This is a genomic window from Enterococcus sp. AZ015 (genome assembly GCF_050499225.1).
GTDB lineage: Bacteria > Bacillota > Bacilli > Lactobacillales > Enterococcaceae > Enterococcus_D > Enterococcus_D entomosocium.
In genome coordinates, this window is the sequence record NZ_JBMHEX010000001.1 from 3,463,186 (window position 1) to 3,520,856 (window position 57,671).

Here is a 57,671-nt window from a genome sequence, read left to right on the forward strand (position 1 = left end):
AACCAGATGCAGCATTACGCAAAGCAATGTTGACCTTTGTCGTTTGTGGTTCTGGATTTACCGGGATCGAAATGATCGGTGAACTGATCGATTGGAAAGATCGTTTAGCTTCCGATTATAAATTGGACCCAAGTGAAATCAGCTTGAAAGTCGTTGAAGCAATGCCAACGATCTTGAACATGCTTGATCGTAACGATGCAGCCAAAGCAGAACGCTACTTGAAGAAAAACAATGTTGATCTTGTCTTGAATGCACCAATCGTTGAAGTGGCACCTGACCACATCAAACTAAAAGATGGTTCAACGATCCCAACCCACACATTGATCTGGACTGCCGGTGTCAAAGGAACTAGCGATGCTGCTGATTTCGGTTTAGAAACAGCCCGTGGTTTCCGTCTAGTTGCCAATGAGTACATGGAAGCAAAAGGCTACGAAGACAAAAACATCTATATTATTGGTGACTTGGTTTACTTCGAAGAATTCCCGAATACACCAACACCACAAATCGTGCAAGCAGCTGAACAAACAGGTCACACTGCAGCAACGAACATCGTTTCAGCCATCAAAGGCGGCGAAAAACATAAATTCAAAGGAAACTACCAAGGATTTATGGTTTCGATCGGTGCCAAATGGGGCGTGGCGAACTTATTCAATAAGATTCACCTGAGCGGTTTCTTAGCGATCATTATGAAGCACATCGTTAACTTGAAATACTTCTTTGATATTCGTTCTGGTTACTACATGTTCCAATACTTGATGCATGAAATCTTCCACATCAAAGATGACCGGACAGTCGCTCGTGGTCACACGTCTCGTTACGGTAACGTCTTGTGGAGTGTTCCGCTTCGTATTTTCTATGGTCTTGTCTGGTTCGTTGAAGCCTTCAAGAAAATTTTAGGTACGAATGGGGAAGTCTTCAAACCTGGTACTTGGTTCGGTGAAGGTTCTTGGTTCCAAGGCAACAGCGTATTCCCTTGGACTTGGGAATATCAAACAGTCGCTGATGCAGCAAGTGGTGCTAGTGAAGCAGCCGATGCAGCAAGTGCCGCTAGTGGTGCCGGCGAAGCAGCCGATGCAGCGACACAAGCCGCACACTTCGGTTTGAGCTATGCTTACGGGGAACAACCAATGATCGTGATCGAAAAATCACCTGACTGGTTCACAAAAGTTATGCAATTTATTATGCCAAACAACGACGTTGCAATGTTCTTCCAAAAATTCATGGTCTTCTTTGAAATTGCTTTAGCTCTTGCATTGATGGCTGGTCTCTTCACTTGGTTAGTAAACGCAACGACTATCGTTTTAGTGTTGACTTTCTGTATGTCTGGTATGTTCTACTGGGTAAACATCTGGTTCATTCCAGTTGCATTTGCCTTGATGAACGGTTCAGGACGCGCAGTCGGTTTAGACCGTTGGGTAATCCCATGGTTGCAACGTACCCTTGGAAAATGGTGGTACGGTACCCCTCGCTCCTTATATGGCAATAAATAAGCCAGCAAAATAGAATACCTGTACGACTTCATGAGACTAAGACATTCTGATTTTCAATCAGTGTCTTGGTCTCTTTCCAAGTACAGAACTTTTTCTTGATTGTCCTTGCACAGAAATCGGTGGATTATTGAGGATTCAGCTAGTAGAATCTTGTCTTCTTATGCTAGAATGAGACACATCACATGAAAGAACAGGAGTCTTTTTTGATGAAACTAAAAGAATTTATCCGCGATGCCCATTTAAAACCATGGGATGGCGTCATCATACTTGTTTTGATCCTCAGCTCTTTTTTACCGATTTTTATTTTTGGCCAGACGCAAACGGCTGACAAAGAAGCCGTCTTACGGGTCGATGGGACAGAAATCAAACGTTTTGACTTAGTTGAAGGTCAAAAAGCGTACACCTATCTTTATGAAGATGAAGACGGGGATACCAATTTACTGGAGATCGAAGGCGATCGGATCCGAATCAAGGAAGCTGATTGCGGCGACCAGATTTGTGTCCGCCGTGGCTGGGCCAGTAAAAATGGGGAAACCATCGTCTGTCTACCTCATAAATTGGTGATCGAAATCCAAGCCGCAGATGGGAGTGAGACCGACGATCTAATCTATTGATCGTTTGCTTATGAGTCGATTACAACGAATAATTTTCATCTCACTGCTGGTCGCCCAAGGGGTCGTGATTGGTTTAGTTGAAAATATGATCCCTTATCCATTTGCCTTTGCGCCTGGTGCGAAACTAGGTTTGGCAAATTTAATTACCATTATTGCTTTGTTCACCATGCCGAAAAAAGACAGCTTTCTCTTGATTTGGCTAAGACTGATTTTAACGACGTTACTAGGAGGAACGGTTTCAACCTTCTTATATAGTATGAGTGGTTCCTTACTGAGCTACTTTGGGATGTCTTTGGTGAAACAGTTGGGGCCTAAGCGTGTCAGTATCATCGGCATTAGTGCGGCCGGAGGTTTCTTACACAACGTCGGACAGTTGATCACTGCCTCATGGATCGCTCAATCCTGGAGCGTGATGCTCTACTTGCCGGTCCTGTCTTTCTTTGGGATCTTGTCTGGGATCGCTATCGGGATCGCCGCCAACTACTTGCTGCGTCGTGTCGAAACACTGCGCCGTTTTCAAATTGATTATGAACGCCAGACCAAAGTCAAATGGCGCTCGGATTCAGAATAAAGGAGTTAATTATGAAACTTCATTCCATGTGGCAAGAGTATCCAGCACTGCAAGCTGACTTATCTGCCTCCTTGCAATTGATGGAAAAATCATTAAAACTAAAAAACAAAGAGGTCGAACAAGCGATCCTGTCCATGATCCATTCAGGTGGAAAACTGCTGCGTCCTGCTTATCAGCTGCTCTTTTCTGCTTATGGCAGCGACAAAGATCGCGAAAAAGCCGTCGCATTGGCGGCTTCGATCGAGATGCTCCACACTGCTTCGCTGATCCACGACGATATCGTCGATCATGCGGACACCCGACGCAAGCTGCCGACCATTCGTTCCGAATTTGGCAACGATGTCGCTGTCTATGCTGGTGATTACCTCTTCGTCTGCTGCTTCAAATTGATGGCGGATTATGCTAGCTCCATGAAAAGCTTGCAAATGAATTCCCGTAGTATGGAAAAAATCCTCGCCGGCGAATTAGGGCAAATGAGCAAACGATACGATTTGTCCGTCACCGTCGAGGATTACTTAGAAAACATTCGCGGCAAAACCGCTGAATTGTTTGCCTTAAGCTGCTTTATCGGGGCTTACGAAAGCGGCACCTCCTTGCGCTTTGCCAATCAAGCCCGTGAGATCGGCGAAGCCATTGGCCTTGCCTTTCAAATCATGGATGACGTCTTGGATTACAGTCAAGATGCGACTGCCTTAGGAAAACCAGTATTGGAAGATGTTCGGCAAGGCGTCTATTCTTTGCCGCTGTTGATGGCATTGAAAAATGACCGCCAACAACTGTTGCCACTGCTGGAAAAACAAGCTGCCATGACTGAGGCGGATACCCATGAAGTCTATCGGATCGTCCAAGAAAGCGCCGGGATTGACGAAGCCAAGAAACTCGCTGCCGACTACACGAAAAAAGCTTTGCAAGCGATCCAGAAATTGCCTGAGACCAAAGATGAAACCAAAACATATCTTTATCAGATCACTGCTCAGATCCTTGGGCGAAGCAATTGATCTAATGAACGAACACCAAAAAGCATGGTCGCAGCCAAAAGCGATCATGCTTTTTTAGTTGAGCAAGGGAATCCCTCATGAACTCATTTCTCTTTGGGCAAACACTAAATCTGCAGCAACATAGGAAGAGGTAAAGGTTTTGCGGTATTGGTTCGGTGTATAGCTGGTTTCACGTTTGAAGATCCGGGCGTAATAACCCGCATCATCATACCCCACTTGTTCAGCGATAGCAGCAATGGAATCCTCTGTAGTAACCAGCAGCTTTTTGCTTTGTTCTATTCGATAAAACGTCAAATATTTAGTAAAAGTCATCCCAGTGGCTTCTTTAAAAATCCGGCTGATATAGTTGCGATGCATGTGGCTGAAAGCAGCAAGGACATCTAAGGTGATCGGCTCTTGATAGTTGAGATGGATGTATTCAATGATCTGATTGACTTGTTCAGCAATATTATCAGTGATCGCTGACGTGGAGTAGTGCAATAGGGAAATTTGATTCAACGAGAGAATACTACGATGGATACTGTGCTGAAGCTCTTGCTTGCTTAAAGGCCGCACTAAGTAATCGATGGCTCCGCAGCGCAGTGAGCGATGAAGGTTGTCGAAGTTCTTCGTCTCATCAATCAAAATCAGTTTGATGTTCGGCTGTTTTTTCATGACTTCGGCTGTCCAATAAAAAGGATCTTCAGCCTCATTAGAGATTGACAAGATGAGGATATCAACGTGTACTTTCCCAGCGATCGCTACCGTTTCAGCCATTGTCCAAGCATCTTGCAAGAGCGTGGCGTTAAAAAAATCTTTTCTGACCACTTGTTTTATCTGATTTCGTTCCTTTTCATCTGGGGTGGCAACTAAAATGTAGCACATGAAAGCAACTCCTTTCCGTGTTCTCTTTTTCAAATTATATCATATTTAGTCATTTACAATTAAATTTGTTTCTTTTTGTGAACAATACTGACGCATGTTAAAAATATAACAATCTTGGATAAAATTGTCCTGAAACAGCATAGAACCCTCCTAAAGAAAACGCTTACTTTCGCATATAATTAAAGTATAAAAAACAAGGAGGATGATTGATATGATGACAGAGACAACAGTGCACAGCCCCTTAACACTGGTTGATTCCTTAATGAAGCAAGCGTCAGACGCCCAAGAACTTTATCGTACTGCCTCGCAAGAAACGGTTGATTACGTGGTGGGGAAAGCTGCAGAGAAACTGACCAGCCACTCGATGCACTTAGCAAAATTGGCACAGGAAGAAACCGGCTTTGGAAACGCAGAAGATAAAAACATCAAAAATTTATTTGCCAGTGAAATATTATATAACAGTATCAAAGATATGCCGACGGTCGGGATCGTAGAGGAAATGCCTGAGAAAAAGATGCTGAAAATCGTTACGCCATTGGGTGTCCTAGTTGCCTTGATCCCTTCCACCAATCCTACATCCACCACGATTTTTAAAGTACTTTTGGCATTGAAAACGAAAAATGCGATCATCTTGTCCCCTCATCCCCGAGCGCTGCAGGCAATCAAGGAGACCGTGTCCCTCTTTAAAGAGGTACTGCAAGGATGCGGATTGCCGATCGATTTGGTTCAATTACTAGAAGAACCGACGATTGAGGATACCCAAAAGTTGATGGCACATCCTGATACCGATCTAATCTTGGCTACTGGTGGAAAAGCGATGGTTCGAATCGCATATTCTTCGGGCAATCCAGCCATCGGTGTCGGCCCTGGTAATACCCCGGCACTGCTCGAAAAATCTGCGGACATCGCGAAAGCCGTTGAGCAGATCATCCGTAGCAAAACCTTCGATTATGGGACAATCTGCGCCTCTGAACAGGCATTAGTCGTTGAGCAATCGATCAAAGAGGCAGTGATCTCTGAATTGAAAGCAAATCACGGCTACTTTTTGAATCAAGAAGAGTCCGAAAAGCTGGCTGATTTTATCACCACGGCTGAGGGCGGTCTGAATCCCCGGATCATCGGTCAGCCAGCAGTTAAAATTGCCGAAATGAGTGGTCTATCGGTCCCAATTGATACGAAAATCCTCGTTTCGGAACAGACGGCCATCGCTAAGGACAATCCCTATGCACGGGAGAAACTTTCGCCGATCCTGGCTTTTTATACCGTGGCTGATGCCGAGGAAGGTATTCGTTTTTGCCAAGAATTGCTAAAGATCCAAGGTGCTGGACACACCGCTGTCGTTCATACCAAAGACGATACCTTTGTTCGTGAATTTGGGCTGGCGATCCCTTCTGCCCGAATCTTAGTCAATACCCAAGCAGCTTTAGGAGCCATCGGGGGCACCACGAACTTAAATCCTTCCTTGACTCTAGGTTGCGGTTCCCATGGCGGCGGCAGTACTTCAGAAAATATCCATGTCGCCCAGCTTTTAAACACTCACTACATCGCTTACGATGTCGAAAAATAAAGAAACTAGGTGCTTCAAGATAAGCGGCTGAACAATACAGCCGCTTCCTTTCATAAAAACGAGCAGGGAAGAACGATCAATTCGTTTTCCCTGCTCGTTTTTTCTTCTATTTATTAGTTAACGCATCGTCACAAATTCTTCTGACCCCGTCGGATGAATGGCAACGGTTTGATCAAAGTCTGCTTTCGTAGCACCCATTTTGATGGCTACAGCGAAGCCTTGCAACATTTCATCGACACCGATCCCGATGCCGTGCAGACCGATGATTTTTTCTTCTTCTCCTAAGCACACCAATTTCATCTCACATTTTTGGCGATACTCATTTAAAGCAAAGTACATCGGTGTAAAGCGCGAACGGTACACCTTTATCTGCTCTTGGCCATATTTTGCCAAGGCTGCTTCTTCGGATAAACCAATCGTGGCAATCGGTGGATGCGTAAAGATGACCGTCGGCACTAAGTGATAATCCAAGTACGCATCGCTTTGACCGTTGAACAAGCGTTCAGACAAGCGACGACCGGCGGCGATCGCAACCGGGGTTAAATCTAATTTTCCAATGACATCGCCCACTGCAAAAATCGAGTCAGCTGTGGTATTTTGATATTTGTCCACAATGATAAACCCTTTTTCATCCAATTGGACATCGGTGTTTTCCAGACCTAACTTATCCGTATTCGGCACGCGACCACCAGCAAAAAGGACGCAATCGCCGGTCAAGGTTTCGCCATTTTCAAAGTGAACGAGATACTCGTCACCTTCTTTAATGATACGAGAGGCAACGTAGCCTGCATAAGTTTCGATTCCTGATTCTTGGTACATCTCCACGAGATTATCCGCAAGCATCTTGTCAAAGGTTCGTAATGGCCGCTCTTTGCGGTACGCCCAAGCCACTTGGCTGCCCAGCTGTTGGCTGACCCCGCTGATTTCGGCTGCGATGTAGCCTGCCCCTAAGACGACCATACGCTTTGGTGCTTCTCGCAACGCAAAAAAACCATTCGAGTCAATGGCGTACTCACCGCCGGGAATATTCATCGCGCTAGGTTTTCCACCGGTGGCAATCAAAATGTTTGCTGCATGGTAGTTTTCCCCATTGACGGTAACCGTGTGGTTATCCACAAACTGTGCATAACCGTGGATAACTTCTACATTGTTACTGTCTAAGCCTTTTTGATAGGCTGTGTGTAAAAAATCAATGTATTTTTCACGGTTATCCACAAGCTCAGTAAAATTAAATTTATCCACATGTGGATAAATGCCGTAGCTAGTTGCGTCCCGCTTGATCATTTCTAACATCTCACTGGCTTGCCACATAACTTTTTTCGGCACACAGCCGACATTGACACAGGTGCCGCCTAATTCATTGCCTTCGATCAATAATACTTTGGCGCCGTGCATTCCTGCTCGATTGGCTGAGGCGATCCCGCCGCTGCCGCCGCCAATTACTATGTAGTCGTATGTTTCCATATTTGTTGTTTCCTCCTTAAGATTGTCTATGTTCTCATCGATCCTTTTTGGCTGGATTGATTCAACAAAAAAAGCCGAGAGAAACTCTCGACCTTATTTTTTCTTCCGAATCATGTCTCCGACTTCCACCGGTTCTTTGACCGGCATCGTCAGCAGCATCATAGGATTTGGTGCACGATCGATGGATTCACCGTCTTCATTATACATGACTTCGACGGTTTGGTGAAAGTGATGGAATCCGGGACCGTAAAATTCGATTTCATCGCCGACGGAAAAGTGGTTCCGTTGCCGGATCGTAGCTGTTTTCGTTGCCGGATCATATGCCATGACTTCCCCAATAAACTTGTATTGTGGAATTTTCCGACGTGGACCAAACAACTGCTCATTTTCACTCGGGGTATCATAGTAAAAGCCTGACGCAAGCTCGCGCTGCGCAACTTTCCACAGTTCATCGATCCATTCTTGTTTGCAGACATAGTTCTCTGGATCGGCCATGTAACTGTCCACGGCTGCTTTATAAACGTTCGCCACGGTTGAAACATAGTGGATCGATTTCATGCGGCCTTCGATTTTGAAACTATCCACGCCGTTTTCAATCAGATCAGGGATATGTTCGATCATCGACATATCCACGGCACTCATGGAGAATTCTTCTTCCACTGTCCCATTCTTGGTCAAACTGTTTCGTTCCGTTGCAAAGGGCATGTCAAACAGATCATATTTCCAGCGGCAAGATTGCGAACAGCCGCCGCGATTAGCGTCTCGCATCGACATATGATTGGACAAAGTACAACGGCCAGAATACGAAATACACATGGCGCCATGAATAAAGGCTTCGATCTCCACGCTGGTATTTTTGCGGATTTCAGCGACTTCCTCCATCGACACTTCCCGGGCGAGGACTACCCGTTCTAGGCCTTCTTCTCGCCAAAATTCCAACGTTTCATAGTTCGTGGCACTGGCTTGGGTGGACAAATGGATCGGTAGACCCGGCGCTTCTGTTGCGCAGATCTGGATCAAAGCTGGATCAGAAACAATCACGGCCGAAATACCGACATCTCGCAATTCCCGAAAGAACTCCCCTGCACCTTCTTGATTGCCCTCATGAGTCACCATGTTGGCTGCTACATAAACTTTTGCGTTGTGGGCTTTGGCAAAAGCTACCCCTTCCGCCATTTCTTCATAGGTAAAGTTTCCCGCGCGACTCCGTAGGCCATAGGCATTGCCGCCTATATAGACAGCGTCAGCGCCATAGTGGATCGCTGTTTTTAATTTTTCTAACGTACCAGCTGGTGCTAACACTTCTGGTCGTTTCAATGCTTGTTTAACGGTCATTTGTTCTTGCTCCTTACTTGATATCGTCAGGATCGATGGCATAAAATCCAGTGTCTAACCCACGTTCTGCCGGATGAAGTTGGGCAACTTGTTCACTGAGCACAGCAGCTTGCTCTGCTTGCCACTCCCCACTTTCTACAAGGGTCTTGGCTTGGGCAAACAGTTTAGCAATTGCCACAAAGGCTGCCCCTCGTGTATAGATTCCGTCCAACTTCCAGGTTTGAAAGCCTGTTTCGGCTAATTCCGCCAGCTGCAGCAGCAAATTAATGTCGTTATTGGCAAAAATGTGCGTACCGTGGCTATCTTCATAAATGGAATAGTGGGTTTCTTCTTTTTTCGGTTCGGATAAAAACAACCCCCGGTCGTGGTTCTTTCCTTCCGATTGTTGGGTATAGTTATAATAATTTTGTAAAAGCGGACGCTTCGATTGGTGAATGCAGGTCGCACCATAAACCAATACTTCCACAGGAATATTTAGTTGCGGGGCCATGATTTTCATTTCCTCGAAAGGAACTTCTCGCGCTAAAACGGCTGCCCTTGCCCCTTTTTGTCCCCAAAAATTGATTTGACGAGCGCTTGTTACTAAGGTTTCCCCTGCATAGATAAATGGCAAGGCACATTCTGGATTTTGCTTCATGCGGTAAATGATCCCAGGATCTCCGAGAGCGATTTGATCGGCTTGATTGGTCTTCAGAAATGCTAGGTATTCTGGAATCAGCTTCATTTTTTCTGGGTGCATGATGCCATTGACCGCGATCGTCACTTTCTTTCCAGCTTCGTGGGCCATGTCGATCAGTCTGATTTGCTCTTCACGAGAAAAAGAGGCCGGTAGGCGCAGCCCAAATGTCTCTTCTCCAAAAAACAATGTATCAACATAAGGGATCAGCTGCTGTGCTTGCTCGATCGATTCCACCGTGGCGATAATCTCAACCATAATACTCCTCCTTTTTTCAACTCATTCATAGTATCACACAGCAGGATTCTTTCCAAGAGGTCTCGTTACTCTTTTTTTCACGAATAGCGCTTTGCTCATTAATCAATCGTTGTCATAAAGCTATTTAGAAGGATATTTTTTTGTGAATCATCAATCATAATCAGTGGATACTTCTTGATCACTACTAGACATAGCATGACAAAAAAGCGGCGTTCCTATGGATGCCGATTGCTCGACCATAGAAACGCCACTGCCGTTATTGGCTCGACTTAAACTTGTTGCAAGACCCGTGCTTGTCCCTCTTTGACATTGAGGGTGATCGATCCTTTGGAAGCACCGATCGTCACTTTGTCACCTAAATGAATTTGTCCTGATAGGAGTGCTTCACTTAAACGGTCTTCGACTTCTTTTTGCAAGGCCCGACGAATCGGCCGTGCCCCATATTCTGGATCAAAACCAGCTTTACCGATCACATCAATGGCAGATGGCGTGATCTTCAATTGGATGTCTTGGTTGCCTAATCGTTTGATGATCGCTTTGCTCATGATCTTCACGATCTCGTGGATCTCCCCTTCACCTAAGGATTGGAAGACCACTGTTTCATCCACACGGTTCAAGAACTCTGGACGGAAGGCTTTTTTCAGCTCTTCTAAGATCCGTTTTTGCATCGCTTGGTGATCTTTCGTTAAATCAGTGACATTAAACCCAACGCTTTTTTCTTCGCGGATTTGTTGGGCACCGATATTAGAGGTCATGATCAAAATCGTGTTGCGGAAATCGACCTTCCGACCTTTGGCATCCGTCAAATGACCATCATCTAGCACTTGCAAGAGGATATTGAAGACATCGGGATGGGCTTTTTCCACCTCGTCCAATAAGATGACGGAGTATGGTTTTGAACGGATTTTTTCCGTCAATTGCCCACCTTCATCGTAGCCGACATAGCCTGGCGGTGAACCGATCAAACGGCTCGTGCTGTATTTTTCCATAAATTCGGACATATCGACACGAACCAAGGCATCTTCACTACCAAACATCGCTTCTGCTAAGGCTTTGGCAAGCTCGGTTTTCCCGACACCGGTCGGGCCTAAGAACATGAAGGAACCAATTGGACGGTTCGGATCTTTCAACCCACTGCGGGCGCGGCGGATCGAACGAGCGACTGCCTTGACTGCTTCTTCTTGGCCAACTACCCGTTGATGCAAGATCTTTTCAAGATCCAACAAGCGTTCGCTTTCTTTTTTCTCCATCTGCTGCAAAGGTACGCCGGTCCATTGGGAAACGACCGTAGCAACATCTTCTGCAGTAACACTATCGGCATAGCCTGATGCTTCTTTGACTTCCATAAACGCTACTTCCGTCAGCTGTTGGGTCAATTTCTTTTCCTTGATCCGTAAACGAGCTGCTGCTTCAAAATCTTGCTGACGAATAGCGGCTTCTTTTTCTTCGATCAAGTTGGCGATCTCGTTTTGCAGATCTGCCAATTCTGAACTTTCATCGGTTTTGTCTAAACGCACTTTGGCAGCTGATTCATCCATCAAATCGATGGCTTTATCTGGTAATTGGCGCGAATTGATGTAACGCACGGACAGTTGCACAGCGGCGTGTAACGCATCATCAGAAATTTCCACCCCATGATGTTCTTCATAACGAGGACGCAAGCCCCGTAAAATTTCTTCCGCTTCTTCTGGTGTCGGTTCGTCAACTTGCACCCGGGCAAAACGGCGTTCTAATGCAGAATCTTTTTCAATGTATTTTTGGTACTCATCTAGTGTCGTGGCACCGATGGTTTGCAATTCCCCACGGGCTAAGGCTGGTTTCAGAATATTCGAGGCATCAATCGCCCCTTCTGCTCCGCCGGCCCCAATCAGTGTATGCAATTCATCAATGAATAAGATGATTTGACCATCTTGATAGATCTCATCAATGATTTTTTTCATTCGGTCTTCAAATTCCCCACGATATTTCGTTCCGGCAACTAAAGCCCCCATGTCCAGCATCATCAAGCGTTTGTTTTGCATGTCTTCTGGGACTTCCCCATTGATGATTTTTTGGGCTAAGCCTTCGGCGATCGCGGTTTTCCCAACACCAGGTTCCCCCACAAGAACAGGGTTGTTTTTGGTCCGACGGCTAAGGATCTGGATCAGGCGTTTGACTTCTTTGGCACGACCGACAACAGGATCCAACCGTTTTTCACGGGCTAATTTGGTCAAATCACGGGCTAAGGAATCCAAGGTCGGTGTTCCTTGCTGCGCTTTGGCTTGGGCTGGACGACGACGACCAGCACTTCCGTTGGTTTTGCTTTCATTGAAGCCCATTTTTTTCTTCAAAAGCTGACGCATTTTCGCGAGACTCAAGCCGAGATTCAGCATGATTCGAGAAGCCAAAATGTCTTCGTCTCTTAATAAGCCTAATAATAGATGTTCGGTACCAATCTGCGGTGCCCCTAAACGCTTGGCTTCATCCCCTGCATAAGCAAATGTATGTTTTGCTCGTGGTGAATACGCGAGATAGGCATTTTCTGGGTATTGACGAACGGTGCCGTACCCTGTTAAATGTTCGATTTCTTCACGAATATCGTTTTCTGTGATATTCATTTCCCGTAACGTTTTGCCGGCGATCCCGTTTTGTTCAATGACCAGTGCCAATAGAATATGTTCAGAACCTACCGCTTGGTGCTTAAAGTATTTTGCTTCTTCTTGGGCGATAGCCAAAACGGCTTTCGCGCGTTGGGTGAATAATTCATCCATCTCTTTCACTTCCTGTCTTCGTAACTTAATCGTTCTAGAATTGCATGGAGCAAATCAGCTCGTGTTCTATTTTCATAAGGAGAACGTCCTAGAACTGCTTTCGCGATGACGGTCAATAATAAGTTGCCTTCTCGCTTGGACAGGATTCCTTCCTCATAAAGTTTCTGGATTATTGCATACGCATCTTTTTCCGAGATGGTTTCATCGAATAGTTGATTCATTTCTTTTAAGTAGTGGTGGCTGTCCGTGATTTTGACTTTTTCGATCCGAATATAGCCGCCCCCGCCGCGTTTGCTTTCAACCGCATAGCCTCTTTGAACGGTGAAGCGGGTATTGATCACGTAGTTTATTTGTGAGGGCACGCAGTTGAACAAATTTGCCATTTCCGCGCGACGAATCTCAATGGTTTCACTATCTTCAAGAATTTTCTTCAAATATGCTTCAATCAAATCGGAAGTATTGTGATGACTCAATTCATTCCCTCCCTTGACTAATTCTGACCTTCATTATACCCAATTTTTGAATCCTTGGAAAGATGTACGCTTGCACAAATGGCAGGACTAAAGGAAATTTTAAAGACACCTATGCCTCACTATAAGGTTTAGAAACAAAAACAAGCAGCTGGACGGGGAACAAAAAGAGAATTCTTTGGTCCCCGAAGGCTGCTTGGTTAAAGTATTTGGTTTTAGCTAGTTTCTAATCACTTTCTGAGCTACTTTCACTCGTAGCGCTTGAATCAGAGGAATCATCTGAACTACTGCTTGGCGTCGATGAGGACGAATCATCTGGTTCAGGTCCTCTAGAGATCGTGACCGTTACAGTAGAGCCAACTTCGACGGAGGTTCCAGCACCTGGAGAGACACGGACAACATGTCCAGCTGGTACCGAGTCATTATAGCCGTCCTCTTCCTCAAAAGTCGAGTCCAATCCCGCTTCATTCAAGTCTGCTTCTGCATCGGCTTGGCTTTTCCCAACGATTCTTGGTACATTGACCATTTCCTGCCCACTGCTGACCGTCAAAGTGATGGTCGTTTGGGAAGTCACCACCGTTTCACCTGTTGCGGGTGCTTGGGCGATGATCGTGCCTGATGGTTGACTGCTAGATTGATAGTTCACTTCGATCTGTGATCGGTCGACACCACGAGAAGTCAATGCTGCTCGTGCATCTGCCTCTGTCATGCCATAATAGTTGTCCATTGCGAAGCTATCTGGTCCGGAGCTGACCTTAAAGGTGATTTCGTCTTCTGCTGGGGAAACTTCCCGCCCTGCTGCTGGTGATTGACTGATAATATCCCCTTCATCGACATCATCTGACGACTCTAGCTCTTCTTTGATTCTGTCTTCATCAAAGCCCAAATCGATCAACTCTTTTTTGACATCATCAAAGGAGCGACCTTCATAGTCATCAAGGGTGATTTTCTTCGTTCCGCTACTGATGTAGAGGGTCACGACGGAATTCTTTTTGACTTCATTGCCTTCTGGCGGATCGGTCTTGACGACATTGCCTGCTTCGACTTCATCGTCTTCGATTTCTTCTACCTCGTCTGCCACTTGCAAGCCAGCGGCTTCCAGTTCGGCCCGAGCGGCCGCTTCTGTCTGGCCGTTGACTTCAGGAATCGCTACATCCCCCCGACCACCGCCGAATAGGAAGTAACTGCCTATACCTAGCAGTGCGATCACCATAATGACCGGCAGCAGCAGCCAGCGTTTGCGTTTTTTCTTTTTCGGTTTCGCTGATTCTTCGGCTTGATCCGCAGCCGTTTCTGCCACGGGTTCTTCCACTGGCGGCATTTCAACTTGGGCTGCTTCTACAGGGGTCAGCACTCTCGTTTCATCCATCAGGGCATGAGGTTCCCATCTCGGTTCATTGAGTCGGTCAGGTGACAATACAGTATCAAGATCCGCTCGCATTTCATCGGCAGTTTTGTACCGATCCGCCGGTTCTTTAGCGGTTGCCTTCAATACGACGTTTTCCAGCGATTGCGGAACATTTTTGTCATAGATCCGAATCGAAGGGATCTCATCTTGGAAATGTTTCAGGGCGATCGTTACGGCTGATTCGCCATCAAAAGGTACTTTGCCGGTTAAAATTTCATAGAGAATGATCCCAATCGCATAAATATCTGATTGATTGGTCGCCATACTGCCTCGTGCTTGTTCTGGTGAAAGATAATGCACCGAGCCTAGCATCGAGTTGGTTTGGGTAATCGATGTTTCTGATAGGGCGATCGCGATCCCAAAATCGGTGATTTTCACCACGCCGTCTTCATTGATCAGCACATTCTGGGGCTTTAGGTCCCGGTGAATGATGCGGTGTTGATGGGCCAGCGCTACCGCTGATAAGATTTGTTGGATGATATCAACGATCTGCAAATAAGGTACTGGATAGTGCGTTTGGATATAGCGCTTGAGATCCATCCCTTTGACATATTCCATCACCAAAAACTGCATGCCGTCTTCTTCGCCGACATCATAAACGGTTACGATGTTGGGATGAACCAGCTCAGTCGCCGCCAATGCTTCTCGTTGAAAGCGCCGAATCGCACTTTGGTCGTTTTGGAAGTCAAAACGAAGCACTTTGATTGCCACTTCACGGTCTAAGATCAAGTCATGCGCCAAAAACACATTTGCCATTCCGCCGCTGCCGATATTGCCGATGATTTTGTATCGGCCGTTTATCTTCTTCCCAATTTCGATCATGGGCGCTCTCCTCCAACTTTAATCAATAATACCGTGATATTGTCGACACCGCCGCGTTCGTTGGCTTGATCGATCAATGATTGCACTGCTTCTTCCAGCACAGGGGTTTCTTGGATCGTTGCTGTGATCTCTTCATCTGAGACCATGTTGGTCAATCCGTCTGAACACAGCAGCAAATAATCCCCGTCTGCAATAAAGTGGATCGCCACATCGACTTCGACTTCGCTTGGCATGCCGATCGAGCGGGTCAAAACGTTTTTGCGAGGATGATTCAAGGCCATTTCTGCTGTGATTTGTCCTGACTTCACCAATTCATTGACCAGTGAATGGTCCTCTGTGATTTGGGTCAGCACTTGATTGCGTAAAAGATAGGCACGGCTGTCCCCGACATTGGCAATCGTAAACTGGTCGCCTAATAAGGCCACAGCAATGATCGTGGTGCCCATGCCGCTAAGTTCTTCTTGTTCTTGTCCTTTTTGGAAAATCACTTGGCTTTCTGCTTGGATTTTTTGGATCAGCCATTGGGCAGTTTTTTCACTGTCTGTCAGCTCTGTCTGTTCCCAAGCGGTGCCGATCTCACTGACTGCTTGACGGCTAGCGACATCTCCGGCTTGGTGGCCCCCCATGCCATCGGCAAGCAAGGCCAATGTCACATTGGCTTTATTTACATAGGTTGCTGCAAAATCTTGGTTTGTGTTGCGACGTTTGCCGACATCTGTCTGAAAACGAATCTCCAATTTCTTTCACCTCGTTACTTTTTGCGTAGACAACTGATAAAAAAGCCATCTGTCATAAAATCTTGCGGATAGATCGTCAACATATCCTCTTGAACCGCTTCGGCTGCCAGCGGTCCTACCGCAAGAGGCATTTGCTCAAATTCAGGATGGTCAGCGAGAAACGCTGCCACGACTTGTTGATTTTCTTCCTCTAGAATCGTACATGTGCTGTAGACCATTATACCCGATTTTTTCAAGGTTGGGGCGGCACTTTCCAAAATCTCTCGCTGAATCTGCGGCAAGCGTTGGAAATCGGCCTCCGTCTTGCTGTATTTGATGTCCGGCTTACGGCGCATCAACCCTAATCCAGAACAAGGGGCATCCACTAAGATGCGATCAAATTGTTCGGGGGCAAAGGTTTGAGCCGTCTCTCGGGCATCCATCACGCGGGTTTCCACAACTGCTTCTACGCCTAAACGTTGGGCATTTTGCTGAATCAGCTTAACTTTATGGGCATGGATATCCAGTGCTGTCACTTTGCCGCCCTCTGCGGCAGACAAGAAGGCAGCGATATGGGTCGTTTTGCCTCCTGGGGCGGCGCACGCATCCAATACTTGATGGTTCCGGGCTACTTGTAAAACGGGGGCAACCAGCATCGAACTTTCATCTTGGATCGTCAGTAAGCCTTCTTTGTAGAGGGAAGAGCCCGCCATAAAGCCTTTATCAGCCACAACCCCATAAGGGGAAAGCTCACTTGGTCGTGCGTCAATGCCTTCTTCTTGTAGCCGTTCGATCGCTGCTGCTTGCGAGATGCGCTGCAGATCGATACGACCACTGGCATGATTGGGTTCAAATAGGGCATAGCCTAGCTCACTGGTTTCTTCGATCCCAATTTGTTTGACTAGTTTCTTCGTTAGCCATAAGGGCAGGCTGATTTCCGTTGCTAAACGTTCCATTGGGTCTTTAATCAATGCCAAGTCTGGCACTCCTTGTCGTTGGATCGTGCGCAGCACGCCATTGACGAATTTACCAGTCCCCGGATTGCCTTTGGCTTTCGCAATATCCACGGCTTCATGAATGATGGCATGGGCGGGTACTTTATCGAGATACAGCATCTGATACAAGGAAAGCCGCAGCAGCGTTTTGACCCACGGGTCGACTTTGCGGGCATTTTTAATAAACCGGTCCAAATAATAATCCAATAAAAGCTGACGACTGATGGTGCCGTACACCAATTCAGTCAGTAAGCGACCGTCCTTGTCATTTAAACGCCCTTGATTCATCAATTCCCGCAGCAGTAGATTGGAATAAGCACCGCCTTTTTCGATTCGCAACAACGCTTCTAGTGCCACAAAACGCACTGTATATTGTATGTCTCCAAGATTACGCTTCATAGGTACCTACCTGATCCCCTTTTTGAATCTGTTGTCCACTGCCGTTTAAGAATGCGGCAATGTCTTGTCGGCCTTTTCCAGCTGGCTGCAATTCATCAATAGCCAATACCGTGCCTTCACCACAAGCGATCAGCAACGTTTTTTTCGTCCGTTCAATGATCGTTCCTGGCTGGGCTGTCGTCGTTTGCTCCAGCGGTGTTACTTGCCAAAGCTTCCAGCGGTTGCCGTTTTGTGTCGTAAAGGCGATCGGCCATGGCCGCATGCCTCGGACTTGGGCATCGATTTGCACCGCCGTTTTCTGCCAGTCGATGGCTTCTTGTTCACGGCTGATATTCGGCGAGAAGGTTACTTTCGCTTCTTCTTGCGGAACCGGCTGCAACTCTCCTGACAAGATTTTCGGCAGGGTTTCCAGCAGCAAGTCTTTGCCCAGCAGGCTCAACTTATCAAACATCGTCCCCACATCATCTTGTGCCGTGATGGGCAAATGAGCTTGAGCAAAAATACCGCCAGCATCCATTTTTTTGATCATTTCCATGATGGTTACACCCGTTTCTTGCTCGCCTTCCATGATGGCATAATGCACAGGTGCTCCGCCCCGGTATTTCGGTAGTAGGGACGCATGAACGTTGATAGCGCCATACTTCGGTACTTCTAGTAAAGCACTAGGTAAAAATTGGCCGAAAGCTGCCGTGATCAGCAGATCAGGTGCCAAAGCTTGAATCTGCTCCATTTCTGGTGACCCACTGATTTTTTCTGGTTGTAAAACCAACAAGCCATGCTTCAACGCCGCTTCTTTGACAGGTGTCGGAGTGATGGTTTTTTTGCGACCGACGGGACGATCCGGCTGTGTCACGACTGCTGCCACTTCATAGCCGGCTTCAAGCAAGCCTTCTAAAATTGGGACGGAAAACGCCGGGGTACCCATAAAGACGATTTTAGTCATTTTCATGTTCCTCCATATACTTTTCTAAGTCTTCTTCAGGAATGCGTTCGACGAGCTTGTCGACAAACAGCACGCCATTTAAATGATCGATCTCATGCTGCATCGCACGCGCCAAGTAACCGAATGCTTCCACTTCCATTTCTTCTCCTTCTCGATCGAAATAGCGGACAGTGATCTCGTCTGCTCGTTTGACGGTCCCAAAGGTGTGGGGAATACTCAAGCAGCCTTCCACATCAAGGGATTCACCAGAAGAAGCGATGATCTCAGGGTTGATCATTTCAAAGCGATCGTCTTCTTCGACTTCCACGATCGCCACTTGCAGGTTTTTGCCGACTTGCGGTGCGGCAATACCGATCCCGTCATGGGCGACCATCGTTTCATAAAGGTCGTCTAGTAGCTGAACGAGTTCATCGGTAATTACTTTGACGGGTTTTGCTTGCCGACGAAGACGTTCATCGGGGGTGATAATAATAGGATAACGCATATTTTCTCCTCTAAATAAAATTCAACGGCTCTTGGTCAATCGATACGTACAATCCTTTGCGCTGATCGATTTGACTTTGATCCAACAGACGGGTCAACAAAGCAGGTAGCTGCGGTTCATTTTTGTATTTAATGATCAATTGGTAGTAATAGCGGTTTTTTACCCGCAAAATCGCACTTGGTGCCGGACCCAACAAAATACTGCGCGGTGACAGCTCCTGCTGCAGATCCCGCGCGATCGCAAACATCTTCTGAGCGGCGACTTGCTCTTCGGGATGGCTGCAGGTGATTTTGACGGTGAAATAATACGGTGGATAACCGCTTTGGTGCCGCATCCACATCTCTTTTTGATAGAAATCTTCGTAGTCTTGCGACTGCGCCAACTGGATGGCATAGTGCTCAGGGTTGAATGTTTGGATCACCACTTCGCCGTTTTTTTCCGCCCGACCTGCCCGACCACTGACCTGAGTCAGCAGCTGGAACGTCCGTTCACTCGAACGAAAATCTGGCAAGTTCAAGGCCGTATCGGCATTCAAGACCCCTACCAGCGTGATATCAGGAAAATCCAAGCCTTTGGCGATCATTTGAGTCCCTAACAAAATATCCGCTTTTTTCTCCCCAAACAAGGTCAAGATTTTTTCGTGGGCGCCTTTTTTGCGGGTGGTATCGACATCCATCCGTAAAACCCGCGCTTCGGGAAACAGTTCCTTCAACTCTTCTTCCACTTTTTGCGTGCCCGTTCCGTAATAACGAATCTTGTCTGCATTACAGTTGGGGCAACGATGGGGGATGTGTTCTTCATGTCCGCAATAATGACAGCGCATCGTTTTGGTATCCATATGGAGCGTCAAGGAGATGTCGCAATTTGGGCAAGGCAAAACATACCCACAATCGCGGCACATCACGAAGGAAGAGTAGCCGCGCCGATTCAGCAGCAAGACGATCTGTTCTTTGCGGGCCAAGCGGTCTGTGATTTTTTCCTGTAACGGACGAGAAAAGGTTTGATACTTTTTGTTGGCAAATTCGGTACGCATATCCACGACTTCGATCTGCGGTAATTGCGCACTGGTTTTTGCCCGTTGATTCAATTTCAATAGGCGGTAGACTTCTTTTTGCGCCCGGGCACGAGACTCCAATGACGGCGTCGCACTGCCTAACACCACTGGACAGTGATGGTACTGGCTGCGCCAAATCGCTAAATCTCTCGCATGGTAACGAGGGGCTTCATCTTGCTTATAGGAGGCTTCGTGCTCCTCATCGACGATAATGACCCCGATGTTTTTCAACGGAGCAAAAATCGCCGAGCGGGCGCCAACCACCACCTGCGCCTCCCCACGTTCGATCTTACGCCATTCATCGTATTTTTCACCTTGGGACAAGCCGCTGTGTAAAACAGCCACTGCGTCGCCGAGACGGCTTTTAAAGCGTTCGACCATTTGCGGGGTCAAAGCGATCTCCGGTACGAGCATGATCGCGGTTTTGCCTTGTTTCAGCAATTGGGCGATCGCTTGCAGATAGACTTCTGTTTTTCCACTGCCGGTGATCCCTTCCAGTAAAAAAGTCTGCGCCTCTTGGTTATCCGCACAAGCAGTGATTTGCGCTACTGCAGCTGCCTGTTCTTCATTTAATTCAAGGGGGACCGTTTTTTGAAATTGACGGTCTTTGTAAGGATCACGGTAGGCTTCAACTTCCGTAAAAGTCAGCCAGCCAGCTTCTTGTGCTTGGTTCAAAGCCGCGGTGGAAATCCCTTGTTCGGTAAAAAAGGAAACCGGCAAGCGGGCTTCCTCTGTCAAAATCTGTAAGATTTCCAGCTTGCGTTTAGCCCCTTTGCGCAGCTGTTGCTGGACGGCGGGGATTTCTGCTGGCTCGATCTTGCGTTCAATATAACGGGTCATTTTCGCTTTGTTTTTATTTTTCACGAGGTACTGCAGTTCAACTACTGCGGCTTCCCGCAAAGGCTTCAACTGCGGCAGCAGCCCTGCACTTTCGGCGTCTTGCCAGCTGAGGATGCCGTCTTCGGGAAAATATTTTTTGATGGGATGATTTCCTTCCAGCAAAACGATCTGCTTTTGGTACTCGGCTTTCATCACACTAGGCAGCATCGTCTGCAAACAAGTAATCTTAAAGGCAAAGGTCGTTTCCTTCATGTAGTCGGCTAATTGGAGAAGTTCTTCATTGACGACAGGCGACAAATCCAACAAACGAACGATTGGTTTTAAGGTCTGTTGCGGTTCGGCAACTTCTGAAAGCCCGACGACGAACCCTTGGATATGACGGTCACCTTTGCCAAATGGCACTTCGACCCGCATTCCTGTCTCAATGGCGGCTTGTAATTCTGATGGGATCAGATAAGTAAAAGGCTGATCGGTCTGCATCGTGGGAACATCCACGATCACTTCTGCTATGTACGCCATCTCTTCTCCTCCTTTTAGGTTCTATTTTACTAAATGGGCTGGGGTTTGTCTGTACCCCTTACAAAAATTTAACCATCGCCATTCAAAAGAAAAAGCCAGAACACAGGCGTGCTCTAGCTTGCTTTTGTCTATAGCTTTTGTTCGTCGCGGATACGCGCTTCTAATTCTTTTTGTTCTTGGTCTTTTTGCGCTTTGCGCTCTTCTTGTTCCATTTTCAAGCGGGCCCGCTTGATCTCTGGATGAGGATCATTAACGACTAATTCCGCTTCGATTTCTTCAAGTGCTTGACCCACGCTTTTCACTGAATCAAAGTTTTCTAATGTTGCTTGCGCACCGGCATCAAGTTCATGCGCCCGTTTGCTTGCTAAGATCACTAATGAATATTTTGAGTTGACACGATCCAACAAAGAATCGATTGAAGGTTTTAACATCATATTTCTTACAGCTCCTCTAACATTTTGATATAGGTTCCGATCACTCGGTCAACGCGAAAATGTTCACTCGAAATAATTTCGCGAATTCGTTGGACTGCCTTAGGTACTTCATCATTGACAACGGCATAATCATACAAAGCCATCATTTCGATTTCTTCACGGGCGACACGCATCCGTTCATCGATCACTTCGGCAGAGTCGGTTCCTCTTCCTGTAATACGAGAGCGTAATTCTGCCAGATCAGGTGGCGTCAGAAAAATAAACACACCATCGGGAACTTTGTCTTTTACTTGTTTTGCCCCTTGCACTTCGATCTCTAAAAATACATCTTTTCCTTGATCCAGTGTTTGTTGGACATAAGATAATGGGGTGCCATAATAATTGCCGACATATTCGGCGTATTCCAGCATTTCACCGGCTTCGATCAAGGCTTCAAATTCTTCCCGCGTGCGGAAATAGTAATCGACCCCTTCCACTTCCCCCTCGCGTTTTTGACGAGTGGTCATTGAAACGGAATATTGAAAATCGTTGTCGTCACTCTCAAAAATTGCTTTGCGCACGGTCCCTTTCCCTACTCCGGAAGGTCCTGATAAAACTATAAGTAATCCTCGCTCTGACATAATGACGTCCTTTCACTGACATTTGCTTAACGTCTATTTTGCACTTTTTTTCAGCAACTTTCAAGAACTACTTTATTATAATGGGAATTTCATGAAATTGCTAGTCTACACTTCGGCTGCTTTCTTAAAAGCCCATGTTGCTTAAGGTATTGATGACCCCTGCTAATTCGTCTTTGGCAGTGATTGCTTTTTCGGTCGGATCCGTCACTTCTTGGCAATCGATACGCACGATGTACCGACGATTTAAAGAAACAGCTACGCCATCAACTAGTAGATGAAGAAAATCCGGCTCGATGGCTACGCAGGCATCTTCCCACGCAGAGAAATTCTCTTTATCAGAGGGAATACTGCGCTTGATGACATTTTTCCCGCTCAGTTCGTGAAAGGTGATATCGTAATATTTCATTGGTTCATTCCTCCTACTCGATGTTTTGAACTTGTTCTCTGATTTTCTCAATGATCGTCTTCATTTGGACGACACTGTTTTTGATTTGGATCGGACTTGATTTTGAGCCAATCGTATTGACTTCTCGGTTCATCTCTTGGATCAAGAAATCCAGCTCTCGACCTATCGGCGTCTCAGCTGCCAGCAGCTCCGTCATCGTCGTTAAATGGATACTTAAACGATCCAGTTCTTCGTGGATATCGCCGCGTTCCAATAAAATCGCCAACTCTGTCAGTAAACGATCGCGCTCGACTTCTTCCCCTAGATAGGCAGTCAGTTTCTTTTCAAAGCGTTCTTGGTAGTCCGCTTCATAGAGGGTCACGAATTGTTTGAGTTCTGTTAGTTTTTCCTGCAGCTGTCGCTGATTTTCTTGTAAGATCTGCAGAATGCCTTGCCCTTCCACCCAGCGGCTTTGGTCGATCGCTGCCAACGCTTGGTCTAATGCTTCCATCACGCCATCGGCTAAGGTGCTTTCTTCTGGCTCTTGATCAGAGATCGTTAGAAAAGCCTCATGGAGCAGGAATTGTTCCAGCAATGCTGCTTTTGGCAGCTCTGTCAGGTCAAAACGGGCGTTGGCTTCGGTATCGATCTCCTGCATGAAACGTTCCAGCAGGTCCCATTGGATCTCGATCTGTTTCGTATTTGCGGTTTTTTCTTTTAACGTCACATACAATTCGATTCGCCCCCGCTGGAGGGTCTGCTTGATCGACTGCCGTAAAGCACCTTCTAGAGGATTCAATTGTTTAGGCATTCGCAGCTGCAGGTCCAAAAAGCGCTGATTGACACTTTTGATCTCAATTTCGATCTGCACATCTGGCGTTTCTGCACTGCCTTTGCCAAAACCAGTCATACTTTTCATTTGATCACTCCTAACCGTTTTGCTTTCTTACATGGAAAGCAGGGCTTTTTTAAGTTCTGCAAATTCTTCATTGGATAAGGTCACGCCTTTGCCCATCTTCTCGTGCTCTGGACCCCAATCTCTCAGATCAAATTTTGGCGGACGCCCATTCCAGCTCACCAAATTCAATTCTTTGCGCCAGCCTCTTTGATTTTCCGAAAGCACGGCGATCTCTTCAACGATTTCATACGAAAATTTATCCATTTTCTGCTCCTTTCAAAAGATAGTGACTATACGCTGCCATTAAAGCAGTCAGCGGGTAACGCCGACGAATCTGCTGAAGGGCGGGCAGATTCAATTGCTGCGTCCGATAAAAAAAGAAAAAGCGGTTTTGCTCGGACAAGACAAAAAAACGGTCGCGATAATAGCTCAGCCACTCGGTGATCGACCAGGCATCGGCTTCTTCCACTGCCTTTAGCGCAATTTTTTCAGCTAAAACCGTTAGAATCGTTTCCTGCTCATAAATCACCGTAGGCGCTAGATACAATACTTTCGCGGTACACTCTATCAGTATACGCCCCCACTGCTCAAATGGCACATCCTGTTGATAGAATTTACGCATTTTTTTCCAAAATTCTTTTTTCTTTAGTTCCTGATAAAGCAACGGGTCTGTCTGGCGTAGCTCTTTCAAAAAGCCCCGCCATAACGGCTGAAAATCAACCGTCTTTTCAAAGGTATACCAATGGCCTTGGTATTTGCCGAACACTTTCAAGGTTTCCAAATAGCCCAAGGTCATATTATCCAGCGAACGCTGGGCATCAAAAACCAAAAAGCTGCCTAAGGACCAAGGAGACCCTAACGAAAGTTGCGCAGTTTCTTCCGTCAAAACCGTCCTTTTATTGATGCCGGGTCCTTGGACATCCACGGTGATACATTCCGTTGCCCCCTGCTGTAGAGCGACATCGATGGGCAGGTTGTTGCGATAGCCGCCATCGATGTAATAGGCGTCATTAATTTTTTGCGCCTGCATCGCTGGATAAAATGAGGCGGATGCCAATAACCAATGCAGGTTTTCTTCTACTGCTGATGGATCAAAGGCATAAACCGTCTCCTTGAAATCTGGCAGACGAGTCGTACAGATTAGCAAATGACAAGCAGTTTGGCTGAATTTTTCTTGATCAAAGGTCTTTTGCAAAAGCTTTGCCAAGGGTTCAGTACTGGCGCCGTTGCTTTTGACCGCTTCGCGGACCAGCGAGTTGGCTTGATTCATCAAATCCCGCAGCGTTTGGGCTCGTACCGAAGCAAGCGGATAGTGCAATACTTGCTCGCTGGAGATATTTGCCCATAAATCGACGGCCGCTTCAACATCGTTCATTAAAATCAAGGCACCATTCAAGGCACCGACGGAAGTTCCTGTGATCCATTCAAAGGTGATGCCCCGTTCTTGCAGCGCTTGCCAAACCCCGATTTGATACGCCCCATGAGCACCGCCACCGCCTAAAACCAGCGCCGTCTGATAAGCTAGCGCTCTTTGATACCCTTGAGGGACCACCTGATACCCTTGCTGGATAAACCACTCCGCCAAGGGGGTCCGATGAGGAAGCTGCCACAAGACGGCTGCTACAAAGCGACTGCGGGCGAAGCTTTCTGTCACGGCCAGCAGTTGTTTCCAAGTAAACTCGGCGGCCGCTTCCACCAGCAGATTGGTGATAGTCAGTGTCTTTTGGTCAAAATCAAACTGCCCGGCAAGGTAAAAGCGGCCATAACGGCTGTCGATCTGCCAGCCCTGCTGCGCCATGTCGGCAAGAAATGCTCGTCGCGCTTTTGAGTGCGACTCAAAAAAGGAAAAGACGAGTCGGCTTTCTTGAAACCCTGCCCTTTGTGCAAGAAAATCGATCGAAGTCAGTTTTTTCACTTTCATCAAGACGCCTCCTTAAGCAAAAAAGAATAGACGAATGACACGCCAGCTGCCGTACCACTCGAGCTATTCTTTTGATTAAAATGTTCGTTGTGCCATGTTGAATGCTGCCAACATCTCATCCGTTGCTTCGTCGACAGGCGTTACAGATTCCAGATCGCCTTGGATCACACGACGGGTGACACCGCCCATTTCCCCACAGGTGATCAGCGTGATCATTTTGCGGCCTTCTACTTCGTCAAGCAAATAAACATCGGTCGGGTCGACCCGCACAGAAGAAGTCGCAGTATACGTGTAAATATTTTCCAGATCGGTCACATAGATAGCCGCCCCGATCGCGACATCATCCAATGGTGTAAACAGGAGCTCTGGCGATTGAGCGCGATGGCTAGCTAACGCGTAATTGCCTTCCCCCATTTTTTGGGTGGGACTTAACGTACCAGCACCATACAGCAAGGCCTCGTTGGCCAAGCCTTTAAAAATCGGCAGATTGATCCCAACACTGGGAACCGCCACGCCGCCGATCACTGGCAAAGCTTTGTTGCTCAGCTGCGCCCGTAAGACTGCTTCTGAACTTGCCGGCTCCACGGCATCAAAATCAAAGGTCGCTTCCGCTTCCATATTTTTTTCGACCTCACTACGATCAATGGTGCCGACTGCGTATGCTTCACCTGTTTGTTTAATAAAATAATTTTTGATTTGATTATTAAAAATCAATGCTAAACCAATCAATAACAGCACAAGCAAAAAGAGATTGCTCAGCCAATTCGAAAGTCTGCTTTTCTTTTTTCTCATAGGTTCTCGTCTCCATTAGTTTCTTCTTTTATCATACCAAAATCCTCATAAAGACGCCAATTTTGGCCAGTTTTTTTACGAAAAGACAAGATTTGCCTTTTTTTGTCGAAAAAGGGAACTTAAAAATTGTTTTTTCTGTTATTTTGTAATATAACTTTAAACGAAAAGATACAAGCAATTTTCAGCGCTTTGTTGTAGAATGAACTTAGTATATAGGAGGGATCGATCGGCATGTCTAACACGATTTACGTACATATTGATACAACCAGCAATGCCGTCTTGACCCGCGGGCTTGCCCCCCAAGATTTTAACAAGAGCATCGTCCATCAGCCCAAGAATTTGCTCTTGCTTGATCCTTCCAGTGATTTCGGCGAATTCGACGGTCATACGGGCTTAAAAGTGATACGCGGAATGGAAGATGTCCAACTGTTTTTTCAGCAAATCAACAAAGGTCGCATTGCCGAAGAAATGAAGTGGATCGATTTTAATGATTACGAGATGGTCAAAGAATTGACGCCTTTAGAGATCTCCGAATTGTTATATTTTGGCCACATGAAGACACACCTCCACTCCCCTTTCTTTTACAAACTGCAAAATAACTTTGTTTTCTTTGACTTAAAAGATGCACGTTCCCGCGTTTATTATCGTTACTTAGATGAATATTACCGGATCTTGGCGGATCGGATCACCCGCATCGTCTTAGAAAAAATCAATGATCGCCTCTCCTTTTTTAAAAAAGCAACACCGGTGGAAAAACTCGATTTTAATTTGCTGAAAGAGTTGCGGGGAATCATGCAAGAAGGCATCGTCTTCTGTCTGACACAAGAACAACTGATCGATAAAACTTATACGATCCCGATCTATCTGTCAGAAGATGCTGGCTTGAAAAGCACATTGGTCAATCAAAAAGAGTTAGATCAAATTGCAGTTTTGCGCTACTCAGCCAGCAAAAAAAACTGGTCGTTGGAAATTGATCAAGAAGATTTGGCTTTTGGCTTTTTCGACAAAAAAATGTCTTGATGCTTCTCTTTTTCAAAGAGCATCAAGACATTTTTTATGATTTCATTTCTAAAACTAAGCTTTCGGCACAAATAATTTCGGGGCTGCCTTGACTAAGAGACCTAGGACGACCCCTACATAAACGATATTGATGATGACCGATGTTCCATTGAAGATCAAGGAATACAGATACGGGCTTTGTCCTTCTGGTGCGTACATTCCCCAGACAAAAACCCCTGCCCAATAATGCCAAAACCAACGGCTAATCACCGCCACGATGCCCCCTAAGACGACATACCACGTAACGGTTTTGCTGTTTTGACGGATCGCTTGCTGGATTTTATTAGCAAACAAGCCGCCCATCCCGCCAAAAGCAAAGGCAAAGGGATATTCAAAGATGATCTGTGGAACGGTGATAAAGTTACGCATGGCGCTACCAATCAAAATATTCAGCAAGCCCCACATAAATCCCGCCGTCATTCCCGGCAGCACCCCGCGACGATACGAATACAAGACCAAGGGCACGAGCCCTAGAGACAAGTCGATACTGGAATTGGCTGTCTGGATCGGGATATACGACAAGACGACCCCGATCGCAGCAATCATCGTTCCTTCCGTCCACACTTGCAGCGACATTTTTCGTTTCAAAAAAAACTCCTCCTTTAGAATCATCACAATTCACAAAGGAGAAGTGTTAGACACTTCAACTCGTCACAATTCCTACGTTCGCATGATCGAAACAGGTACGAAGGGTTTAGAGTACTCTCATTCTCAGCCTTTGCAGACTCCCCTTTGTGATTAGATTCTATTTTATTTTGTGCTTGCGTTTCGCAAGTCACTTTCAAGAATACCATAAATTGATGAAAAGAAACATGACTGCGATCGTTTTTTCTAAAAACATTCTGAAACTCCTCAGAAAAAAACAACCAATGAGCGGTTAAAGACCGACCATTGGCTGTTGTTCTCATGCTTATGAGGCACGATTAAATTGATAATTTTGATTCAAACAGTGGACTTACTGGTTTGTTCTCATGGATTCGTTTGATCGCTTCGCCCATCAAGGCACCAACACTGATCTCATCGATTTTTTTCGACTTACGGTCTTCTGGCAAGTAAATCGAATCTGTCACAACTAGATGCTCAATGGCCGAATCTTCGATCCGTTCCAAGGCAGGTCCTGACAAGACAGGGTGAGTACATGAGGCGTAAACACTTTTGGCACCTGCTTGTTTCAACGCATTTGCAGCCAATGTGATGGTACCAGCAGTATCGATCATATCGTCGATCAAGACACAAGTTTTGCCTTCAACATGACCAATGATATTCATGACTTCCGCTACGTTGGCTTTCGGACGACGTTTGTCGATGATCGCGATTGGTGACTTAAGAAACTCAGCTAATTTGCGGGCACGAGTCACGCCACCGTGGTCTGGTGAAACGACGACGACGTCATCGCCTTGAATGCCTCTTTCCAAGAAGTAGTTGGCGATCAATGGTGCACCCATCAAGTGGTCAACTGGGATATCAAAGAACCCTTGAATCTGTGAAGCATGCAAATCCAGTGTAACCATACGGTTCGCACCGGCTTTTTCGATCATGTTTGCTACAAGTTTTGCGGTGATTGGTTCTCTTGATCGCGCTTTGCGGTCTTGTCTTGCATAACCATAATAAGGCATTACTACATTGATCGTCTTCGCACTGGCGCGCTTCAAAGCATCGATCATGATCAGCAATTCCATTAGGTTATCGTTTACAGGGCTGCTGGTTGATTGAATCACGTAGACGTGGGCACCACGAATACTTTCTTCAATATTCACTTGGATTTCACCATCGCTAAATTGTTTGACTGAACACTTACCTAATTCAACACCTACTGCAGCTGCGATTTTTTCCGCCAAAGGACGATTTGAGTTCAGAGAAAAAATCTTCAATCTTGGATCAAAATAATGATTTGACATGAGAACCTCCACTTTCTTTGCGTTCATCTAGAAAAAAATGACTCCTTTTTACTAGAATCTTCTTCCTAATAAATAGTAGTCATTTTTCCTTAAGAAATCAAGTCATTTCGCTATTTCTAATTTAGATAAGGTAACTTTTTCGCGTAATCCGCTTTATTTTCCTGACGGGCGCGGGCAATCGCCATACTGTGTTTAGGAACATCTTTGGTGATCGTTGAGCCAGCAGCGATCATCGTTTCCTCTTCGATGGTCAAGGGCGCAACCAGATTGGACCCGGAACCGATAAAGCAATTGTCCCCGACAGTCGTTTTGAATTTGCTCTTGCCGTCATAATTAACAAAGACTACGCCGCAACCGACGTTGATGTTTTTGCCTAAGGTCGCATCACCGACATAGGACAAGTGTCCGACTTTGGTACCTTCACCAATTGTCGCATTTTTGATTTCCACAAAGTTACCGATATGGGCATGGGCCAAAATTTCCGCATTGGGGCGAAGGTGGGCATTGGGACCGACATCGGCGCCATCATGGATGATGCTCTCCTCGATCGTCGATGCCTTGATCGTCACTTGGTTGCCGATCTTGCTGTCTTCAATTTCAGAAGCTGCCGTAATGACACAGTCTTCTCCGATCGTCGTCTGCCCTTTGATGATCACACCGGCTTCGATCAAGGTATCTGAACCAATCACAACGCCTTCGTCGATATAAGTCGTCGCCGGGTCGATCAAGGTCACGCCGTTTTGCATGTGTTGACGGTTGATCCGCTGGCGCATCAAGCGATTGGCTTCGGCTAAGGCGATGCGGTCGTTGACTCCTAAAGATTCATGGAAATCTTCGGTTTGATAAGCAGCGATGATTTTGCCGTCTTCCTTTAAGATCTCGATAATATCAGTCAAGTAGTACTCCCCTTGGGCATTGTCCGTATCTAATTTTGCCAAGGCGTCAAATAACAATTCATTGTCAAAGCAATACGTGCCTGTATTGATTTCTTGGATCAGTGCTTCTTCGGTCGACGCATCTTTTTGCTCGACGATTTTTTCCACGATGCCGACATGATCCCGTACGATCCGGCCATAGCCCGTTGGGTCTGCCGCTTGTGCCGTCAAGATCGTTGCCGATGCATTTTTCCCTTGATGGTAATCGAACAAGTTATTCAAGGTTTCCGTTGTCAATAACGGCGTATCCCCACTAATTACTAAGGTCGTGCCTTTTTTGCCCTTTAAAAATGATTCGGCTTGAACGACAGCGTGACCGGTACCTAATTGTTCGGCTTGTAAGGCGTAATTGGTGCGATCCCCCAGTTGCTCCTTGACCATTTCCGCCCCGTGACCAACGATCGTCACGATCTCTTCAGGACTTGTTTCCACCACTCGGTTCATGATGTGCTCCACCATTGGCTTACCGCAAACCGGATGTAACACTTTATATAACTTCGATTTCATGCGCGTGCCTTTTCCAGCCGCTAAAATTATTGCAAAACGTGCGTCCACGTATTCCACTCCTATCAATCTGAACGATTTTTGTTCATTGAATTTCCTATAAACAGTTTAGCCCAAGTACTTGTAAATTTCAACGATTTAAGGAATCCCCACCTAGACCAATCAAAAAAAGACTGGCAGCCGCCGTTCGAAAAACAGCTGCTTGCGCCAGTCTAAGAGCCACAAAAATCAGGCTTTTTTCTCAAAATAATTTCCCGGTACTACCGAGATCGTTTTGGTCTGGGTATCGACATCTTCAACATACAGCAGAGAGCTGTAATCGCTGATGGCCCGCTTGCCTTTGAATTTCGTTTCGGCAAAAACCGTAATACCGACTAATTCGGCCTCAAATTCTTCAATCAAGCTCTTCATTCCATTGACCGTGCCGCCGCCTTTCATAAAGTCATCGACCACCAATACTCTAGAGCCGCGCTTTAAGCTGCGTTTGGATAATTCCATTTTTTCGATCCGCTCTGAAGAACCAGAGACATAATTGACACTCACGGTCGAGCCTTCAGTGATCTTGGAATCACGACGCACGATCACGAAGGGAACATTCAAGTAGTAAGAGACTGCTTGAGCGATCGGAACTCCTTTAGTAGCAACGGTCATCACCGCATCGATTTGTTCGCCTAAATATTTGGAAGCGATGATGCGGCCGACTTGGCGCAGCAATTCCGGTTCGCCCAATAAGTCAGATAGATAGACATAGCCGCCAGGCAACAAACGGTCTTGCTCAGACAAGCGTTTTGCCAGCCCTTCAACGTACGCATACGCTTCTTCTTCAGAAATTTCAGGCACAAAAAAAACACCGCCAGCAGCGCCTGGCACGGTATCAAGAATGCCTGTTCCTCGTTCTTTAAAGGTCTTTTTGATAATAGATAAATCTTCGCTAATCGATGATTTTGCAGAGGCATATCGTTTAGAAAAGAAGGACAATGAAATCAATTCATGGGGATGATTCAACAAGTAATGTGTCATATCGATCAGTCGTTCACTTCGACGTATTTTCACACCGGACAACTCCTTTAGTTTATTCGCCTTATTATAAGGCTTTTTCGGGATAAATGCGAGCATTATCTGAAATATTGCTTATATCGTTCGGTTTTGATTAGAGTTTAAAAAAAAGAAACGAAAATTCTTCGTTTCTTTTTCATAAAGCCCTTTATTTGAGGCGTTGTTTTCGTTGCACGAGGATCACGATGCGTTTGATCAAATTGATTACTAAGAAAAGAGCGATAAAAACCAGCGTAATCGTCGCTCCCGGTGGTGTGTCCAAATAAAAGGAACTGGTCAAACCAGACATCATCCCAATCATGCCGATCACGACACTGATCAAAATCACCGCGTTGAAGCTTTTGCCTAAACGCATACTGATGGCAGCTGGTAAAACCATGATCGCAGAGATCAGCAATGCACCCGCAATCGGGATCATCATGGCGATTGCCACCCCCGTCAAGACATTAAAGAGCATCGACATCACTCGCACAGGCAAGCCATCGACATGAGCGGTATCTTCATCAAAGGTCAAAATGTACATGGGCCGTTTGAATAAGAAAAATAAAGCAAAAACGACTAAAAACAAAAAGCCTAAGATCCAAACTTGCTCTTGTGTGATCGTAACGATCGACCCAAACAAATACGATTGGATACTCGTTGCGGAGTTTCCACCGCTAAGGTTCATCAAGACGAGGGCTAACGCTAAACCGCCGGACATCAAAATGGCGATCGAAATCTCTGAATAACTGCGGTACAGTGTTCGCAAGTATTCCAAAATGATTGCGGCAATGACTACGATCAATAGCGTCGTCAAACTCGGATTTAGATTTAGAAAGAAGCCTAGTGCCACCCCTGCTAAAGAGACATGGGACAGCGTATCAGCCATCAATGACTGTCGTCGAATCACCAGAAAGACCCCTAGCATTGGTGCGATACCAGCAATAAAAATCGCCGCAAGAAAAGCTCTTCTCATGAATTCATATGAAAGCAGCGCCATGGTGAATCCTCCTTCCGCACTAAACGGATCTGACGGTCCGCATATTCTTTGATATCTTCGTGATCATGAGTGATCATCAAAATCGACTTGCCGTGGTCATGAGCATTGTGCCGCAGCAGTTCATAAAACAGATTGCGGGATTGTTCATCCATCCCCGTAGTCGGTTCATCTAAAATAAATAAATCAGGATCCGTGGCAAAGACCCGTGCCAAGCTGATCCGCTGTTTTTGGCCACCGGACAACTCACCGATCCGTTTATGACGCACGTCCCACATCCCGACGGCATCTAATGCACGGCGGACATGTTCATGGTCTCGTTTCGTCAGTCGCTTGAACCAACGATCTCTTGGGTAGCGGCCTGATTGGACCAATTCCAAAACGGTGCTGGGGAACCCGACGTTAAAGGAAGCAATCTGCTGAGGAATGTAGCCGATGCTTAATTTTTCACCAGCTGCATTCTTGGTCGCCAAGGTGACTGCTCCTTTAGAAGGTTTCAACAAACCAAGGGTTGCTTTGATCAAAGTAGATTTTGCCGCCCCATTTTCGCCGGTCAAAATCACGAATTCGCCGTCTTCAACAAAGTAAGAAATGTCTTCCAAGACGGGCTCATCATCATAATAAAAGGTCAAATCTTTTACATCGATATAACGCACGCAGGCGCCTCCTTAGTGAATACTTTTTTGTAATGCTGCCAAATTGTCTTCCATTACAGACAGGTATGTTTCGCCGTTATCCATCTGCTCTTGCGTCAAGCTTTCTAATGGATTCAAGACCGCTAACTCCACGCCCGTTTCAGAGGCTAAGGTCTCAGCCACCTTCGATGAGGCATTTTCTTCAAAATAGATAACTTTGACTTGTTTTTCTTCCACATATTCTTTCAGCTCAGCCAACCGACTTGGCGTTGGTTCTTGATCGGGTGAAATGCCCGAAATCGATTCTTCGACTAAATCATACTGCCGTGCCAAATAACCGAAAGCTGCATGTTGTGTGACGAAGGTCCGTTGAGTCGCATCCTTTAACGCCGCTTGATAGGCTTCATCTAGCGCAGAAAGTTTTTCGATATAGGCAGCCGCATTTTCCGTGAAGGTTGCCTTTTGCTCAGGAAACTTCGCAATCAGGTCATCGCGGATCGTTTCTACTTCTTGGATCGCTAAGACTGGGTCGGTCCAAACATGAGGGTCATACGTATGATCATGGCCTTCATGGCTGTCTTCGTCCTCGTGACCATGCTCTTCCTCTGTGCCTTCCACCAACTGAATGTTTTTGGCGGCTTCAATCACTGCTGTTTGCTCAGGATCGACGGAATCCGTCAAACTAGCAACCCAAGTTTCTAGCTCAGGACTATTGTAGACAAAGGCATCTGCATCCATAATTTTGGTCATATCTTTGGCACTTGGCTCATAGTCATGAGGTTCTGTTCCTGCAGGGATCAGCAAGGAGACATCCGCTGCCTCACCTGCGACTTCTTTCGTAAATTCGTACATTGGGTAAAAGGTCGTGACGATCGACAGCTTTTCTGCGTCACTCGATTGACTTGTCGCTTCTTGCTGCCCACAAGCGCCAAGAAGCACGCCCCCTAAAAGGAGTGCTGTAGTAAGTAAGATTTTTTTCATCGGGATTTCCCCTTCCATTTGCTGGCTCATCTTTTTATTTTAAAACGGAACAACTCCGTTTTGTTAGCAAAAGTTACTCTATCAAATGATTTCCGGTTCGTCAAGACAAATCGTACGTTTTACGATTTAAAACTTTTATTTCGAGATAAATCGGAAAACATAGGAGAAAACGTTCATTTGAAGCGGATTCTTCTCTCGGGAACATCGTCTTATTTTACACCGTTGGCCATGCGATTCCTTTGTGATAACTTGAAAAATTAGAGAGTAAGTAGGATAATCATCTAAAAGCACTTGGAGGAAACGAAGATGAACGAATTTGTAACTGTGCCGCCAACTGTAAACAACAGCGAACTGCTGAATCGAATCGATTTACCGGAAGATCCTGCATCGCAGCAAACCGAAGAAATCCGCAAAACGATCGACAAACCATTGTACGAAGAAGACAAAAAGAAAAAATCCGCAAAGAAGCAGCACCAAAAAGAATAGCCTTTGCTTTAGGTAAAGAATCAGACCCCGACGTCTTTTTTTCGTCGGGGTCTTTTGTGTAGGGCAGCTTCTAGATGCTTCCTCCCTACCTCAGCTGCCTTTTTCTTCGCTATATGACTGATTTTTATCGAAGGAACGAAAAAACACAGGCACTTCCTGCCTGTGTCCTTGACTCATTCATTTCAATGTACGTACAAGATAAACCTCATCGCAGAATCCTTTTAAGGCATTATAGACCCGTTGTGCCCGCGAATATTTTTGACAAAGAGCAAAGACAGTCGGTCCGCTGCCGGTCATCAAGGCAACATCGGCGCCGTATTTCATCATGCGATCTTTGATCTGTTGGACGATCGGATACTTCGGGATCGTGATGGCTTCTAGGCTATTGCCCATGGCAGCGATCATTGCTGGGTAATCTTCGGCTAAGACGGCGGCAGACAATGCTGCGATATCTGGATGGTGCAGTTGGTCCAGCTCAACTTCTTGAAAGATTTTCCCCGTTGAAACACTCAGACGAGGTTTGACTAAGATGACCCAACATTGCGGCATCGGCCGCAGCGGCGTCACCAGCTCCCCTTTTCCTGCAATATGAGCAGTGGTCCCATACAGACAATAGGGAACATCAGTGCCAACTTCCATACCAATATCGATCAGCTCTGCCATGGAGAGGTCCAAGTCCCAAAGGCGAACCATCCCCCGCAGCGCTGCCGCACAATCCGTACTGCCACCACCTAACCCAGCTGCCACCGGGATATTCTTGGTGATGCGAATGCGGATGCCTTTTTTGATACCATAGCGTTTTTTTAAAATACTGGCGGCCTGATAGACATTATTGCGTTTATCGATCGGTAAAAAAGCTTTGTTGGTTTCTACAATGATCTTATCTTCTGCTATCTCTTCCATTATCAGACGGTCGGCTAGATCAACACTAGACATCACCATTTCCAACTCATGGTAGCCGTCTGTTCTTTTCTCTAACACATCGAGACCGAGGTTGATCTTAGCTGGCGCTTTTTCAATAATCTCCATCTTCATTCATCCAATCATCTGATAGTTATTTAGTTCTATCATAGCAGATTCTTATAAGATAGTTGAGTGATTTCTCTTGTTTTTATGATTGTTGCCATTTTGGTTGCCCTTTGGCTTGGTTCCTCGTAAAATAGAGGTACCAACTCAATGGATAAAAGAAAGCGGGGGAACCACATGGCAAATTTGATTCCAAGAGATTTAGCAGGCGGCGAAGAACTATTAGGCAAATTAATGAACAGTTTTTGGCAAGAACGACAAATGAACACGGACATTAAAGAATACGAAGACAAGTATCTCGTTCAAGCAGATTTACCCGGCATCAAGAAAGAAAACATCCGCGTCAGTTACGTCAACAACACGCTGACGATTTCAGCGGCTCAAACCGAGACCACTGAAACCGAGGATGATTTCGGACATTATTTGCGCAAAGAACGCTCCAGCAGTGCCTATCAACGGACCTTCACCATCACAGACATTGATGACGAGTCCATCAAAGCAGTGTTTGAAGACGGCGTTTTGACCCTGACTTTACCGAAAGCTAGCTACAAAGACGCACCTGCAAAAAATATTCCGATCGAATAACCGAGATACCAAAAAGGCAGTCCCTTCAGAGAACGCTCTGGGGGAACTGCCTTTTCTTATTTGCGTGCTTGTCGTCGATACGCCTGTCTTGAGGTCTGCGGTTCTTCTTCGGAGACCTCTTTTTTGACATACAATTTTAAACTGTATGGTTCGTGGTATTTGACATCGTTTTTGACAAAATCACCGCCAGTGATAAATAAGCCCACTGGCTCTAAAGGTTGCTTGCCAGTCCATTGAATCGTGCCAACTTTCGTCATCTCCGTGTAGCTGGTCCCGATCTGCAATACGTACTCGTTTTTCCCTTGCTGTTTGACAAAATAGTAAGGGTACAAGGTATTTTTCGGAATCGTAAAGCCGTTGGATGACGGTTTGATCGCCAATTCTTCTTGAGCGATCAAGGTCTGCAAATGATTCGCCAATACCAGCTGATAGTCTTCTTCAAAATCGATCACCGCTTTTTCAGTCGTCAAACGATCAATGTCGGTGGTGCTGATAGTTTCCCCTTCAATATTGAAGACTTCGTCCGGTAAGACTTTGACAAAGGTCTGAGTGACATCGAACTTCATGTTTTTATTCAAGAAATAATAGAAGATATTCAGTACCCAAAAATAGACTAAGACCAAAAAGCCGATCGTATAAAGGATCGCTTGAAAATAGTTTTGGTTCGCAAACATTCCATAGATGATCCGCAAAATATACGCCGTTGGAATGATACTGAGGATGGTATAGGCGCGATTCAAGTATTTGGGACTGATGTCAAGATAGCCCAAAAATTTGTGGATGCCGTTGATTAAATCTAAAATAAGCGTCATTTTCTCACCTACTCATTTCCTTGATTCTCATCCATGATCACTTGTGGATCTGGCGTGGTTTCTTCACTTGAAGAAGGTGTTTCTTGATTGTTTTCCGGTGTCGCCGGTGAAACACTCTCATCGCTTGATGGTGTCGTTTCTGTCGGCACCGAAGAAGACGGGGTCGTTTCTGGTGTTACTACTTCACTGCTGGATGACGGTGTTGTCTGCTGGTCATCGTTCGTCGGTTGTGAGTCCGTGCTAGCAGGTGTTTGATTTTGACTGTCTTCCGTTATCGAAGACGGTGTGCTTTCACTTGGTGCTTGTTCGGTCGTTTCTGTCGTTTCCGTCGCACGACTTGGTTGGCGGTAACTGCCTGAATTCACCACGCCGGTGGCAGTGGCAATGATCGTTGATATCGTTAAAAGTGCAATTGGTTTTAAAATAGGCGGGACTTTTCGCATGATTCTCATCCTTTTCTTACCCGATTCTGCCCATCGGCAGTCTCGGTTCCTTCAGCCTCTTCTTACCTTTATAATCGTTTCTGACAAAAGGGTCAAGATTCCCGAGGCTTCTGTCGCAGGATTTAAAAAAAACTAAACATGTAACTGTTTTCACAAAAAATAACGACGACAGTTGCCGCCGCTACACAAGGTATTCATAAAACTTTTCAAAGGTCAGGTGCAACGTGCCATGGTAATCCCGTAAAAGGGCGGGCAATGCGATTACTTCTTCATGTTGGATCGGGGCATCGATTTGAATCACCGCTTGCTCATCATCCAGATAGTAGGAACTAAACAGCTCATCATCGGTGATTTCTTCTAATTGATTGGTCAGCTCTTCATAAAACTTTTCTACGATCAGTTCTGCCAACTCATCAAAGACCGGCTGCAAGGCTGCCTCTACAGCTGGAAAAGGCTGTGCGAGTAATTGCTGTCCGCTGAGGGAACGCCGGGTATTCTCATAGGTCAAATAAAGCAGGTCGAAATAATCCTCTTCTTCCCCGATCGCTTCTAGCGTCAAAAGGGCTTTTTCTACCAATGAAACCAAGGACGAGGATACCTCTTGATGCATCACCGCATCGACTTTTTCAAATAGTTGCTGTTTCTCGATGACAAATGTTTCTTCCATAAAAGTGAATTCCGCTTTTTCAAAGCAAAGGGGGGTATCAGAGATAAATAGTTGGATCGTTGCCATGGCGTTGCCTTCTTTCTTTTTCAAGCTGCAGACAAACAGATGATTTGTCAACAGCGAAAATCTTCGTTAGCATAAATAATAGCAGGTGAACAAATTGTTCATCAAGTAATAAGGAGGAGATCGAATGAGTAAAGTTGCTGTTATTGTCACTGATCTAGTAGAAGATGTTGAATTGACGTCACCAAAAGAAGCACTGGAAGCGGCCGGACATGAAGTAGTCGTTATTAGTAATGAAGGCGCCGAGACCGTAAAAGGCAAACAAGGTGGAACGTTTCCCGTCGATGCGGCCATCGATACGATCGATCCCGCCAGTTTTGATGCTTTGTTGATCCCAGGCGGTTTCTCCCCTGACCAATTACGGACCGATGAGCGCTATGTGTCATTGACGAAAGACTTTTTGACATCTGATCGCCCCGTCTTTGCCATTTGCCACGGCCCACAACTGTTTATCCAAACAGGACTGACGAAAGATTTGACCTTGACGGCTTATGATTCTGTGCGACCAGATTTAGCCTACGCAGGTGCCACTGTCAAAGATGAGCCCGTCGTGATCGACGAAACCTATCGGTTGATCACCAGTCGGAACCCAGATGACTTAGATGCCTTCAATCAAGCGATTACTGAGGCATTGAACTAACCGCGAATAAGACGTGGTTTCTTTGATAGAAAAAAAGCCGCCAGTTGCAGCGTTTGATCCTTCGTATCGATCGAGCTGCAGCTGAGCGGTTTTTTCTTGCGTAGCTTTTCAGTTTTCAGTTCATGGCTCGTTTCCTGTTACTCGTCAGAGGGCAGCTCAAAACCATCGAAGGTCTCGCCATCATAGTAGCGCAATAATTCTTCCGTCGATAATAAGGAAGACGTCATTTCTTCCTGCGCCTCATTGACCTCTCGAAGTTGGGCAAGGTAAGCCGCGTAGGCTTCTGCCAACTGCCGATAAACAGCTTGCCGCGAAGTTCCTTCCCCTTGGATCGTCGGCAATTCACGGATAAAGGCCCGATAGACGGGGCGGTTTTCCTGCCATTCGATCGGCAACTCAATTACTTGAAGCTGGGCTTCTTCAAACCATCGTTCCATTGCTCTCCCTCATTTCTTTTCTTATTATCGTCAAGTTGGCAGCAAAGGTCAATCGGTGAGCAAAAAAACACAGAACAAGCGTTGAAAGAAATTGACCTATCCGCAAAAGCTCGCTTGTTGGGCTAACTTTTACGGATGCGGCAATTTATCTGCTTGTTCTGTGTTTTACTCGTTTTTATGCGGCAACATACGCATATTTTTCAATGTTTTGTCGGATCGTTTCAATCATGTCTTCATCACGCAAGCCAGTGATTTCTGCAATGACTTCCGGTAGTGATTTTTCATCCAAAAGTGCTTGTAACTGTTGGCTTTGCTCATCTTCAGGGTCTTTGTAATTGAAGATCATGCCGATCGTTTCATAGAGATGATCTGGCTGCATGTTGCGTTTTTCTAACTCAAGGACTGGTCGGATAAAGCGTTCTTCGGTCCCTAATTTGCGGACAGGTGTCCGTGCCACCCGAGTGATGGCATCGGAAATGTGCTTGTTTTTAAAGCGTTGGATGATTTTTTCGATATACCGTTCATGTTCTTCAGGATCAAAGGCCCATTTCTCAATTAAAAGGCGGCCAGTTTCTTCGAGAACGGATTTTAATTGGATCACCACTAAATGGTCCTGCATCGCTTCATCGATCGTCTGATAGCCTTGGAGGGCGCCTGTGTACGCTACCGTGGCATGACCCGTATTGACACTGAATAATTTCCGTTCAATATACGGTTCCAGATCCGCCACATAATGGACCCCTTGCAGATGGATCGAGGATTTCATCCCTGACTCTTGGATCACCCATTCGCAGAAGGGTTCTACTTGAACGAATAAGGGATCTTCATGGTGCTGCAGCGGTACGATGCGATCCACCGCTGCATCTGGAAAACCAACCGTCGCTTCCAACGCTGACCAATCCGCAATGTATTTTTGCACTTCGCTTTTTAAAAAGGTCGATCCGCCGATCATATTCTCACAGGCGATCACATCAATGGCTGGCTTGTCTGGGTGTTGCTGACGTGCTTCTAAGCCTTTGGCGATCAGCTCAGCGATATGCGGCAAAATGTTGGGACCAATGGCGGTCGTAAGGATGTCTGCCTCGGCGATCGCTTGGATCACCGCTTCTGGTTCTTTGGCATTGTTCAATCCTGTCACATGCTCGATGTGGATCTGTTCTTGGGTCTCATCGGCTAATTCGATGGTATACCCTTGTCTTGCTTTTAAGGCGTCAATGATCGTTTCATTGACATCAATAAATGTGATTTCAAAGTTGTTGGCAGCCAATATCTCGCCGATAAAGCCGCGACCAATATTACCTGCACCAAAGTGAACTGCCTTCATGTCTTGTCTCCTCCTTAAATCCTTATGCTACGGTCAAACTTTGGGCGATTTCTTCTTTATCCAAAGCATCCGCCAATTCGACGACGTTATCGATATCACTGCAAAAGAGGGCGATTTGTTGGACCAATTGCAGATGATCTTCCCCTTTGCCCGCGATGCCGAAAAGAACGGTGACGATTTTTTCTTCGTCCGCGGTACCGAAATTCACGCCATCAGGTACTTGCACGATACAGATACCTGATTTTTTGACGTATTTTTTGGCTTCATCCGTGCCGTGAGGAATCGCAATAAAGTTCCCCATATAGACTGAGAGCATCTCGTCACGCTCAAGCATGGCTTCGACGTATTCTTCTTCCACACAGCCTGCCGCCAGCAATTTTTCGCCGCAGTAACGAATGGCTTCTTCTTTGGTCGCAAATTGTTTGTTCAATTCAATCATGTCTTTTTCTAATACTTGCATTCGGCTCATCCTTTCTTAATTCGCTGCTTTGATCGATGCCACGATCCGTTGATAGTTCGTCGTTCCCATCAGATTATTAACGGATAGGTGGATCGCTTCTGGCGCTGAAGTTTGCGCTTGCGGCGTTAAGGCTTCTTTTGTGATCACCAGGGAAGAGGCGTTGGCATGGAGATCATTGATATGGCTTTTTCTGATCGGCATCGTCAGAGCTTCTTTGGCTAAAAGATCTTGGAAGACTTTCTGAGCCATCGTTGCCGAACCTTTGCGATCATCGTGGGCCAAAATGATTTCACTGACTTGCTTAAGGTCATTGGCGGAAGGAACATCTGCCTGGTTGCCTGCTTCAGACGTTTTTTCTGACTCCCCCGCTGTCTTCGTCCCTGACAATGTGGCTACGATTTCATCGTACCGTGGAGAGTTCAGGAAATTTTCAACCGCGACGAAGGTCGCATTTGGCGCTTTTTGTTTGGCACGTTCTTGCAATTCTTCTTGAGTGACGATCAGCGTATTGGCATCGTCCGTCAAATTGTTGATGGCGGAATTCGAGACATTTTGTGGAAGACCCGCTTCTTTGACTTTTTTACGTAAGATCGATGCCCCCATAGCACTGGAGCCCATGCCTGCATCACATGCGAAGATGATACGATTGATGCCAGTCATTGGTTGAGCCGCCAAGCCTTTAGCGCTGAGTTTTGCTGCTTGCGTTTGTTGTACTTTTTCTTCAAAATTATCCACTGTATCCTTCGCATCTGCTTTCAAGATCGCGGCAGCGACGATAAAGGATACGCCTGCTCCTACGGCAATTCCGGCTAAGACAGAAACGACACTCATCACCGAGTTGAATGGCGTCATTGCTAAGATCGCAATGATCGAACCTGGTGAAGCAGGTGCCCGTAAGCCTGCACCTAGCAATTGGAAGGTAAAGCTTCCTGATACACCGCCGGCAATCACTGCTAAGAACATCAATGGTTTCATCATGACGTATGGGAAGTAGATCTCATGGATCCCACCGATAAAGTGAATGATGATCGCTCCAGGTGCCGAAGATTTCGCTGCTCCTTTTCCGAAGAAAGTGAAGGCTAGCAAGACTCCTAAACCAGGTCCAGGATTGGCTTCTAATAAGTAAAGAATCGATTTCCCAAATTCGCTGACTTGCTCAGTACCTAGTGGTGTCAAAATTCCATGGTTGATGGCATTGTTTAAGAATAGGATTTTTGCTGGTTCAATAAAAATATTGGCTAATGGAATCAAGTGGGCATTGACGATCACTTCTACCCCTGCTGCCATTGCTTGTGTCAAGGTGTTAACAACTGGTCCGATTGCTACAAAGCCCAGTAATGCTAAGGCAAAGCCGATCAAACCTGATGAAAAGTTGTTGACCAACATTTCAAAGCCAGCGCGAACTTTGTCTTGGAAGATCTCGTCAAATTTCTTGATGACCCAACCGCCTAAAGGACCCATGATCATCGCACCCAATAGCATTGGGATATCCGTTCCGACGATGACCCCCATCGTCGCGATCGCCCCAACCACGGCCCCGCGGTCGCCAGCAATCACTTTCCCGCCGGTATACCCGATCAAGATTGGGATCAAATACGTCAGCATTGGACCGACCATCGTTGCAAAGGCTTCATTTGGTAAATACCCATCTGGAATAAATAATGCCGTTAATACACCCCATGCAATCAATGCGCCGATATTCGGCATCACCATACTCGACAACGTACTGCCTAATTTTTGAACTTTTGCTTTTACTGATGATTTGGCTGCTTTTTGTGTCTGTTCCATTTTTTTCTCTCCTCTCGTCTGCTTACACCCTTATTGTAGGCGCTTCCCAAAACGGTCGAAAGTCGTACTTTGTCACAAAAAACTGTGCCAAAACTTGTAGCCAAACAGACAGAACAAAAAAACGCGAGTAGCCCCTGCACTCACTGGCTTTTTGTTATGTTTCACGTGAAGCATTTTTATTTGGTTTTTGCCAAAACGCAAAAAAAAAAGTGTACCCACTCCTTCTACACAAGGTAGAAAGAGCGAGCACACGGCTGTAGCTCATTCATGTATTTCGTTCGCTGCTCTTGTTGCAAGCCAGTCTGCTGCTGACCGCTTATTCTTCTGCCAGCAAAATCTGTTGGATCTCTTCAACCGATTCGGCATCACTAAGCGCCCGAACATTTTGCATATCGGAACAAAAAAAGGCGATTTCTTGCAAAACAGCTAATTGCTGCTCTTTTAGGACGACTACGAAAAGGATCGTAGCGATTTTGGGTTGCTCCTTCGTGCCGAAGTCGACGCCATCCGGCACTTGGATCAAAAAGAGCCCTTCTTCCTTGATCCATTGTTGGGCTTCTTCTTCCGCATGGGGCAATGCAACAAAGTTACCGATATAAACACCTGTTTTTTGATGGCGCCGCAAAAGGCTTTTGACATAAGGTAAAGAGACGATCTCCTGGTTGACTAAGTACTCGCCAATTTTTGTCAGAGCCTCTGTGGCATCGGTAAAGTGTTGATCCAACAAAATCCGCTCCTGTGGAATATACATCGCTGATCCCTCCTATTGTTTTACTTCTTCAATCAAGAGCGAAGAGAGTAACTGATAAATAATCGAATCATTGCCGGAATTAAAAATCTCCGTATTTAGATCATTCATAATGATCGAACCACTGATTTTTCCTAACATCTGAGAGCTTGTTTCATTGATAGGATAGGGCGCCAGCATGACTAATAAACGGGTAACAGCGATCTCTTTTTTATCCATCGCTAGAAGTGGCAGCGGCTGTTTCAAATCGAAAATACGAAAAACTGGTTGCAGGATCGCCGAACTCGCCGCGTGAAACAAGGCAAAGTGGGTGTCAGGAATGCCCACTGGCGCTTGGAAGTAGCGCCGTAAGAGACGATCAACGACTTTCTCACGATCCAAAACAACATGTGCATCAAAAGACGTCAGCACCAGCTGCAACGTTTCTTCCAAGTCCGCTGGGTTATCAATGGCCTGCACTTGAAACAGCGCCAATAGCTGGTTAATGGCTTCGATAAAAGCCAAGACCGCTTCATAGGATTCCTCTTTGACCAAAGCAGAGGGCGCTTTTTTGGCGGAACGTTTTTTCTGACTAATGGCTTGGAAGGCCTTCTTCAACTCTTGAATGTCTTCTTCTAGCAGGATCGGTGAAACGAGTTTGTACTCTCCTTGATACCCTGGCAGCAATGAAGTCGAGATCACCAAGTCATAGGTCTCCTCGATATTTTCCCGTTTGACATCCCCCACTCGAAAGAAGGTGATTTGATTGATAAAGGGAAAATGTTTCCGCAGCTGCATCTCTAACAAACTGATGGAGGCTAATCCGCTAGGAGAGATTCCTGCAATATTGACTTCTAACACTTTCGGATTTTTTTCCAACGAATTGGCAAAATGTAGGACCATATAGGCGATTTCTTCTTCCGAGAACTGCTGCTGCGGAAAGACTTGCGGCAGATGATTGCGAATCCCGCTGGCGATTTCGACATACTGGTTCATGATTTTTTCTAGGATAGGGTTGTTCAAATGATCTTCTTCTAAAATCGCCCGCGTCATTACTCCTGAGATATGGGTCAGCAGCATTTTATACAAGTTCGTGTCTTCATAAAACGCCACTTCCGTTTGCTCACTGACCAATTCGATCAAGCGTTTTACACGATAAGCCAAGTCGGTATCAAAATTGTCATCAAAAAAATCACGGTCAAAGGAATTGGCAAAATCACCTAGTAACACGGCAAAAAAGACGATTTCGTTGATGGAATAAAGCAGTTTGGTCTTTTCGGCGATCTGAGCAAAAATCTTTTTCGCCACCTTCAGCAAGTCTTTGTTGATCTGACTCGGGTACGTCTCTTCTTCCACCGTATAGCCCAAAGCTACCCGATCCATGGCTAGCGCCAGCATCAAGACGATAAAGGCTAATTTGCGGTCACTAAGTTCCTTGAATTGGGGTTCGATGGTTTCCCGAATCAGCCGCTGGGCTAGCAATAGATGGTCGCGGGACAGAAATTGAAAAATAAACGGGGCTTCATCATCGGTTTCCAGTAAATGGAAAAATTGGTATTCATTGATCTCCATCACTAGTGTATTGGCTGTGATCAACCGCCGATACTTTTCGGAGCCTTCAATCTCATACCCTTGATTGCGCACGATCCTTAACGGCAGCCGTGCGAGACTCTCTTCAAGCTGTTTGATGTCTGAAAAAAACGTCGTATTGCTGATTTGGTAACGCTCCAAGAAAAAATGACTGGATACAGGCTTCGTGGCGGTAGTCAGTTGCAACAAAATACGGTGTTGCCGCTCACTAGCCGCGAATTCTTGATCGGTATCTGCCATAATGGCTTCTTGCAATTGGCGAATGCTCGTTTCTGATGCAAAAATTTGGAAATGACCACGACCGACCTTCTCTAAGGTAGCACCTACTGTTTCCAGGGATTTTTCTAGATTAGCCAGTTCACGGTACACCGTTCGTTTACTGACTTTTAAGACTTGCATCATGCGATCTAAAGAAACCGGACCGGTACTATTCATCAATTCCGTTAATAAAAGTGTTTCACGATTGGTCAAAAACATAGTCGACTCCTTCTGTCAGTAACTGACGATACGCATCTGTCGTCAATAAATCATCCACCACCAGTAAAGAAACATCTGGGATCGGGCACTTTTCTGCAAGTTCTTTCGGGAGGATATAGACTGCCGTAGGATCAAGAGCTTGTCCTTCATATGCCATTTTTTTGATGGTCAAAGACAGCGCTTGTTGGCGAGCCATTTTTCTTAATATCTCCACTGCCATCGTTTGTGAACCGCGTTTTTTTCCAGTATACAAAAAGATGATCGTTGAAAACCCTAGCGAATTTGCTGCTTCGATTTGTAACGATTTTTGCGGATCCTGTTCTCTTCTTTGTAATTCTTGGATCAGCGGAGCATACTCATCTGCCGCCAAAAAATTATCTAGCACATAATGCTGTGCGTGTGGTGTCTGCTTTTGGGCAATAGCTGCTAATTCCCGTTGGGTGATCACTAACAGCTTGGGATCATCGGTCACACGATAAATCGACTGATAGCGGACAGGAAACGTTAGCTGGGCTTCTTGCAACTGTTTTTTTAGTATGCTGGCACCGATCGCACTGGACCCCATCCCTGCGTCACAGGCCACGACGATCTCCGTGACTTTCTTCATTTTCGGCATCTTACGCTCCTCATTTTCTGTATTGGTCTTCCGTTTTAATAGCACACTAACGATCGCAAACGATACGACCGTACTGACGACAATCCCAGTTAAGACACCAAGGATCATAGAAGCCGGTGTATTGAGCAAAATCGCCAAAATCGAGCCCGGGGACGCCGGTGCTCTCAAGCCTACTCCTAAAAATTGGAAGATCAGTGTACCGCTGAAACCACCAACGATCGGACCGAGCAACACCCAAGGATCGAGCAGAACAAACGGGAAATACACTTCATGAATCCCGCCAATGGCCTGCACAAAAATGGATGCTGCGGCATTCGTTCGGTTTCGCTTTGAACCAAAGAAAAGATACGCCGCTAAGACCCCTAATCCCGGACCGGGGTTGGCCTCGATCAAAAATAAAACCGACTGCCCATTGAGTGCCGCGGCTTCGATTCCTAGCGGCGTAAATAGTCCATGGTTGACAATATTATTAAAAAACAAAACCTTCAATGGTTCTACAATGATATGAATAAAAGGCAAGACGTTTTGCCGAACGAAATAATCAACGAGCTGATAGCTGCCGAGACTGAACCAATTAAAAAGCGGCGCCAATAGGAAGTAACTGCCTAAAAAAAGGAGTCCGCCAAGCGCACCTGCAATAAAATTGCGCACCAGCATCTCATAGCCACTTTTGACCTTACTCACGAACGAATCACTGCGATACAACAGCCAGCCTGCCAGTGGTCCCAGTAGCATCGCCCCAAAGACTTGGGGAATATCCGTTGCAAGAATAGCCCCTAAAACCGCCACTGCTCCTACGACCCCACCGCGTTCAGGTGCCAACATTTGCCCACCTGTATAGGCAATCATGAGGGGCAGCAACACAGTCAAGACCCCTTGTTCCATTTGCTGGATCACTTGTTGATCGACTGAGAAAAAAGGCAACAGGAATGAAATCAGCATCCACGCAATAAAAATACTTAAATTCGGCATCATCATGCGAGAAAGATAATTCGTATAAAACTTAACCGTTATCATTTTTTCTCTGGAAGACGAGGTCTTGTTCATTTTATCCGCTTCCTTTCTCTTCTCTATTATAAGATGTTCTGGCAAGACTGAAAACAAAAAAAGCATACGTTTTTTAAAACAGAAATCAAAAAAAGCTGACGTAAAACGCCAGCTTTTGAAATAGCTTCAATTGATTTAGTTTACGCGCACCGCGAAATCTGGTGAGTAATAAGAGTAACTGCTGACAGAAACATTTTGACCAGGTGTTGGTGCATGAACGTATTGTCCGTTACCCATAGCGATCGCCACGTGGTGTGTGCTTCCGCGGCTACCCCAGAATAACAAATCACCGGCTTTTGCTTCGTTGATCGAAATTACCGTACCGGAAAATTCTTGTGCGTACGTTACCCGTGGTAATGAGATCCCAACTTTAGCAAATACATATTGTGTAAAGCCAGAACAGTCAAAGCCGTCTGGTGTCGTACCACCCCAAACATAAGGGGTACCAATGTATTTCATTGCTTCTGCTACGATTGCTGAACCATTGACCGTTTGTGCGGGTGCAGGAGTACTGCTTGAACCGTTGCTGCTATTATTTGATCCTTGGTTGTTATTGCTATTGTTATTATTGGCAGGTGTCGATGGTGTCGTATTTGCTGAACCGCTGCCTTGTGATGAACTGCCTTGCGTAGTATCAGTCGTCGTACTAGAATTTGTTGTGGCGCTTGATGTCGTTGAATTCGACGTTGAAGATTCGCTTGGTGCTGCTTCCTGAGTAGCTGCTTCAGCTGCTGCCGCTTCTTGAGCCGCTGCTTCTTGTGCTGCTTGTTCACGAGCTGCTGCTGCCGCCGCTTCTTCTGCAGCGATGCGAGCTTGTTCTGCTTCGTATTCTTCTTTTTGTTTTTCTAAATCAGCTTTTTCATCTTCTTTAGATGCTTGTTGAACAGCCAATTCCGCTTGCAAAACATTCAAATCAGCTTGTTTGGCTTGTAGATCCCCTAATTGTGTTTCTAATTCAAATTGGTTCGCTGCGATCTCTGCCAATTTATCGTCGTTTTCCGCTTTTTTCGCTTCAACTGCTTCTTGGTCTGCTTTTTGTTGATCCACAAGATCTTTGTTAGCATTGACGATCGTCGTCATTGCTTGCACACGGCCAATAGCATCTGTTAAAGAGTCAGCTTCTAATACTGCATCAATAAAGTTCGTGCTTTGTCCATTGACTTGAACATCACGAGCTTGTTTTTGGATCGCTTCTTCACGCTTTTCGATTCTGACTTTCAAATCGGCAATTTCTTGCTTCAACTTTTCAGAATCCGCACGCAAATCCCCTTGTTGTTGCAACAAAGTTTGGGCTTTTTCATTGATTGCAGTCACGTCGCTTTCAAGTGCTGCTACTTGTGACTGGATGCTCGCTTGCTGGTTTTGCAAGTCAGAGATCTCTTGATTTTTTTCTTCAATTTTATTGTCAAAATCTGATGCAAAGACAAGTGTCGGTGCTGCTGCAGAAGTAAGAACAATTGAACTTACTAACAATAAAGATAAAATTCGCTTTTTCACTCTTCATTCCTCCGGTTGTTGCTTCCCCTAATATGGTTTTTTTATGTATAAATGCTTAAGAATACCTAAAGTCCTTCACGATAGTGTGATTGTAACACAGCCGTATGTCAGAGAGATAAAAGGAATATTACAAAAACATTTCAATCTCTGTTATTTTTATACAGTCAAACGCAAAAAAAATGAAGCTATTCGTCTTTGAATAGCTTCATGAATGGAACAACTAAAAGGATAAACAAAAGGATGTTCAATAAAAGCGTTGGTGCTAAAAAGCGGGAAACAAAGAATGACGTGCTAACTGATGCGATCTTAAACAGCAATTGAACCCCCAATGTTACAACTTCTAAGCTTGTAACAAAGATGATCATTCCGAAAAACATGGTAAATACATTTTGATAAAGCGTATTTTTCAAAATATACATAATCCACACGATCAAGGGAAACGCCACCGTGTAGATGCCGATCACACCGACATAATACACGTCATAGAGACAGCCGATCACCAGAGCCGTGGTGATCAAAAAGTTTTTCGGCAAATACTTCGCGCCACACAAAAGGGCGATCAATAAAAGATGCGCACTGGCGATATAATTGTCTTGGGTCCATTTTTCCAAAAAACGCGTCAGTTGTCCATCTGCCAACATCATCAAAAAGAAGACGCCCGCTGCCAGGTATTTGATGTAGTCATGCTTTTTCATGGCTATTCCTCACCTGCCAAGCGTTTGATAATCGTTACTGCTTGAATATCATACATTTGGGCATACGGTTTTACAAATACTTGGGTATCAAGACCAAACTCATCTTTGGTGGTACGGATCACTGTTCCGATCGCTAAGTCGGCGGGCGAGTTTCCTCCTAATCCAGAGGTCTGCACGACATCGCCTTCCTTCAGCTCATTGTCCCCCGTCAATTGGGTAATGACTAAGGAACGTTCTTTTTGATCGTAACTACTTAGGATCCCAAAGTTTGACCCATCTTCGCCGCTGATCCGAACCGGATAGTGGTTGGAATTCTGGTTTTCAGAAGTCAAAAGTTCAATTTTAGAAGAAGCTGCATTGACCTCAATGACACGACCAATCAAGCCTTTTTGCGACATGACTGCCATGTTGACCTCAACACCATCTCTTGAGCCGCGGTCCACGATCAGCATATCTTGCCAAGTATCAGGTGACCGATTGATGACATTAGCGGAGATCCGTTCATAATTCGTCAAGGTTGCATTCAGCTCTAGCTCTTCTTTCAAGGCATCGATTTCTCTTTGCGCATTGTCCTTCGCTTGTTCCAGTTCCTCAAAACTGTCCAATTTCTCTTTTAAACGTTCATTTTCTTCATAGGTCACAAACAAATTTTTGACTGAATTGGCACCATTTTCGATCCAACGAAAAGGAGCGGTAATCATTTTATCGATAAAGCCAACGGAGTCATTGACCGTAGATTGCACGGCATTGGTGGAGTTTCCCGCTGCTCGGCGGGCGATCGTCACGCTTAATACGGTGACAACTAAAATCACAATAATCAATGTGATGATAATATTTTTATTAGGATTAAACTTTTTCACAAAGACACCTCAAATAATTCCAAACTGTAGTTCCAATTTTACCATTAATACCCTGCAAACAAAAGCTAAGTTGTCCGTCTTAATGTTTTTTTTGTAATTAAGTTTCTGAAATTTTCAACAAAAAAAAGAGACGTTCCGTCTCTTAATCACAACTTTGAATGACTGCTATCATCCCGCTGCTAAAGGAAAAACCTGCTGTTTGTGTCAGAAATTCATTGCTAGCATAAGAAGTTGGGTACGGTACTTGGACGTTTTCTAATAAATACTTGCTACCTGTTAACGTCAAATCTGTTACCGGCGTCAAACAGCAATACGCCAAATACTGCATCCCGGGTTCTCTTTCCAATTGATAGGTGCCTGGTAAAAAGAACTGAACGACATTTTGACGATCTAAAAAACGCAGATTTGGGGCAAATGGACGAAACCGATCTTCTAAAACTAACCACAGATTGGCTAAAAGATGGTCAAGGCGTCCCCCCGTTGCACCAATCACGTCGATTTGCGCTTCTGGATAAAGACGCAACGTCTCAACCAATGCCAATTGAGTATCTGTATCATCTTTTTCAGCAGGGGCTTGGATCACTGTCTTAACTTGTTGTTTGACCGCTTGCAGTTCTGCTGCGGTCAGGGAGTCGAAATCACCGATTGCCAGATCGACTGGCCGTTGGTGCTGAAGCAAAAACAGGGCCCCACGATCAATTCCAATGTATTTATCATACGCCATCAACTGTGGCCAATTTTCAGGACTTCCACCTGCCGCTAACAAAATCTTCATTTATTGCAAAGCTTCTTTCAAGGCTCTGATTTGCGCCGCAGGTTCATCGGCATCGTAAATATAGCTTCCTGCTACAAAGACATTTGCGCCTGCTTCCAGGCAGCGTTTGGCTGTCTCAGGAACGATCCCGCCATCTACTTCGATATCATAATGGTAGCCTTTTTCTTCTTTTAAAGCAGCCAACGCCGCAATTTTTTCCAGTGATTCTTCAATAAAGGATTGCCCACCAAACCCTGGATTGACCGTCATAACTAACACTTGATCACACATAGATAAAACATGTTCAATGGCTGAAATTGGTGTACCTGGGTTGATGACGATTTCTGCTTTGACATTTTCTGCCACAATCATTTGGATCGCACGATGGATATGAGGCGTTGCTTCCGCGTGGATACCAATGATATCTGCGCCAGCTTCCGCGAAGGCATGGATATACTTTTCTGGCTCGGTGATCATTAGATGAACATCCAACGGCAGCTTGGTAACTGGGCGAATCGCTTTAACGATGTTTGGGCCTAAGGTAATATTAGGGACGAAATGACCGTCCATCACGTCTACGTGAATGTAATCTGCGCCATGGCGCTCTACCAGCTCAATGTCTCTTTGAAGATTTGCAAAATCGGCACTTAAAATAGATGGTGCTAGTTTCATCATGCTTTTCCCTCACTTTTTCTTCTTTTTATAAACCGGACGTCGGTTTTCAATCTCTTCTAAAAATTGCACGTAATTTTTGTAACGAGTTTCAGCAATCTCATTTGCTGCAACTCCCTGTTTAACTGCACAATCAGGTTCATTGAGGTGCATACACTCCCTAAAGCGGCAGTTGGAAGCTACTGCTAAAAAATCAGGGAAGAGCTTTGGTAACTCTACTGCTTCGATTTCCAGAAAATCGATCGAACTAAATCCTGGTGTATCGGCAACCAATCCATCACAAATCGGCAAGAGCTCCACATGACGGGTCGTATGTTTCCCCCGTCCGAGAGATTCTGAGATCACTCCTGTTTCCAATGCCAATTCCGGGACGATTCGATTCAATAGCGTAGACTTTCCAGCACCGGATTGCCCCATAAAGACGGTGATCCGCTCAGGGAAGTACCGTTGAAGTTCCAATAGATCTTCGCCTTCTGCTTTTGACGTGATCACGTGGTAGCCAATTGCTTGATAGGTCTCCTCAATTGCTTTCATTGCGGCAAGATCTTTCACAAGATCCGCTTTTGTCAAAAAGATGATCGGTTCGATCCCCTCATACTCTAAGGTCACCAAAAAGCGATCCAATAGATTATAGGAAAAGTTCGGCTCAACTAGACTTGTCACGACCACTCCTTGATCCACATTTGCGACTGGCGGTCGAACCAGCTCATTTTTTCGCGGCAAGATCTCTAAAAGATAGCCGTCTGTTTGATTGCTGCTTTCAAAAATCACTTCATCCCCAACCAAAGGAGTGATTTTTCGATTTCGAAAATTTCCTCGAGCGCGGGTTTGAAAGATTTCATCTTCTGATGCCACATAATAAAATCCGCTTAGCGCTTTGATGATTTGTCCCTTCAAACAATTTCCTCCTCGTTTTTTACTATTGTATCATATTTTCAGGTCTTCTCACTGGCTGAAAACACAAAAAAAGCCTGAAGCGAATGCTTCAAGCATCAAAAAATCGGGAAGACAGGATTCGAACCTGCGACCCCTTGGTCCCAAACCAAGTGCTCTACCAAGCTGAGCTACTTCCCGATAATAAAAATGAAACAAATAAAAAGACTACGCGCCCAAGAGGAGTCGAACCCCTAACCTTTTGATCCGTAGTCAAACACTCTATCCAATTGAGCTATGGGCGCATATTATGAAATGCCGAGGACCGGAATCGAACCGGTACGGTGATCACTCACCGCAGGATTTTAAGTCCTGTGCGTCTGCCAGTTCCGCCACCCCGGCTGAAAATTGCTAAGGCAAAGCGGAAAACGGGGTTCGAACCCGCGACCCCCACCTTGGCAAGGTGGTGCTCTACCACTGAGCTATTTCCGCGTATTCCTGATGCCGGCTAAAGGACTTGAACCCTCGACCCTCTGATTACAAATCAGATGCTCTACCAACTGAGCTAAGCCGGCAATGAAGTGCGGGTGAAGGGACTTGAACCCCCACGCCCGAAGGCGCTAGATCCTAAATCTAGTGCGTCTGCCAATTCCGCCACACCCGCATAGGTTATTACTATGAGTCGTACAGGGCTCGAACCTGTGACCCTCTGATTAAAAGTCAGATGCTCTACCAACTGAGCTAACGACTCATATGGGGGTTAACGGGATCGAACCGCTGACCCTCTGCTTGTAAGGCAGATGCTCTCCCAGCTGAGCTAAACCCCCATAAGGTAAAAAAAACGCGTGGCGACGTCCTACTCTCACAAAGGGAAACCCTTCACTACAATCGGCGCTAAGAAGCTTAACTTCTGTGTTCGGCATGGTTACAGGTGTATCCTTCTTGCTATCGCCACCACACTATTCAATTGAGTAAGTCTTGCTCACTCAAAACTGGATCGAAGAAATCAAAACGCTACGAGTTTACGTGCTTTTTTCTTTTTGGTTAAGTCCTCGATCGATTAGTATCAGTCCGCTCCAACCATCACTGGCCTTCCACTTCTGACCTATCTACCTGATCATCTCTCAGGGATCTTACTTTCTTAAAGAAATGGGAAATCTCATCTTGAGGTGGGCTTCACACTTAGATGCTTTCAGCGTTTATCCCTTCCCTACATAGCTACCCAGCGATGCCTCTGGCGAGACAACTGGTACACCAGCGGTAAGTCCATCCCGGTCCTCTCGTACTAAGGACAGCTCCTCTCAAATTTCCAACGCCCGCGACGGATAGGGACCGAACTGTCTCACGACGTTCTGAACCCAGCTCGCGTGCCGCTTTAATGGGCGAACAGCCCAACCCTTGGGACCGACTACAGCCCCAGGATGCGACGAGCCGACATCGAGGTGCCAAACCTCCCCGTCGATGTGGACTCTTGGGGGAGATAAGCCTGTTATCCCCAGGGTAGCTTTTATCCGTTGAGCGATGGCCCTTCCATGCGGAACCACCGGATCACTAAGCCCGACTTTCGTCCCTGCTCGAGTTGTAGCTCTCGCAGTCAAGCTCCCTTCTGCCTTTACACTCTTCGAATGATTTCCAACCATTCTGAGGGAACCTTTGGGCGCCTCCGTTACCTTTTAGGAGGCGACCGCCCCAGTCAAACTGCCCATCTGACACTGTCTCCCAGCCCGATAAGGGCTGCGGGTTAGAGTGGCCATAACGCAAGGGTAGTATCCCACCATTGCCTCCATCGAAACTGGCGTCCCGATCTCTACGGCTCCTACCTATCCTGTACATGCGGTACAGACACTCAATATCAAACTACAGTAAAGCTCCATGGGGTCTTTCCGTCCTGTCGCGGGTAACCTGCATCTTCACAGGTACTAAAATTTCACCGAGTCTCTCGTTGAGACAGTGCCCAAATCGTTACGCCTTTCGTGCGGGTCGGAACTTACCCGACAAGGAATTTCGCTACCTTAGGACCGTTATAGTTACGGCCGCCGTTTACTGGGGCTTCAATTCGTACCTTCGCTTACGCTAAGCACTCCTCTTAACCTTCCAGCACCGGGCAGGCGTCAGCCCCTATACGTCATCTTTCGATTTTGCAGAGACCTGTGTTTTTGATAAACAGTCGCTTGGGCCTATTCACTGCGGCTGCTCGTTAGAGCAGCACCCCTTCTCCCGAAGTTACGGGGTCATTTTGCCGAGTTCCTTAACGAGAGTTCTCTCGCTCACCTTAGGATTCTCTCCTCGACTACCTGTGTCGGTTTGCGGTACGGGCCGTTGTTTTCTCACTAGAAGCTTTTCTTGGCAGTGTGACATCAGAAGCTTCGGTACTATTATTTCCCTCCTCATCACAGCTTGTCCGTATAGGTAGAAGCATTTGACTCCTACCAAGACTTACTGCTTGAACAGACATATCCATCAGTCTGCACTTCTTAGCCTCCTGCGTCCCTCCATTGCTCAAACAAAAACAACGGGTACAGGAATATCAACCTGTTGTCCATCGCCTACGCCTGTCGGCCTCGGCTTAGGTCCCGACTAACCCTGGGCGGACGAGCCTTCCCCAGGAAACCTTAGTCATTCGGTGGACAGGATTCTCACCTGTCTTTCGCTACTCATACCGGCATTCTCACTTCTAAGCGCTCCAGCAGTCCTCACGATCTGCCTTCAACGCCCTTAGAACGCTCTCCTACCAATGCACCTAATGGTGCACTCCACAGCTTCGGTAAACTATTTAGCCCCGGTACATTTTCGGCGCAGGGTCACTCGACTAGTGAGCTATTACGCACTCTTTAAATGGTGGCTGCTTCTAAGCCAACATCCTAGTTGTCTGTGCAACCCCACATCCTTTTCCACTTAATAGTTATTTGGGGACCTTAGCTGGTGGTCTGGGCTGTTTCCCTTTCGACTATGGATCTTATCACTCACAGTCTGACTCCCGGATATGAATGAATGGCATTCGGAGTTTATCTGAATTCGGTAACCCGAGATGGGCCCCTAGTCCAAACAGTGCTCTACCTCCATCATTCTCAATTCCGAGGCTAGCCCTAAAGCTATTTCGGAGAGAACCAGCTATCTCCAAGTTCGTTTGGAATTTCTCCGCTACCCACACCTCATCCCCGCACTTTTCAACGTACGTGGGTTCGGTCCTCCAGTGCGTTTTACCGCACCTTCAACCTGGACATGGGTAGATCACATGGTTTCGGGTCTACGACAACATACTCATTCGCCCTATTCAGACTCGCTTTCGCTACGGCTCCGTCTCTTCAACTTAACCTCGCATGCTATCGTAACTCGCCGGTTCATTCTACAAAAGGCACGCTATCACCCATTAACGGGCTCTAACTTGTTGTAGGCACACGGTTTCAGGATCTATTTCACTCCCCTTCCGGGGTGCTTTTCACCTTTCCCTCACGGTACTGGTTCACTATCGGTCACTAGGGAGTATTTAGCCTTGGGAGATGGTCCTCCCGGATTCCGACGGAATTCCTCGTGTTCCGCCGTACTCAGGATCCTCCTAGGTGTTATCCAAATTTCGCCTACGGGGTTTTTACCCTCTTTGACATACTTTTCCAAGTATTTCGACTATCTGAATAGACTACCATATCGGAGTCCTACAACCCCAACAAGCAAGCTTGTTGGTTTGGGCTTTTCCCGTTTCGCTCGCCGCTACTCAGGGAATCGAATTTTCTTTCTCTTCCTGCAGGTACTTAGATGTTTCAGTTCTCTGCGTCTACCTCGACTGCGCTATGTATTCACGCAGACGTAACATCCTATAAAAGATGCTGGGTTTCCCCATTCGGAAATCTCTGGATCATAGCTTACTTACAGCTCCCCAAAGCATATCGGTGTTAGTCCCGTCCTTCATCGGCTCCTAGTGCCAAGGCATCCACCGTGCGCCCTTATTCACTTAACCTTTGACCTTACGGTCGGTTTTGAGTACTTCTTCTAGCGATAGAAGGTTGCTCAAGAAAATAAGCGTTGAACTTATTAAAAAACTCTTTTAACATTTCAACTCGGTGTGTGTTACTTGTTTTGATTTTTTCTTCGATATCCAGTTTTCAATGAACAAATTTGTTTGAGAGTAGACCTCTCAAAACTGAACAAAGGCAAACGATGTGTAGTCTTCCGAAATATTCCTTAGAAAGGAGGTGATCCAGCCGCACCTTCCGATACGGCTACCTTGTTACGACTTCACCCCAATCATCTATCCCACCTTAGGCGGCTGGCTCCAAAAAGGTTACCTCACCGACTTCGGGTGTTACAAACTCTCGTGGTGTGACGGGCGGTGTGTACAAGGCCCGGGAACGTATTCACCGCGGCGTGCTGATCCGCGATTACTAGCGATTCCGGCTTCATGTAGGCGAGTTGCAGCCTACAATCCGAACTGAGAGAAGCTTTAAGAGATTAGCTTAGCCTCGCGACTTCGCAACTCGTTGTACTTCCCATTGTAGCACGTGTGTAGCCCAGGTCATAAGGGGCATGATGATTTGACGTCATCCCCACCTTCCTCCGGTTTGTCACCGGCAGTCTCGCTAGAGTGCCCAACTAAATGATGGCAACTAACAATAAGGGTTGCGCTCGTTGCGGGACTTAACCCAACATCTCACGACACGAGCTGACGACAACCATGCACCACCTGTCACTTTGCCCCCGAAGGGGAAGCTCTATCTCTAGAGTGGTCAAAGGATGTCAAGACCTGGTAAGGTTCTTCGCGTTGCTTCGAATTAAACCACATGCTCCACCGCTTGTGCGGGCCCCC

At 46.0% G+C, this 57,671-nt stretch carries 52 protein-coding genes, 8 tRNA genes, 3 rRNA genes and 1 riboswitch (2 of these 64 only partly in view); of the genes, 9 read left to right on the forward strand and 54 right to left on the reverse strand.

Going from position 1 to position 57,671, the window contains the following annotated elements; genetic code table 11:
- From IGK85_RS16165 to IGK85_RS16180, 4 genes are all read left to right on the forward strand, one after another.
- A protein-coding gene (locus IGK85_RS16165) for an NAD(P)/FAD-dependent oxidoreductase (RefSeq protein ID WP_005230327.1) crosses the window boundary here: on the forward strand, positions 1-1,490 show its 3' portion. 451 nt of this gene lie to the left of the window's left edge; the window shows 1,490 of its 1,941 coding nt (coding positions 452-1,941); the start codon falls outside the window, past its left edge; it ends in the stop codon at positions 1,488-1,490.
- 206 nt (positions 1,491-1,696) lie between these two features.
- On the forward strand, positions 1,697-2,104 hold the full coding sequence (locus tag IGK85_RS16170; protein ID WP_008381736.1) for a NusG domain II-containing protein: 408 nt from the start codon (positions 1,697-1,699) through the stop codon (positions 2,102-2,104).
- A 10-nt stretch (positions 2,105-2,114) separates the two neighbouring features.
- Positions 2,115-2,675: a Gx transporter family protein gene (locus IGK85_RS16175; RefSeq protein ID WP_005232987.1), complete on the forward strand. Its 561-nt coding sequence runs from the start codon at positions 2,115-2,117 to the stop codon at positions 2,673-2,675.
- Positions 2,676-2,686: 11 nt separating this feature from the next.
- On the forward strand, positions 2,687-3,673 hold the full coding sequence (locus tag IGK85_RS16180) for a polyprenyl synthetase family protein (RefSeq protein WP_008381732.1): 987 nt from the start codon (positions 2,687-2,689) through the stop codon (positions 3,671-3,673).
- 75 nt (positions 3,674-3,748) lie between these two features.
- Here IGK85_RS16180 and IGK85_RS16185 read toward each other — a convergent pair whose 3' ends face one another.
- Positions 3,749-4,537, reverse strand: a complete 789-nt coding sequence (locus tag IGK85_RS16185; RefSeq protein WP_008381730.1) for a response regulator transcription factor — start codon at positions 4,535-4,537, stop codon at positions 3,749-3,751.
- A gap of 214 nt (positions 4,538-4,751) precedes the next feature.
- On the opposite strand from IGK85_RS16185, the gene IGK85_RS16190 reads away from it, so the two are divergent.
- Positions 4,752-6,104 (forward strand): aldehyde dehydrogenase family protein, encoded by a 1,353-nt coding sequence (locus tag IGK85_RS16190; protein WP_237714967.1) that lies wholly within the window; start codon positions 4,752-4,754, stop codon positions 6,102-6,104.
- A 117-nt stretch (positions 6,105-6,221) separates the two neighbouring features.
- Here IGK85_RS16190 and gor read toward each other — a convergent pair whose 3' ends face one another.
- The 18 genes from gor to IGK85_RS16280 form a co-directional block, all read right to left on the reverse strand.
- Positions 6,222-7,568 carry a glutathione-disulfide reductase gene (gene gor, locus IGK85_RS16195; RefSeq protein WP_005230323.1) on the reverse strand — a complete coding sequence of 449 codons (1,347 nt, stop codon included), beginning with the start codon at positions 7,566-7,568 and terminating at the stop codon, positions 6,222-6,224.
- Positions 7,569-7,661: 93 nt separating this feature from the next.
- A complete protein-coding gene (locus IGK85_RS16200) occupies positions 7,662-8,903 on the reverse strand; it encodes a peptidase U32 family protein (RefSeq protein WP_008381725.1) in 1,242 nt (413 codons plus the stop codon).
- Between the two features lie 13 nt (positions 8,904-8,916).
- Positions 8,917-9,837 (reverse strand): peptidase U32 family protein, encoded by a 921-nt coding sequence (locus IGK85_RS16205; RefSeq protein WP_008381722.1) that lies wholly within the window; start codon positions 9,835-9,837, stop codon positions 8,917-8,919.
- A 269-nt stretch (positions 9,838-10,106) separates the two neighbouring features.
- Positions 10,107-12,587 (reverse strand): ATP-dependent Clp protease ATP-binding subunit, encoded by a 2,481-nt coding sequence (locus IGK85_RS16210; RefSeq protein WP_008381720.1) that lies wholly within the window; start codon positions 12,585-12,587, stop codon positions 10,107-10,109.
- Between the two features lie 5 nt (positions 12,588-12,592).
- On the reverse strand, positions 12,593-13,060 hold the full coding sequence (locus tag IGK85_RS16215; protein WP_005230319.1) for a CtsR family transcriptional regulator: 468 nt from the start codon (positions 13,058-13,060) through the stop codon (positions 12,593-12,595).
- 223 nt (positions 13,061-13,283) lie between these two features.
- Complete coding sequence (gene pknB / locus IGK85_RS16220) at positions 13,284-15,287, reverse strand: Stk1 family PASTA domain-containing Ser/Thr kinase (protein WP_008381718.1); 2,004 nt, start codon at positions 15,285-15,287, stop codon at positions 13,284-13,286.
- A complete protein-coding gene (locus IGK85_RS16225) occupies positions 15,284-16,024 on the reverse strand; it encodes a Stp1/IreP family PP2C-type Ser/Thr phosphatase (protein ID WP_429972329.1) in 741 nt (246 codons plus the stop codon). Before IGK85_RS16225 ends, pknB begins: the two co-directional genes overlap by 4 nt.
- 14 nt (positions 16,025-16,038) lie before the next feature.
- Positions 16,039-17,397 carry a 16S rRNA (cytosine(967)-C(5))-methyltransferase RsmB gene (gene rsmB / locus IGK85_RS16230; protein WP_008381714.1) on the reverse strand — a complete coding sequence of 453 codons (1,359 nt, stop codon included), beginning with the start codon at positions 17,395-17,397 and terminating at the stop codon, positions 16,039-16,041.
- A complete protein-coding gene (fmt, locus tag IGK85_RS16235) occupies positions 17,387-18,340 on the reverse strand; it encodes a methionyl-tRNA formyltransferase (protein WP_008381712.1) in 954 nt (317 codons plus the stop codon). Before fmt ends, rsmB begins: the two co-directional genes overlap by 11 nt.
- Positions 18,333-18,824 (reverse strand): peptide deformylase, encoded by a 492-nt coding sequence (def, locus tag IGK85_RS16240; protein WP_005230314.1) that lies wholly within the window; start codon positions 18,822-18,824, stop codon positions 18,333-18,335. Before def ends, fmt begins: the two co-directional genes overlap by 8 nt.
- Before the next feature lie 10 nt (positions 18,825-18,834).
- The gene (gene priA / locus IGK85_RS16245) at positions 18,835-21,237 is read right to left on the reverse strand and encodes a primosomal protein N' (protein ID WP_008381710.1); all 2,403 of its coding nucleotides are present in this window, start codon (positions 21,235-21,237) and stop codon (positions 18,835-18,837) included.
- 128 nt (positions 21,238-21,365) lie between these two features.
- Positions 21,366-21,671 carry a DNA-directed RNA polymerase subunit omega gene (rpoZ, locus tag IGK85_RS16250; protein ID WP_005232977.1) on the reverse strand — a complete coding sequence of 102 codons (306 nt, stop codon included), beginning with the start codon at positions 21,669-21,671 and terminating at the stop codon, positions 21,366-21,368.
- A 5-nt stretch (positions 21,672-21,676) separates the two neighbouring features.
- Complete coding sequence (gene gmk / locus IGK85_RS16255; protein ID WP_005230308.1) at positions 21,677-22,291, reverse strand: guanylate kinase; 615 nt, start codon at positions 22,289-22,291, stop codon at positions 21,677-21,679.
- Positions 22,292-22,415: 124 nt separating this feature from the next.
- Positions 22,416-22,697, reverse strand: a complete 282-nt coding sequence (locus IGK85_RS16260; protein WP_005230307.1) for a hypothetical protein — start codon at positions 22,695-22,697, stop codon at positions 22,416-22,418.
- A gap of 13 nt (positions 22,698-22,710) precedes the next feature.
- Positions 22,711-23,595, reverse strand: a complete 885-nt coding sequence (locus IGK85_RS16265) for a YicC/YloC family endoribonuclease (RefSeq protein ID WP_008381708.1) — start codon at positions 23,593-23,595, stop codon at positions 22,711-22,713.
- A 27-nt stretch (positions 23,596-23,622) separates the two neighbouring features.
- Positions 23,623-23,838, reverse strand: coding sequence for a YdbC family protein (locus IGK85_RS16270; RefSeq protein ID WP_005230288.1), 216 nt, complete (start codon positions 23,836-23,838; stop codon positions 23,623-23,625).
- Positions 23,831-25,495, reverse strand: a complete 1,665-nt coding sequence (locus IGK85_RS16275) for a patatin-like phospholipase family protein (protein ID WP_008381707.1) — start codon at positions 25,493-25,495, stop codon at positions 23,831-23,833. The genes IGK85_RS16270 and IGK85_RS16275 overlap by 8 nt, the downstream gene beginning before the upstream one ends.
- Positions 25,496-25,570: 75 nt before the next feature.
- Positions 25,571-26,287 carry a class A sortase gene (locus IGK85_RS16280; RefSeq protein ID WP_005232974.1) on the reverse strand — a complete coding sequence of 239 codons (717 nt, stop codon included), beginning with the start codon at positions 26,285-26,287 and terminating at the stop codon, positions 25,571-25,573.
- A gap of 231 nt (positions 26,288-26,518) precedes the next feature.
- Here IGK85_RS16280 and IGK85_RS16285 point away from each other — a divergent pair, with 231 nt between their 5' ends.
- Positions 26,519-27,307 carry a hypothetical protein gene (locus IGK85_RS16285; RefSeq protein ID WP_005232973.1) on the forward strand — a complete coding sequence of 263 codons (789 nt, stop codon included), beginning with the start codon at positions 26,519-26,521 and terminating at the stop codon, positions 27,305-27,307.
- 54 nt (positions 27,308-27,361) lie between these two features.
- On the opposite strand, the gene thiT is transcribed toward IGK85_RS16285, so the two are convergent.
- From thiT to IGK85_RS16320, 7 genes are all read right to left on the reverse strand, one after another.
- Positions 27,362-27,934: an energy-coupled thiamine transporter ThiT gene (thiT, locus tag IGK85_RS16290; RefSeq protein WP_008381706.1), complete on the reverse strand. Its 573-nt coding sequence runs from the start codon at positions 27,932-27,934 to the stop codon at positions 27,362-27,364.
- A 52-nt stretch (positions 27,935-27,986) separates the two neighbouring features.
- A riboswitch (TPP riboswitch) is annotated at positions 27,987-28,088 on the reverse strand.
- Between the two features lie 181 nt (positions 28,089-28,269).
- Entirely contained in the window at positions 28,270-29,244 is a 975-nt protein-coding gene (locus IGK85_RS16295; RefSeq protein ID WP_008381705.1) for a ribose-phosphate diphosphokinase, read from the reverse strand.
- Between the two features lie 116 nt (positions 29,245-29,360).
- Positions 29,361-30,734: a bifunctional UDP-N-acetylglucosamine diphosphorylase/glucosamine-1-phosphate N-acetyltransferase GlmU gene (gene glmU / locus IGK85_RS16300; protein ID WP_008381702.1), complete on the reverse strand. Its 1,374-nt coding sequence runs from the start codon at positions 30,732-30,734 to the stop codon at positions 29,361-29,363.
- A gap of 177 nt (positions 30,735-30,911) precedes the next feature.
- The gene (gene purR / locus IGK85_RS16305; protein WP_008381701.1) at positions 30,912-31,736 is read right to left on the reverse strand and encodes a pur operon repressor; all 825 of its coding nucleotides are present in this window, start codon (positions 31,734-31,736) and stop codon (positions 30,912-30,914) included.
- 151 nt (positions 31,737-31,887) lie between these two features.
- Positions 31,888-32,718, reverse strand: a complete 831-nt coding sequence (locus IGK85_RS16310) for a metal ABC transporter permease (protein ID WP_005230272.1) — start codon at positions 32,716-32,718, stop codon at positions 31,888-31,890.
- Entirely contained in the window at positions 32,691-33,371 is a 681-nt protein-coding gene (locus tag IGK85_RS16315; RefSeq protein ID WP_005232967.1) for a metal ABC transporter ATP-binding protein, read from the reverse strand. Before IGK85_RS16315 ends, IGK85_RS16310 begins: the two co-directional genes overlap by 28 nt.
- A gap of 12 nt (positions 33,372-33,383) precedes the next feature.
- Positions 33,384-34,331 (reverse strand): metal ABC transporter substrate-binding protein, encoded by a 948-nt coding sequence (locus IGK85_RS16320; RefSeq protein ID WP_034878800.1) that lies wholly within the window; start codon positions 34,329-34,331, stop codon positions 33,384-33,386.
- A 306-nt stretch (positions 34,332-34,637) separates the two neighbouring features.
- Here IGK85_RS16320 and IGK85_RS16325 point away from each other — a divergent pair, with 306 nt between their 5' ends.
- On the forward strand, positions 34,638-34,817 hold the full coding sequence (locus IGK85_RS16325; protein WP_005232965.1) for a hypothetical protein: 180 nt from the start codon (positions 34,638-34,640) through the stop codon (positions 34,815-34,817).
- Between the two features lie 177 nt (positions 34,818-34,994).
- Here IGK85_RS16325 and ispE read toward each other — a convergent pair whose 3' ends face one another.
- Complete coding sequence (gene ispE, locus IGK85_RS16330) at positions 34,995-35,846, reverse strand: 4-(cytidine 5'-diphospho)-2-C-methyl-D-erythritol kinase (RefSeq protein WP_008381696.1); 852 nt, start codon at positions 35,844-35,846, stop codon at positions 34,995-34,997.
- 174 nt (positions 35,847-36,020) lie between these two features.
- On the opposite strand from ispE, the gene IGK85_RS16335 reads away from it, so the two are divergent.
- Positions 36,021-36,428: an Hsp20/alpha crystallin family protein gene (locus tag IGK85_RS16335; RefSeq protein WP_034871953.1), complete on the forward strand. Its 408-nt coding sequence runs from the start codon at positions 36,021-36,023 to the stop codon at positions 36,426-36,428.
- Between the two features lie 56 nt (positions 36,429-36,484).
- Here IGK85_RS16335 and IGK85_RS16340 read toward each other — a convergent pair whose 3' ends face one another.
- From IGK85_RS16340 to IGK85_RS16350, 3 genes are all read right to left on the reverse strand, one after another.
- On the reverse strand, positions 36,485-37,240 hold the full coding sequence (locus IGK85_RS16340; RefSeq protein ID WP_005232961.1) for a DUF6681 family protein: 756 nt from the start codon (positions 37,238-37,240) through the stop codon (positions 36,485-36,487).
- An 8-nt stretch (positions 37,241-37,248) separates the two neighbouring features.
- A complete protein-coding gene (locus tag IGK85_RS16345; RefSeq protein ID WP_008381693.1) occupies positions 37,249-37,683 on the reverse strand; it encodes a hypothetical protein in 435 nt (144 codons plus the stop codon).
- 181 nt (positions 37,684-37,864) lie between these two features.
- Positions 37,865-38,416, reverse strand: a complete 552-nt coding sequence (locus IGK85_RS16350; RefSeq protein ID WP_008381691.1) for a hypothetical protein — start codon at positions 38,414-38,416, stop codon at positions 37,865-37,867.
- Positions 38,417-38,540: 124 nt separating this feature from the next.
- On the opposite strand from IGK85_RS16350, the gene IGK85_RS16355 reads away from it, so the two are divergent.
- Positions 38,541-39,053, forward strand: a complete 513-nt coding sequence (locus tag IGK85_RS16355; protein WP_008381689.1) for a type 1 glutamine amidotransferase domain-containing protein — start codon at positions 38,541-38,543, stop codon at positions 39,051-39,053.
- A gap of 137 nt (positions 39,054-39,190) precedes the next feature.
- Here the strand turns inward: IGK85_RS16355 and IGK85_RS16360 are convergent, their stop codons facing one another.
- From IGK85_RS16360 to IGK85_RS16475, 24 genes are all read right to left on the reverse strand, one after another.
- Complete coding sequence (locus IGK85_RS16360) at positions 39,191-39,490, reverse strand: hypothetical protein (protein WP_005232957.1); 300 nt, start codon at positions 39,488-39,490, stop codon at positions 39,191-39,193.
- A gap of 175 nt (positions 39,491-39,665) precedes the next feature.
- Positions 39,666-40,814, reverse strand: a complete 1,149-nt coding sequence (locus IGK85_RS16365) for a mannitol-1-phosphate 5-dehydrogenase (RefSeq protein ID WP_008381686.1) — start codon at positions 40,812-40,814, stop codon at positions 39,666-39,668.
- 22 nt (positions 40,815-40,836) lie between these two features.
- Positions 40,837-41,274: a PTS sugar transporter subunit IIA gene (locus IGK85_RS16370; RefSeq protein WP_008381683.1), complete on the reverse strand. Its 438-nt coding sequence runs from the start codon at positions 41,272-41,274 to the stop codon at positions 40,837-40,839.
- 15 nt (positions 41,275-41,289) lie between these two features.
- Positions 41,290-43,062, reverse strand: coding sequence for a PTS mannitol transporter subunit IICBA (locus IGK85_RS16375; RefSeq protein ID WP_008381681.1), 1,773 nt, complete (start codon positions 43,060-43,062; stop codon positions 41,290-41,292).
- Between the two features lie 316 nt (positions 43,063-43,378).
- A complete protein-coding gene (locus IGK85_RS16380; RefSeq protein ID WP_005232954.1) occupies positions 43,379-43,813 on the reverse strand; it encodes a PTS sugar transporter subunit IIA in 435 nt (144 codons plus the stop codon).
- Between the two features lie 12 nt (positions 43,814-43,825).
- Entirely contained in the window at positions 43,826-45,856 is a 2,031-nt protein-coding gene (locus IGK85_RS16385) for a BglG family transcription antiterminator (RefSeq protein ID WP_008381679.1), read from the reverse strand.
- Positions 45,837-47,585 carry a PTS sugar transporter gene (locus IGK85_RS16390; protein ID WP_035007201.1) on the reverse strand — a complete coding sequence of 583 codons (1,749 nt, stop codon included), beginning with the start codon at positions 47,583-47,585 and terminating at the stop codon, positions 45,837-45,839. Before IGK85_RS16390 ends, IGK85_RS16385 begins: the two co-directional genes overlap by 20 nt.
- Before the next feature lie 69 nt (positions 47,586-47,654).
- Positions 47,655-49,016, reverse strand: a complete 1,362-nt coding sequence (locus tag IGK85_RS16395) for an NlpC/P60 family protein (RefSeq protein WP_008381675.1) — start codon at positions 49,014-49,016, stop codon at positions 47,655-47,657.
- Between the two features lie 185 nt (positions 49,017-49,201).
- Positions 49,202-49,711, reverse strand: coding sequence for a rod shape-determining protein MreD (gene mreD, locus IGK85_RS16400; protein ID WP_008381673.1), 510 nt, complete (start codon positions 49,709-49,711; stop codon positions 49,202-49,204).
- Between the two features lie 2 nt (positions 49,712-49,713).
- The gene (mreC, locus tag IGK85_RS16405; protein WP_005232949.1) at positions 49,714-50,571 is read right to left on the reverse strand and encodes a rod shape-determining protein MreC; all 858 of its coding nucleotides are present in this window, start codon (positions 50,569-50,571) and stop codon (positions 49,714-49,716) included.
- 142 nt (positions 50,572-50,713) lie between these two features.
- Complete coding sequence (locus IGK85_RS16410) at positions 50,714-51,346, reverse strand: thiamine diphosphokinase (RefSeq protein WP_005232948.1); 633 nt, start codon at positions 51,344-51,346, stop codon at positions 50,714-50,716.
- Positions 51,347-52,000 carry a ribulose-phosphate 3-epimerase gene (rpe, locus tag IGK85_RS16415; protein WP_008381670.1) on the reverse strand — a complete coding sequence of 218 codons (654 nt, stop codon included), beginning with the start codon at positions 51,998-52,000 and terminating at the stop codon, positions 51,347-51,349.
- A 9-nt stretch (positions 52,001-52,009) separates the two neighbouring features.
- Positions 52,010-52,894 carry a ribosome small subunit-dependent GTPase A gene (gene rsgA / locus IGK85_RS16420; protein WP_005232946.1) on the reverse strand — a complete coding sequence of 295 codons (885 nt, stop codon included), beginning with the start codon at positions 52,892-52,894 and terminating at the stop codon, positions 52,010-52,012.
- A gap of 103 nt (positions 52,895-52,997) precedes the next feature.
- A tRNA-Pro gene (locus IGK85_RS16425) sits at positions 52,998-53,071 on the reverse strand.
- Between the two features lie 30 nt (positions 53,072-53,101).
- Positions 53,102-53,175: transfer RNA gene (locus IGK85_RS16430), tRNA-Arg, on the reverse strand.
- An 11-nt stretch (positions 53,176-53,186) separates the two neighbouring features.
- Positions 53,187-53,272: transfer RNA gene (locus tag IGK85_RS16435), tRNA-Leu, on the reverse strand.
- Between the two features lie 18 nt (positions 53,273-53,290).
- Positions 53,291-53,362 (reverse strand) — tRNA-Gly (locus tag IGK85_RS16440).
- 10 nt (positions 53,363-53,372) lie between these two features.
- Positions 53,373-53,445 (reverse strand) — tRNA-Thr (locus IGK85_RS16445).
- 7 nt (positions 53,446-53,452) lie between these two features.
- Positions 53,453-53,534 (reverse strand) — tRNA-Leu (locus IGK85_RS16450).
- A gap of 14 nt (positions 53,535-53,548) precedes the next feature.
- Positions 53,549-53,621: transfer RNA gene (locus IGK85_RS16455), tRNA-Lys, on the reverse strand.
- Positions 53,622-53,624: 3 nt separating this feature from the next.
- Positions 53,625-53,697: transfer RNA gene (locus tag IGK85_RS16460), tRNA-Val, on the reverse strand.
- 16 nt (positions 53,698-53,713) lie between these two features.
- Positions 53,714-53,829 (reverse strand): 5S ribosomal RNA (rrf, locus tag IGK85_RS16465).
- 81 nt (positions 53,830-53,910) lie between these two features.
- Positions 53,911-56,825: ribosomal RNA gene (locus IGK85_RS16470) — 23S ribosomal RNA — on the reverse strand.
- A 228-nt stretch (positions 56,826-57,053) separates the two neighbouring features.
- Positions 57,054-57,671 (reverse strand): 16S ribosomal RNA (locus tag IGK85_RS16475) (it continues 942 nt past the right edge of the window).
- The 16S, 23S and 5S rRNA genes sit together here with 8 tRNA genes alongside, the layout of an rRNA operon.

Excerpts from the sequence above, each read along its gene's own strand:
- IGK85_RS16350 (WP_008381691.1), bottom strand. The coding sequence starts at position 38,416 with ATGGCAACGATCCAACTATTTATCTCTGATACCCCCCTTTGCTTTGAA.
- rpe (WP_008381670.1), bottom strand. The coding sequence starts at position 52,000 with ATGATGAAACTAGCACCATCTATTTTAAGTGCCGATTTTGCAAATCTT.
- IGK85_RS16275 (WP_008381707.1), bottom strand. The coding sequence starts at position 25,495 with ATGAAAGTGAAAAAACTGACTTCGATCGATTTTCTTGCACAAAGGGCA.
- IGK85_RS16265 (WP_008381708.1), bottom strand. The coding sequence starts at position 23,595 with ATGAAAAGTATGACTGGTTTTGGCAAAGGCAGTGCAGAAACGCCAGAT.
- IGK85_RS16170 (WP_008381736.1), top strand. The coding sequence starts at position 1,697 with ATGAAACTAAAAGAATTTATCCGCGATGCCCATTTAAAACCATGGGAT.
- IGK85_RS16360 (WP_005232957.1), bottom strand. The coding sequence starts at position 39,490 with ATGGAACGATGGTTTGAAGAAGCCCAGCTTCAAGTAATTGAGTTGCCG.
- IGK85_RS16190 (WP_237714967.1), top strand. The coding sequence starts at position 4,752 with ATGACAGAGACAACAGTGCACAGCCCCTTAACACTGGTTGATTCCTTA.
- IGK85_RS16325 (WP_005232965.1), top strand. The coding sequence starts at position 34,638 with ATGAACGAATTTGTAACTGTGCCGCCAACTGTAAACAACAGCGAACTG.
- rsmB (WP_008381714.1), bottom strand. The coding sequence starts at position 17,397 with ATGAAGCGTAATCTTGGAGACATACAATATACAGTGCGTTTTGTGGCA.
- IGK85_RS16340 (WP_005232961.1), bottom strand. The coding sequence starts at position 37,240 with ATGACGCTTATTTTAGATTTAATCAACGGCATCCACAAATTTTTGGGC.
- IGK85_RS16260 (WP_005230307.1), bottom strand. The coding sequence starts at position 22,697 with ATGAAATATTACGATATCACCTTTCACGAACTGAGCGGGAAAAATGTC.
- IGK85_RS16295 (WP_008381705.1), bottom strand. The coding sequence starts at position 29,244 with ATGTCAAATCATTATTTTGATCCAAGATTGAAGATTTTTTCTCTGAAC.
- IGK85_RS16365 (WP_008381686.1), bottom strand. The coding sequence starts at position 40,814 with ATGAAGGCAGTTCACTTTGGTGCAGGTAATATTGGTCGCGGCTTTATC.
- IGK85_RS16320 (WP_034878800.1), bottom strand. The coding sequence starts at position 34,331 with ATGAAAAAAATCTTACTTACTACAGCACTCCTTTTAGGGGGCGTGCTT.
- IGK85_RS16280 (WP_005232974.1), bottom strand. The coding sequence starts at position 26,287 with ATGAGAAAAAAGAAAAGCAGACTTTCGAATTGGCTGAGCAATCTCTTT.
- IGK85_RS16380 (WP_005232954.1), bottom strand. The coding sequence starts at position 43,813 with ATGTATATTCCACAGGAGCGGATTTTGTTGGATCAACACTTTACCGAT.
- rpoZ (WP_005232977.1), bottom strand. The coding sequence starts at position 21,671 with ATGATGTTAAAACCTTCAATCGATTCTTTGTTGGATCGTGTCAACTCA.
- ispE (WP_008381696.1), bottom strand. The coding sequence starts at position 35,846 with ATGGAGATTATTGAAAAAGCGCCAGCTAAGATCAACCTCGGTCTCGAT.
- IGK85_RS16180 (WP_008381732.1), top strand. The coding sequence starts at position 2,687 with ATGAAACTTCATTCCATGTGGCAAGAGTATCCAGCACTGCAAGCTGAC.
- IGK85_RS16205 (WP_008381722.1), bottom strand. The coding sequence starts at position 9,837 with ATGGTTGAGATTATCGCCACGGTGGAATCGATCGAGCAAGCACAGCAG.
- IGK85_RS16375 (WP_008381681.1), bottom strand. The coding sequence starts at position 43,062 with ATGGAACAGACACAAAAAGCAGCCAAATCATCAGTAAAAGCAAAAGTT.
- priA (WP_008381710.1), bottom strand. The coding sequence starts at position 21,237 with ATGGCGTACATAGCAGAAGTGATCGTGGATGTTCCCACGATGCAGACC.
- fmt (WP_008381712.1), bottom strand. The coding sequence starts at position 18,340 with ATGACTAAAATCGTCTTTATGGGTACCCCGGCGTTTTCCGTCCCAATT.
- IGK85_RS16175 (WP_005232987.1), top strand. The coding sequence starts at position 2,115 with ATGAGTCGATTACAACGAATAATTTTCATCTCACTGCTGGTCGCCCAA.
- IGK85_RS16355 (WP_008381689.1), top strand. The coding sequence starts at position 38,541 with ATGAGTAAAGTTGCTGTTATTGTCACTGATCTAGTAGAAGATGTTGAA.
- IGK85_RS16335 (WP_034871953.1), top strand. The coding sequence starts at position 36,021 with ATGGCAAATTTGATTCCAAGAGATTTAGCAGGCGGCGAAGAACTATTA.
- IGK85_RS16310 (WP_005230272.1), bottom strand. The coding sequence starts at position 32,718 with ATGGCGCTGCTTTCATATGAATTCATGAGAAGAGCTTTTCTTGCGGCG.
- IGK85_RS16370 (WP_008381683.1), bottom strand. The coding sequence starts at position 41,274 with ATGCAAGTATTAGAAAAAGACATGATTGAATTGAACAAACAATTTGCG.
- IGK85_RS16185 (WP_008381730.1), bottom strand. The coding sequence starts at position 4,537 with ATGTGCTACATTTTAGTTGCCACCCCAGATGAAAAGGAACGAAATCAG.
- IGK85_RS16270 (WP_005230288.1), bottom strand. The coding sequence starts at position 23,838 with ATGGATAAATTTTCGTATGAAATCGTTGAAGAGATCGCCGTGCTTTCG.
- IGK85_RS16410 (WP_005232948.1), bottom strand. The coding sequence starts at position 51,346 with ATGAAGATTTTGTTAGCGGCAGGTGGAAGTCCTGAAAATTGGCCACAG.
- IGK85_RS16200 (WP_008381725.1), bottom strand. The coding sequence starts at position 8,903 with ATGACCGTTAAACAAGCATTGAAACGACCAGAAGTGTTAGCACCAGCT.
- pknB (WP_008381718.1), bottom strand. The coding sequence starts at position 15,287 with ATGATCGAAATTGGGAAGAAGATAAACGGCCGATACAAAATCATCGGC.
- IGK85_RS16285 (WP_005232973.1), top strand. The coding sequence starts at position 26,519 with ATGTCTAACACGATTTACGTACATATTGATACAACCAGCAATGCCGTC.
- gmk (WP_005230308.1), bottom strand. The coding sequence starts at position 22,291 with ATGTCAGAGCGAGGATTACTTATAGTTTTATCAGGACCTTCCGGAGTA.
- IGK85_RS16390 (WP_035007201.1), bottom strand. The coding sequence starts at position 47,585 with ATGCTTTTTTTGTTTTCAGTCTTGCCAGAACATCTTATAATAGAGAAG.
- IGK85_RS16345 (WP_008381693.1), bottom strand. The coding sequence starts at position 37,683 with ATGCGAAAAGTCCCGCCTATTTTAAAACCAATTGCACTTTTAACGATA.
- IGK85_RS16385 (WP_008381679.1), bottom strand. The coding sequence starts at position 45,856 with ATGTTTTTGACCAATCGTGAAACACTTTTATTAACGGAATTGATGAAT.
- gor (WP_005230323.1), bottom strand. The coding sequence starts at position 7,568 with ATGGAAACATACGACTACATAGTAATTGGCGGCGGCAGCGGCGGGATC.
- IGK85_RS16210 (WP_008381720.1), bottom strand. The coding sequence starts at position 12,587 with ATGGATGAATTATTCACCCAACGCGCGAAAGCCGTTTTGGCTATCGCC.
- mreD (WP_008381673.1), bottom strand. The coding sequence starts at position 49,711 with ATGAAAAAGCATGACTACATCAAATACCTGGCAGCGGGCGTCTTCTTT.
- def (WP_005230314.1), bottom strand. The coding sequence starts at position 18,824 with ATGCGTTATCCTATTATTATCACCCCCGATGAACGTCTTCGTCGGCAA.